At 67.1% G+C, this 57,671-nt stretch carries 51 protein-coding genes and 2 tRNA genes (1 of these 53 running past the window's edge); 24 read left to right on the top strand and 29 right to left on the bottom strand.

Annotation, left to right across the window (positions count from 1 at the left end; translation table 11 throughout):
- Positions 1-2, top strand: partial view of a helix-turn-helix domain-containing protein gene (locus RU01_RS02980; protein ID WP_042573021.1) — a 2-nt sliver only. 1,444 nt of this gene lie to the left of the window's left edge; just 2 of its 1,446 coding nucleotides fall inside the window; the start codon falls outside the window, past its left edge; the stop codon is cut by the window's left edge — 2 of its three bases fall inside, at positions 1-2.
- A 3-nt stretch (positions 3-5) separates the two neighbouring features.
- On the opposite strand, the gene RU01_RS02975 is transcribed toward RU01_RS02980, so the two are convergent.
- Together RU01_RS02975 and RU01_RS02970 are read right to left on the bottom strand one after the other, a co-directional pair.
- Entirely contained in the window at positions 6-758 is a 753-nt protein-coding gene (locus tag RU01_RS02975) for a TIM barrel protein (protein WP_042573061.1), read from the bottom strand.
- Between the two features lie 26 nt (positions 759-784).
- Complete coding sequence (locus tag RU01_RS02970; protein ID WP_042573020.1) at positions 785-1,831, bottom strand: Gfo/Idh/MocA family oxidoreductase; 1,047 nt, start codon at positions 1,829-1,831, stop codon at positions 785-787.
- Positions 1,832-1,974: 143 nt separating this feature from the next.
- Between RU01_RS02970 and RU01_RS02965 the strand changes: the two genes are divergently transcribed.
- Complete coding sequence (locus RU01_RS02965; protein WP_042573019.1) at positions 1,975-2,970, top strand: LacI family DNA-binding transcriptional regulator; 996 nt, start codon at positions 1,975-1,977, stop codon at positions 2,968-2,970.
- A gap of 24 nt (positions 2,971-2,994) precedes the next feature.
- Positions 2,995-4,374: a WS/DGAT domain-containing protein gene (locus RU01_RS02960; protein ID WP_042573018.1), complete on the top strand. Its 1,380-nt coding sequence runs from the start codon at positions 2,995-2,997 to the stop codon at positions 4,372-4,374.
- Here RU01_RS02960 and RU01_RS02955 read toward each other — a convergent pair.
- A complete protein-coding gene (locus RU01_RS02955) occupies positions 4,335-5,237 on the bottom strand; it encodes a helix-turn-helix domain-containing protein (RefSeq protein WP_042573017.1) in 903 nt (300 codons plus the stop codon). The genes RU01_RS02960 and RU01_RS02955 overlap by 40 nt on opposite strands.
- 101 nt (positions 5,238-5,338) lie before the next feature.
- Between RU01_RS02955 and RU01_RS02950 the strand changes: the two genes are divergently transcribed.
- Positions 5,339-6,034, top strand: a complete 696-nt coding sequence (locus RU01_RS02950) for an SDR family NAD(P)-dependent oxidoreductase (RefSeq protein ID WP_042573016.1) — start codon at positions 5,339-5,341, stop codon at positions 6,032-6,034.
- 19 nt (positions 6,035-6,053) lie between these two features.
- Here the strand turns inward: RU01_RS02950 and RU01_RS02945 are convergent, their stop codons facing one another.
- The 3 genes from RU01_RS02945 to RU01_RS02935 form a co-directional block, all read right to left on the bottom strand.
- Positions 6,054-6,620 carry a sigma-70 family RNA polymerase sigma factor gene (locus tag RU01_RS02945; protein WP_042573015.1) on the bottom strand — a complete coding sequence of 189 codons (567 nt, stop codon included), beginning with the start codon at positions 6,618-6,620 and terminating at the stop codon, positions 6,054-6,056.
- 107 nt (positions 6,621-6,727) lie between these two features.
- Positions 6,728-8,206, bottom strand: a complete 1,479-nt coding sequence (locus tag RU01_RS02940; protein WP_042573014.1) for an amidase — start codon at positions 8,204-8,206, stop codon at positions 6,728-6,730.
- Positions 8,207-8,233: 27 nt separating this feature from the next.
- Positions 8,234-9,778 (bottom strand): AMP-binding protein, encoded by a 1,545-nt coding sequence (locus RU01_RS02935; RefSeq protein ID WP_042573013.1) that lies wholly within the window; start codon positions 9,776-9,778, stop codon positions 8,234-8,236.
- Positions 9,779-9,941: 163 nt separating this feature from the next.
- Here RU01_RS02935 and RU01_RS23450 point away from each other — a divergent pair, with 163 nt between their 5' ends.
- The 3 genes from RU01_RS23450 to RU01_RS02920 are packed head-to-tail and all read left to right on the top strand — an operon-like array spanning position 9,942 to position 13,591.
- A complete protein-coding gene (locus RU01_RS23450) occupies positions 9,942-11,267 on the top strand; it encodes a serine/threonine-protein kinase (RefSeq protein WP_269430086.1) in 1,326 nt (441 codons plus the stop codon).
- 57 nt (positions 11,268-11,324) lie between these two features.
- Positions 11,325-12,917 carry an ABC-F family ATP-binding cassette domain-containing protein gene (locus RU01_RS02925; RefSeq protein WP_042573012.1) on the top strand — a complete coding sequence of 531 codons (1,593 nt, stop codon included), beginning with the start codon at positions 11,325-11,327 and terminating at the stop codon, positions 12,915-12,917.
- A 56-nt stretch (positions 12,918-12,973) separates the two neighbouring features.
- On the top strand, positions 12,974-13,591 hold the full coding sequence (locus RU01_RS02920; protein WP_042573011.1) for a trimeric intracellular cation channel family protein: 618 nt from the start codon (positions 12,974-12,976) through the stop codon (positions 13,589-13,591).
- 28 nt (positions 13,592-13,619) lie between these two features.
- Here RU01_RS02920 and RU01_RS02915 read toward each other — a convergent pair whose 3' ends face one another.
- Entirely contained in the window at positions 13,620-15,056 is a 1,437-nt protein-coding gene (locus tag RU01_RS02915; RefSeq protein WP_042573010.1) for an FAD-binding oxidoreductase, read from the bottom strand.
- Positions 15,057-15,199: 143 nt separating this feature from the next.
- Between RU01_RS02915 and RU01_RS02910 the strand changes: the two genes are divergently transcribed.
- Positions 15,200-19,612 (top strand): non-ribosomal peptide synthetase, encoded by a 4,413-nt coding sequence (locus tag RU01_RS02910; protein ID WP_042573009.1) that lies wholly within the window; start codon positions 15,200-15,202, stop codon positions 19,610-19,612.
- 50 nt (positions 19,613-19,662) lie between these two features.
- Positions 19,663-20,151: a DUF2231 domain-containing protein gene (locus RU01_RS02905; protein ID WP_042573008.1), complete on the top strand. Its 489-nt coding sequence runs from the start codon at positions 19,663-19,665 to the stop codon at positions 20,149-20,151.
- 15 nt (positions 20,152-20,166) lie between these two features.
- Here RU01_RS02905 and RU01_RS02900 read toward each other — a convergent pair whose 3' ends face one another.
- From RU01_RS02900 to RU01_RS02890, 3 genes are read right to left on the bottom strand one after another with little or no spacing between them, the layout of a single operon-like run.
- Positions 20,167-21,057 carry a M56 family metallopeptidase gene (locus tag RU01_RS02900; protein ID WP_042573007.1) on the bottom strand — a complete coding sequence of 297 codons (891 nt, stop codon included), beginning with the start codon at positions 21,055-21,057 and terminating at the stop codon, positions 20,167-20,169.
- Entirely contained in the window at positions 21,054-21,434 is a 381-nt protein-coding gene (locus RU01_RS02895; protein WP_082042846.1) for a BlaI/MecI/CopY family transcriptional regulator, read from the bottom strand. Before RU01_RS02895 ends, RU01_RS02900 begins: the two co-directional genes overlap by 4 nt.
- Before the next feature lie 56 nt (positions 21,435-21,490).
- The gene (locus RU01_RS02890; RefSeq protein WP_156148767.1) at positions 21,491-22,162 is read right to left on the bottom strand and encodes a TetR/AcrR family transcriptional regulator; all 672 of its coding nucleotides are present in this window, start codon (positions 22,160-22,162) and stop codon (positions 21,491-21,493) included.
- A 74-nt stretch (positions 22,163-22,236) separates the two neighbouring features.
- Here RU01_RS02890 and RU01_RS02885 point away from each other — a divergent pair, with 74 nt between their 5' ends.
- On the top strand, positions 22,237-23,358 hold the full coding sequence (locus tag RU01_RS02885) for an FAD-dependent oxidoreductase (RefSeq protein WP_042573005.1): 1,122 nt from the start codon (positions 22,237-22,239) through the stop codon (positions 23,356-23,358).
- Between the two features lie 18 nt (positions 23,359-23,376).
- Here RU01_RS02885 and RU01_RS02880 read toward each other — a convergent pair whose 3' ends face one another.
- Positions 23,377-24,678, bottom strand: a complete 1,302-nt coding sequence (locus tag RU01_RS02880; RefSeq protein WP_042573004.1) for a replication-associated recombination protein A — start codon at positions 24,676-24,678, stop codon at positions 23,377-23,379.
- An 82-nt stretch (positions 24,679-24,760) separates the two neighbouring features.
- On the opposite strand from RU01_RS02880, the gene RU01_RS02870 reads away from it, so the two are divergent.
- Positions 24,761-25,777 carry an SDR family NAD(P)-dependent oxidoreductase gene (locus tag RU01_RS02870; RefSeq protein WP_082042851.1) on the top strand — a complete coding sequence of 339 codons (1,017 nt, stop codon included), beginning with the start codon at positions 24,761-24,763 and terminating at the stop codon, positions 25,775-25,777.
- Here RU01_RS02870 and RU01_RS02865 read toward each other — a convergent pair.
- Genes RU01_RS02865 through RU01_RS02845 form a run of 5 tightly spaced genes read right to left on the bottom strand, consistent with a single transcriptional unit; the run spans position 25,724 to position 31,513 of the window.
- Positions 25,724-26,887 carry a PucR family transcriptional regulator gene (locus RU01_RS02865; protein WP_197074671.1) on the bottom strand — a complete coding sequence of 388 codons (1,164 nt, stop codon included), beginning with the start codon at positions 26,885-26,887 and terminating at the stop codon, positions 25,724-25,726. The genes RU01_RS02870 and RU01_RS02865 overlap by 54 nt on opposite strands.
- Positions 26,888-26,923: 36 nt before the next feature.
- Positions 26,924-27,757 carry an SDR family NAD(P)-dependent oxidoreductase gene (locus RU01_RS02860; protein ID WP_042573000.1) on the bottom strand — a complete coding sequence of 278 codons (834 nt, stop codon included), beginning with the start codon at positions 27,755-27,757 and terminating at the stop codon, positions 26,924-26,926.
- Positions 27,754-29,508, bottom strand: coding sequence for an alpha/beta fold hydrolase (locus RU01_RS22720; protein ID WP_052493094.1), 1,755 nt, complete (start codon positions 29,506-29,508; stop codon positions 27,754-27,756). The genes RU01_RS02860 and RU01_RS22720 overlap by 4 nt, the downstream gene beginning before the upstream one ends.
- Complete coding sequence (locus RU01_RS02850) at positions 29,505-30,989, bottom strand: flavin-containing monooxygenase (RefSeq protein ID WP_042572999.1); 1,485 nt, start codon at positions 30,987-30,989, stop codon at positions 29,505-29,507. The genes RU01_RS22720 and RU01_RS02850 overlap by 4 nt, the downstream gene beginning before the upstream one ends.
- A gap of 20 nt (positions 30,990-31,009) precedes the next feature.
- Positions 31,010-31,513 carry a thioesterase family protein gene (locus tag RU01_RS02845; protein WP_042573057.1) on the bottom strand — a complete coding sequence of 168 codons (504 nt, stop codon included), beginning with the start codon at positions 31,511-31,513 and terminating at the stop codon, positions 31,010-31,012.
- Between the two features lie 179 nt (positions 31,514-31,692).
- Between RU01_RS02845 and RU01_RS02840 the strand changes: the two genes are divergently transcribed.
- A complete protein-coding gene (locus RU01_RS02840) occupies positions 31,693-32,130 on the top strand; it encodes a hypothetical protein (protein WP_042572998.1) in 438 nt (145 codons plus the stop codon).
- A gap of 78 nt (positions 32,131-32,208) precedes the next feature.
- A complete protein-coding gene (locus RU01_RS02835) occupies positions 32,209-32,829 on the top strand; it encodes a dienelactone hydrolase family protein (RefSeq protein ID WP_042572997.1) in 621 nt (206 codons plus the stop codon).
- Positions 32,830-32,886: 57 nt separating this feature from the next.
- On the opposite strand, the gene RU01_RS02830 is transcribed toward RU01_RS02835, so the two are convergent.
- Entirely contained in the window at positions 32,887-34,437 is a 1,551-nt protein-coding gene (locus RU01_RS02830) for an MFS transporter (RefSeq protein ID WP_042572996.1), read from the bottom strand.
- A 92-nt stretch (positions 34,438-34,529) separates the two neighbouring features.
- Between RU01_RS02830 and RU01_RS02825 the strand changes: the two genes are divergently transcribed.
- Positions 34,530-35,213, top strand: a complete 684-nt coding sequence (locus RU01_RS02825; RefSeq protein ID WP_197074669.1) for a TetR/AcrR family transcriptional regulator — start codon at positions 34,530-34,532, stop codon at positions 35,211-35,213.
- Positions 35,214-35,216: 3 nt separating this feature from the next.
- On the opposite strand, the gene RU01_RS02820 is transcribed toward RU01_RS02825, so the two are convergent.
- From RU01_RS02820 to RU01_RS02810, 3 genes are all read right to left on the bottom strand, one after another.
- Positions 35,217-35,290 (bottom strand) — tRNA-Leu (locus tag RU01_RS02820).
- Between the two features lie 31 nt (positions 35,291-35,321).
- On the bottom strand, positions 35,322-36,149 hold the full coding sequence (locus tag RU01_RS02815) for a sulfurtransferase (protein WP_082042843.1): 828 nt from the start codon (positions 36,147-36,149) through the stop codon (positions 35,322-35,324).
- A 149-nt stretch (positions 36,150-36,298) separates the two neighbouring features.
- The gene (locus RU01_RS02810; protein WP_042572994.1) at positions 36,299-37,747 is read right to left on the bottom strand and encodes a short-chain fatty acid transporter; all 1,449 of its coding nucleotides are present in this window, start codon (positions 37,745-37,747) and stop codon (positions 36,299-36,301) included.
- 146 nt (positions 37,748-37,893) lie between these two features.
- Here RU01_RS02810 and RU01_RS02805 point away from each other — a divergent pair, with 146 nt between their 5' ends.
- The 4 genes from RU01_RS02805 to RU01_RS02790 all read left to right on the top strand — a co-directional run bounded on the left by RU01_RS02805 (position 37,894) and on the right by RU01_RS02790 (position 40,927).
- Positions 37,894-38,238 (top strand): MmcQ/YjbR family DNA-binding protein, encoded by a 345-nt coding sequence (locus RU01_RS02805; RefSeq protein WP_042572993.1) that lies wholly within the window; start codon positions 37,894-37,896, stop codon positions 38,236-38,238.
- Between the two features lie 69 nt (positions 38,239-38,307).
- Entirely contained in the window at positions 38,308-39,711 is a 1,404-nt protein-coding gene (locus tag RU01_RS02800) for a ferredoxin reductase family protein (RefSeq protein ID WP_156148766.1), read from the top strand.
- A 23-nt stretch (positions 39,712-39,734) separates the two neighbouring features.
- Positions 39,735-40,193 (top strand): FMN-binding protein, encoded by a 459-nt coding sequence (locus RU01_RS02795; RefSeq protein ID WP_042572992.1) that lies wholly within the window; start codon positions 39,735-39,737, stop codon positions 40,191-40,193.
- Positions 40,190-40,927, top strand: a complete 738-nt coding sequence (locus RU01_RS02790; protein ID WP_042572991.1) for an FAD:protein FMN transferase — start codon at positions 40,190-40,192, stop codon at positions 40,925-40,927. Before RU01_RS02795 ends, RU01_RS02790 begins: the two co-directional genes overlap by 4 nt.
- Here the strand turns inward: RU01_RS02790 and RU01_RS02785 are convergent.
- From RU01_RS02785 to RU01_RS02765, 5 genes are read right to left on the bottom strand one after another with little or no spacing between them, the layout of a single operon-like run.
- Positions 40,908-41,855 carry a Ppx/GppA phosphatase family protein gene (locus tag RU01_RS02785; protein WP_042572990.1) on the bottom strand — a complete coding sequence of 316 codons (948 nt, stop codon included), beginning with the start codon at positions 41,853-41,855 and terminating at the stop codon, positions 40,908-40,910. The genes RU01_RS02790 and RU01_RS02785 overlap by 20 nt on opposite strands.
- Positions 41,852-42,367, bottom strand: coding sequence for a DUF501 domain-containing protein (locus tag RU01_RS02780; RefSeq protein ID WP_042572989.1), 516 nt, complete (start codon positions 42,365-42,367; stop codon positions 41,852-41,854). Before RU01_RS02780 ends, RU01_RS02785 begins: the two co-directional genes overlap by 4 nt.
- 35 nt (positions 42,368-42,402) lie before the next feature.
- Positions 42,403-42,984, bottom strand: coding sequence for an FtsB family cell division protein (locus tag RU01_RS02775; RefSeq protein ID WP_042572988.1), 582 nt, complete (start codon positions 42,982-42,984; stop codon positions 42,403-42,405).
- Between the two features lie 8 nt (positions 42,985-42,992).
- Positions 42,993-44,288, bottom strand: a complete 1,296-nt coding sequence (eno, locus tag RU01_RS02770; protein WP_042572987.1) for a phosphopyruvate hydratase — start codon at positions 44,286-44,288, stop codon at positions 42,993-42,995.
- A 54-nt stretch (positions 44,289-44,342) separates the two neighbouring features.
- Positions 44,343-45,089 carry a lytic transglycosylase domain-containing protein gene (locus RU01_RS02765; RefSeq protein ID WP_042572986.1) on the bottom strand — a complete coding sequence of 249 codons (747 nt, stop codon included), beginning with the start codon at positions 45,087-45,089 and terminating at the stop codon, positions 44,343-44,345.
- A 208-nt stretch (positions 45,090-45,297) separates the two neighbouring features.
- On the opposite strand from RU01_RS02765, the gene efeU reads away from it, so the two are divergent.
- From efeU to efeB, 3 genes are read left to right on the top strand one after another with little or no spacing between them, the layout of a single operon-like run.
- Positions 45,298-46,137, top strand: a complete 840-nt coding sequence (gene efeU / locus RU01_RS02760) for an iron uptake transporter permease EfeU (protein WP_082042850.1) — start codon at positions 45,298-45,300, stop codon at positions 46,135-46,137.
- Positions 46,138-46,181: 44 nt separating this feature from the next.
- Entirely contained in the window at positions 46,182-47,321 is a 1,140-nt protein-coding gene (gene efeO / locus RU01_RS02755; protein WP_042572984.1) for an iron uptake system protein EfeO, read from the top strand.
- Positions 47,302-48,582, top strand: coding sequence for an iron uptake transporter deferrochelatase/peroxidase subunit (gene efeB / locus RU01_RS02750; RefSeq protein WP_042572983.1), 1,281 nt, complete (start codon positions 47,302-47,304; stop codon positions 48,580-48,582). Before efeO ends, efeB begins: the two co-directional genes overlap by 20 nt.
- Positions 48,583-48,592: 10 nt before the next feature.
- Here efeB and RU01_RS02745 read toward each other — a convergent pair whose 3' ends face one another.
- The 4 genes from RU01_RS02745 to RU01_RS02730 form a co-directional block, all read right to left on the bottom strand.
- Positions 48,593-49,609: a MazG family protein gene (locus tag RU01_RS02745; protein ID WP_082042842.1), complete on the bottom strand. Its 1,017-nt coding sequence runs from the start codon at positions 49,607-49,609 to the stop codon at positions 48,593-48,595.
- A gap of 6 nt (positions 49,610-49,615) precedes the next feature.
- The gene (mfd, locus tag RU01_RS02740; RefSeq protein WP_042573053.1) at positions 49,616-53,254 is read right to left on the bottom strand and encodes a transcription-repair coupling factor; all 3,639 of its coding nucleotides are present in this window, start codon (positions 53,252-53,254) and stop codon (positions 49,616-49,618) included.
- Between the two features lie 182 nt (positions 53,255-53,436).
- On the bottom strand, positions 53,437-54,081 hold the full coding sequence (locus RU01_RS02735) for a ScbR family autoregulator-binding transcription factor (RefSeq protein WP_042572982.1): 645 nt from the start codon (positions 54,079-54,081) through the stop codon (positions 53,437-53,439).
- A 162-nt stretch (positions 54,082-54,243) separates the two neighbouring features.
- The gene (locus tag RU01_RS02730) at positions 54,244-54,834 is read right to left on the bottom strand and encodes a TetR/AcrR family transcriptional regulator (protein WP_042572981.1); all 591 of its coding nucleotides are present in this window, start codon (positions 54,832-54,834) and stop codon (positions 54,244-54,246) included.
- Between the two features lie 189 nt (positions 54,835-55,023).
- Here RU01_RS02730 and RU01_RS02725 point away from each other — a divergent pair.
- The 3 genes from RU01_RS02725 (at position 55,024) to RU01_RS02715 (ending at position 57,634) form a co-directional block, all read left to right on the top strand.
- Positions 55,024-55,094, top strand: a tRNA-Gln gene (locus RU01_RS02725).
- A 73-nt stretch (positions 55,095-55,167) separates the two neighbouring features.
- The gene (gene glmU / locus RU01_RS02720; protein WP_042572980.1) at positions 55,168-56,646 is read left to right on the top strand and encodes a bifunctional UDP-N-acetylglucosamine diphosphorylase/glucosamine-1-phosphate N-acetyltransferase GlmU; all 1,479 of its coding nucleotides are present in this window, start codon (positions 55,168-55,170) and stop codon (positions 56,644-56,646) included.
- 4 nt (positions 56,647-56,650) lie between these two features.
- Entirely contained in the window at positions 56,651-57,634 is a 984-nt protein-coding gene (locus RU01_RS02715; protein WP_082042840.1) for a ribose-phosphate diphosphokinase, read from the top strand.
- Positions 57,635-57,671: the final 37 nt, after the last annotated feature.

The following is a 57,671-nucleotide window of genomic DNA, read 5'->3' as shown; positions in this document are numbered from 1 at the left end:
GACGCTCAGTCCCCCAGTGCGAACGCAGATTCGAACGCCGAGAGCGCCTCGTCGGAGTCTGCTCGCGCCCACCCCTCGAGTCCGATGACACCGTCGTACCCGATGTTCCGGAGCGCGCGGGCGATCACCGGATAGGCGATCTCACCCGTGCCCGGCTCACAGCGACCGGGCACGTCAGCAACCTGGATCTCGCCGATGAAGGGAAGGGACGCCGTCACCGTCTCGATGAGGTTCCCCTCGCCGATCTGGGCATGGTAGAGGTCGAGGTTCATGCGGAGGAACGGATTGTCCACCGCGCGAACGAGAGTCAGGGTATCGGCCGCGGTCGCGAACGGGGTTCCGGGATGGTCGACGGCGGTGTTGAGGTTCTCCAACGTGAACACACGTCCGGCGCGCTCGCCGAGTGCTGCCACCCGACGCAGGGTGTCGGCTGCCCTGAGCCACATGTCGGGAGTGACGGTGTGCACCGGGTGCACGGGCAGCCCGTTCGCATCCAAGCCGGTGCCGTGCAGATTGAGCCGCGGACAGTCCAGGCGGTCGGCCACCCGCAGCGATTCCTCCGCGGTGTCGATCAACTCCTCGATACCGTCCGGATCGGTCAGACTGCCTCGGAGGTATCCGGTCATCGACGAGAAGGTCGCCCCGGTCGCCCGCAGGTCGTCGATGTCCTTCGTGGCCCAGTTCCAGATCTCCACAGCGAGACCGCGGTCGGCGATTCTGCGGACACGGTCGACGAACGGCAGGTCCAGATACAGCATTTCGGCGCTCGCGGCCAACGTGTACGTCACCGCGCACCCACGACGTCGATGTCGGCCAGGTCGACGGGAGCGCCGGTCTCGACACTCCGGATCGCCGCGAGAGCGATCGACAGCGCGACTCGCGCGTCGTGGCCGCCGACGACCGCCGCAGTGTTCGACCGGATGGCGTCGACGAAGGAGGTGAACTCGCCGATGTACGCCGAGCGGAGCAGGTCGGTGTCGCGCCGCGCCGTGTCGACGGACATGCCGTCGGCCGCGTACAGCACCATGTCCGTCGATGCAGCGCTGCCGGCCGTGATCATGCCTGCCGAGCCGAACACCTCACCGCGGACGTCGTAGCCGTACAGAGCGGAGAAGCTGGCCTCCGCCGTTGCCAACGCTCCTCCCTCGAACGCGATGGTGACGACGGCGGTGTCGAGGAATCCCGAGTTGCGTGCGTCGGGACGAATCAGCGCATCCGCCATGGCGTGCACGCGGATCGGCGCTGCACCGGGGTTGAGGAAGCACAGCGTGTCGAAATCGTGGATCAAGGTCTCGAGGAAGATGGTCCACGGCGGTGTCCGGTCAGGATCGCCGCCGAAGGGGCCCGGATCCCTCGTCAGAGACCGGAGCAGCTGCGGGGTACCGATGCGTCCCTGGTCGACTGCAGCGCGAGCCGCCGCGAACCCCGGGGCGAAGCGACGGTTGAACCCCACCTGCAGGACGACACCCGCCGACTCGGCGGCGGCGATCGCACGATCGGCGTCCTGGAGCGTCACAGCCATCGGCTTCTCGACGAAGATGTTCTTGCCTGCCTCCGCGGCCTCGACCACCAGGTCGGTGTGGCTGCGAGCGGGCGCAGCGATCACGACGGCGTCGATGTCGTCGCGCCGGAGCGTGGCGGAGATGTCGGTCGAGACGACGTCCACGCCGAGCTCGTCCGCCAGTCGCTCGGCGGCTCCGGGCACCGGATCGGCGATGGCGCGGAGTTCCGCACCGGGGACGCGTCGCGCCACGATCTCGGCGTGGTTCGCGCCGATCCTTCCCGCGCCGAGTGCTGCCACCCGGACGGGGCCGGGGGTATGGACCGCCATGTCTTCACTCCTACTAGTACGTTCTAGTGTTCCTGTTCGGCGATGCTAGAACGTTCTAGACGACACCGTCAAGACCCCGCTATGATGCGTCCGTGGCACCCCCGAGCTCGCCCGGACCGAATCGCGTCGACCGCCCGGCCACGATGGCCGACGTCGCTCGCGCGGCAGGCGTGTCCACGGCGTTGGTGTCCATCGTCTTCCGCGACGCACCTGGTGCGAGTGCCGCCACCCGGGCACGCATCAAGGACGTCGCGGACAGCCTCGGATACGTGCGGGATCGTCGCGCCAGCAAACTCCGGCAGGCCAGCTCACGATTGCTCGGTGTCGTCTTCGAGCTTCAGCAGCCCTTCCACGGCGATCTCGTCGAGCACGTCTACGCAGCCGCGGCCGAACGAGGTTTCGACGTCATGATCAGCGCGGTCGCACCCAGCCGGGACGAAACGTCCGCCCTGAGCTCACTGCGCCACGAGCGCTGCGAGGCAACCATTCTGATCGGCAGTCGCCTCGACGACGAGGAGTTGGAGCTTATCTCGGCGCGCACTCCCACGGTCGTCGTCGCGAGGCGTGCCGACTCATCGGGGGTGACCACGGTGCGCGCGGACGACACCGCGGGCATGATTCTGGCGGTGGATCACCTGATCGAACTCGGTCACCGCCGCATCGCCTTCGTCGACGGCGACGGCGCACCCGGCAGCGACGACCGGTCGACCGGCTTCCGGCGCAGCATGTCCCGTCTGGATCAGGGGCCCGCGATGATCGTGCGCGGCGGTCTCAGCGAGGACGACGGAGCGCGCGCCCTGGACGCGCTGATGTCTCGTGACGATCCGCCCACCGCCGTCGTCGCCTTCAACGACCGTTGTGCCACAGGCGTATTGAGTGCACTCGTCGCACGGGGACTCACCGTTCCGGGCGACGTCTCCGTGATCGGCTACGACGACTCGCGCGTGGCAGGACTATCCCACGTCGCCCTGACGACCGTCTCCCAGGACGCGAGACGGCTCGCCGGAGCAGCCGTGGACGCCGCGTTGGCACTCGCGGCGGGTGATCAGGCGTCGAACACGGTCCTCACCCCGACCTTGGTGTCCCGCTCCACCACTGCCCCGCCGTCGCGACTGCGCAGAGACGACGCGGCCGGGTAGCTCAGCGGTTAGGGTCGACGATCGATGGCAACGACACGGCTCGACCCCAAGGACGCAGCGTTCCACTACCAGTCCCGCCCGGGTAGTACGACCGATCACTACATCACCACGGCGCTCGACCACGGCTCCACCGGCCTGCGTACGGAGACGCTGGTGTCCGCGATCGCGGACCGGGCCGACGCGATCGCCGCACTGCGCGTTCGATTGTCGGTTCCGACGCTGAACCTCGACTATCCGTCGTGGACCGCGCGCGAGACGCCGATGCGCGACGACATCGTGGTGCACGCAGACCGCGGTCTGTCCTGGGGTGACACGCCGCAGGCCCTCGGTGCCGTCCTCGCGACTCCGGTGGACACGCAGCGCACGTCCTGGCGTGTCCACGTCCTGCCCGACGTTCTCGACGTGCCGTCGTCGACGGGTCCTGCCACCGTCGTGGTGGTGCAACTGGCACATTGCGTGACCGACGGGTCGGGAGCGGTAGCGATCACCCGGGCGCTGCTCGGTGACGACTCCGTCGCGGACGACCTCCCGACGCCGGCGGTTCGGAAGGCCGTCTCACCACATGTCGCCGCAGCGGCCGGTCTGCTCCGCCTACCCGGTCAGATCGTCGGAACGGCGCGCGCCGTCCGACGAAGCCTCCGATCGGCCCGTGATCTACACCGCGACGTCGACGCGGGCCTGGTCGTCCGCCACCCCGCGCCGCGCAGTGTCACGATGTTCAACGACGATCCGGGACCCGACAGGGTCGGATACGTGCTGGTCCGGTCACTGTCCGAGGTCACCGGTGCCTCCTCGTCCACGACGACCGGCGCGAACGCACGGGTGTCCGTGACTACCGCCTCGATCGGCGCGATCGCCCGTGCGATGGCAGCATTCCTGCGCGAGCAGGGGCACGACGTTCCGGACGACCTGGGGACACACGTCTCCGTCGCGCTGCCCGACGATGCCGAGTTCTCGGGGGTCAACAGGTTGGCCTCGGCGAACGTCGACCTGTTCCCCGCTTCCGACGACCGGTCGACCCAGAGCCTGGCCATCGCGAAACACCTGGCCGAGGAGCGTGTGCGGGCGACGCACCAGGCGGTACTCGACGCCGTTCGAGTCGCCGACCACCTTCCCGCTGCCGTTCTGAGACAGGGCATCCGGCGTATGTCGTCACCGCGGACGCATGCTGCGGCACACACCGTCGTCTCGAGTGTGCGGTGCGGTCCGAGCGATCTGACCGTCGCGGGAACGCGGTCGCTGTTCATGACGGCGTTCGCGGGGTTGGGGCCGACCACCGGGCTCACGCATACCGTCTTCGGTCTCGGCGACACTCTCGCCATCGGAGTCCTCGCGTCACCGAAATCCGTTCCGGCACATCGCCGTTACGTCGAACTGCTGTCCGACGCCATCGACGGTGGATGATCCACGTGATCGTCCTGTGGCACCGTGACGGCGGCGAGACGTAACTTGGTCTCGTCCTCGCTGTCCGGAGCGGCCGTCATGACGACGATCTTCAGATGAGCATCGCCGTCGGTGAGCACATCGCAGTCCACCGTGATCGGCCCCACCGACGGGTGGTGAATGACCTTGTGCGCCTCGCGATGTGCACCGACCGCACCGCGCGACCACAACTCGGCAAATTCCGGACTCTCCGTTTCCAACAGCCGGATCAGACTTCGCAGTCGCACGTCACCGGGGAATCGACCCGTCGCGAATCGCAGGTCCGACACGACCGCCGCCTTCACACCCTCCGAACCGTCGATCGTCGTGACCGGCCACCGCGACAGATGTAGAGCTGTCGGATCCTGCGAGAAGCTGTCGAGGGCGAAATTGCGTCGTGCCGGTGCAATAGCGGACGGATCCCCGATCGCCGCGGCCCAGGGCTTGTTCCACCAGATCAGACGCCAGTCCGCGGCGAACACCGCGACGGCGGCATCGCCGAGGCGGGACACCACCCGCTGCACACCCGGCGGAATGTGGTCCGACACGACGTTGTCGGCGGGCGGGATCTGTCCTGCCAGCCGGAACAGGTGGTCCCGCTCCCCCGTCGTGAGCCGTAGCGCACGCGCCAGTGATCCCAGGACCTGCGCCGACGGCGTCGTGGCGCGGCCTTGCTCGAGGCGGACGATGTAGTCCACCGAGATACCGGCGAGGTCCGCGAGTTCCTCACGCCGGAGGCCGGACGCGCGACGGACCCGCCCGACGGGAAGACCGACCGACGCCGGTGACAGCCGATCGCGCCATACCCGCAGAGTGGCGGCAAGGTCGTCCTGGCGGTCGGTCACCGTTCCATTGTGCCGCCGTCGCGATACCGGTGGGTGGTACCGGTAGTCCTACCGTCACGCCGTCCCTGGTTGTGCTCGTTCGGAGCACGCACGATGGCGTCATGACAATCACCTTGATCACCGGAGCCAACAAAGGTCTCGGCTTCGAGACCGCACGCCGCCTCGTCGACGCCGGCCACATCGTCCTCCTCGGCGCACGTGACCGCGAACGGGGTACGGCGGCCGCGGACTCCCTCGGAGTCCGCTTCGTACAGATCGACGTCTCCGATGACGATTCGGTCGCCGCCGCGGCCGCCGACATCCTCGAGCACGAGGGTGCGCTGGATGTTCTCGTCAACAACGCCGGCATCATGGGCACGCTCGGCGACGTCGGCTCGCTGAGTGCCGCCGACGCCCGAGACGTGTACGAGGTCAACGTCTTCGGCGTGATCCGCACGACCACCGCGTTCCTTCCGCTTCTGGCTCGCTCGAACGACCCCGTCATCGTCAACGTGAGCAGCGAGATGGGGTCGCTGTCCGCGACCCACGACCCCGACCGCGCGGAATCCCGGGTACTCGCTCCGCTGTATGCCTCGTCGAAGGCCGCGCTGACCATGCTGACGACGCAATACGCCAAGGCCGTTCCCTCTGTTCGGATCAACGCGGTGGATCCCGGATATACCGGCACCGACCTGAACGGACACCACGGGCCCCAGACCGTGGAGGAGGGAACGGACGCGGTCGTCGCCCTCGCCACGGAAGGACCGGGAAGCCCGACCGGCAGGTTCGTCAACCGCGAAGGCCGGATCGACTGGTGAACCGAGGAGGGCTCGGGATCTACGTGCTCGCGGGCGCCATGTGCACGCGTAACTTCTGGATCCCGTCCCGCACCCGGGTTTTCACCGTGGCCTTCGGTACCCCGAGGCGTAGTCCGGCCTCGGTGTACGACAGACCGGAGAAGTAGATCAACTCGATGGCGACACGTTGCAATGCCGTCAACTCGACCAGTTCCCGGGCGACGGTGTCGGCATCCAGCGATGTCATGACCGACTCGAAGACCTCGTCGTGGTCACGGTGGTACTGGGCCGCGTGATAGGCGGTGTCACGCTTCGACGACGAGGTGTCCGAGCGGACTCGATCGATCGCGCGTCGTCGAGCCAGGGTCGACATCCAGGCGTGCGGCGACCCCCGATCGGCATCGAAGAGAGCCGCGGTGTCCCAGATCTGGACATAGGTCTCCTGGACTGCTTCCTCCGAGCGCGCGTGATCGCCGAGAACCCGGACGACTGCCGCGAAGAGGAGGTGATGCGTCATCAGGATGAGATCGGCGAGAGCCGCCTCGTCGCGGTGCGCGATCCGCGTCAGCAGAACGGCGTACCGCACGCGTTCGTCCACGTCGGGCACCGCTCTGGACCTCCCCGGAGCATCGGTCACTCGATAATGTCACCACAGTTCGAGCCGTTGTTCGTACTCGATCACGAAAACGAGACCGGATGGCAACGTCGGCGCCGTCAGATAACGGGCACCGTCGCGAACCACGGCCGCGCCTCTTCGAGATCACGCGCGAGTTGCAGAAGTGTGGACTCACCGCCCGGAGCCGCTACGAACTGGACTCCGACGGGCAGACCTTCGGGCGTCCACGCCGACGGGATGCTCATCGCCGGTCGCCCGGTGACGTTGGCCAGCTGCGTGTAGGGCACGGCGGACAGACTGCGCATCACGGCGTCCTGAACGACACCGAGCCGGCCTAGAACAGGACCGAGACGCAGGGCCAGGCCCGCGCGAGCCCCCAGGCGCTCGGCGAACGGAGTGTCGAACGCTCCGATCAGAGGCGCGGGCTCAGCCGTGGTGGGCGTCAGGAACAGGTCGTAGTGCTGATGGAACGTGCCCAGAGCACGGACGTGGTCGTGCCATCGGCCGATCGCCGCGTCGTAGTCGACGGCCGACGTTGCCCGGCCGATCTCTGCAAGCACCAGCGTGTCCAACTCGAAATCCGACCGCGACGGGCGACCGGTGCGGGTGTGGCGGGCGACCTCCGCCGCGACGTGGACGAACCACGGAGTAAGGAAATCCCGAGCCAGTTGCTCCTCGTCCACGGCCGGCCGAGCATCCTCGACGACGTGGCCCATGTCGGTGAGCAAGTCGCGCATGGCATGCACGGCAGCGACGACCTCGGGGTTCGGAGACGCATTCAGTGCGGACCCCGTGTGCACTCCGATACGCAGGGTTCTGCCCTGGGCCGAGAGCGACTCGGCGTACGAGCGGCCGGGGGCGGCGAACTCGTAGGGCGCGCTCGGGTCGGACCCGCGCATGACGTCGAGGAAGGCCGCCGAATCTCGCACGGATCGTGTCAGCACACCCGTGACCGCCGCCCCGAACAGCGGTTCACCGGAACGGGGACCCGACGGAACGACTCCTCGCCCGGGCTTGAGTCCGAAGAGTCCGCAGTACGCGGCCGGGATGCGGATGGACCCGCCTCCGTCGCTCGCTCCGGCGACAGGAACGATGCCGGCAGCGACCGCTGCGGCCGCACCACCGGAGGAACCGCCGGGACTGCGGTCCAGCGCCCACGGGTTGCGCGCCGGTCCGTGCAGATCGGGTTCCGTCACTCCTTTCGAGCCGAATTCCGGAACAGTGGTGCGGCCGATCACGACCACACCGGCGTCGAGCCATCGCTGCACGACCGTGTCCGTCTCCGTCGGTACCGACGACGCGAGGGATCGCGATCCGCACGTCTCCACGATTCCGGCTTGGGCTTGGTAGAGGTCCTTGAGCAGGAAGGGGACTCCGGCCATCGGTCCCGCGAGGGTCCCGCGGACGCGCGCTCGTGCGTCGTCGAACTGACGGTTCGCCAAGGCGCCGAGCGCAGGGTCGACCTCCTCGGCCCGTGCGATGGCGACGTCGACCAGCTCGGCCGACGTCACCTCACCCGAACGGACCAGGTCTGCGAGACCGGTCGAATCGTGGCCACGGTATTCGTCGAATCGCATGCGGTGAGCGTAGACACGGGAGGGGCGTCAGTTGACGGCGCGGCCGTACCCGTCCCAGTACGCCTGACGAAGCTTGAACTTCTGGAGCTTGCCGGTGGCGGTGCGGGCCAACTCTTCTCGGAACTCGACCGTCGTCGGCGCCTTGTATCCGGCCAGCCGTTCCTTGCACCAGGCGATCAGCTCCCCCTCCGTCACCGCCGAGTCGGGCGCCGGCACCACGAGAGCCTTGATCGTCTCCCCCCACTTCTCGCTGGGGACACCGATGACCGCTACTTCCGACACCGCGGGGTGCGAGAACAAGCAGTCCTCCACCTCGATGGACGAGACGTTCTCTCCCCCGGTGATGATGACGTCCTTCTTGCGATCGGCGATGGTCAGATAGCCGTCCTCACCGATGTCGCCGCCGTCACCGGTGTGGAACCAGCCGTCGGCCAGGGCCGCGGCGCTCTCCTCCGGCCGACCCCAGTAACCCTCCATCACCACGTTGGAGCGAGCCAGTACTTCCCCGGCGCCCTCCGCGGCGTCGTCCACCGACAGGCGGACCCCCAGTGCCGGCGCTCCCGCACGCGTCAGCTTGGCGGCCCTCTCCTCGGGATCGAGGTCGTCCCACTCCGCCCGCGTCCGGTTGAAGGTCAGCAACGGGGACGTCTCGGTGAGCCCGTAGATCTGGATGAACTCCCATCCGAGTTCGCGTTCGACTCTCGCCACGGTCTTGGTCGGAGGCGGCGCACCGGCCATGATGATGCGTACGGTGTCCCGTCCGGGGATCTCCCCCTCCCACGTCCGCGCGGCGTCGAGCACCGCCGCAGCCACGGCGGGAGCCGCGCACATCACGGTCACCCCGTGATCGCGGACTCGGCGGAGTATCTCTGCGCCGTCGATCTTGCGCAGCACGATGTGCTGCGCGCCGACACCGGTCATCGCGAACGGTTGGCCCCACCCGTTCGCATGGAACATCGGCAAGGTGTGCAGATAGACGTCACGGTCCCCCGCGGCCGCGTGCAGCCCGAACGTCACGGCGTTGACCCAGATGTTGCGATGCGTGATCTGCACACCCTTGGGCCGGGCCGTGGTCCCCGACGTGTAGTTGATGGCTGCCGTCGCGGACTCGTCGGGATCCCAGCTCACCGGAACGGCGCCCGGAGCGGCGTACAGATCCGCGTCGTCTCCGAGCACGAACTTGTGCTCGCACTCGACGTCGGCGAGTTCGTCCGCGAGCTCCGGATCGATGTAGAGCACACGCGCACCCGAGTCCTCGATGATGTACCGGACCTCGTCCGGCCGTAACCGGAAATTGATCGGCACCAGGACGCGGCCCCACCCGCTCACGCCGTAGAAGGACGTGAGGAGTCGGCTCGAGTTGTGGCTGACGACGGCGATGCGTTCCCCGACGCCGATACCGAGCTCGTCCAGCCGGGCGGCCTGCCGGGACGCAAGGTCCGCGACCTGCGAGTACGTCAGGGAACCCTGGCTCGGTGCGGGTTGCGACGGCTCGTCGACGACGCCGATCCGATCGCCGTAGACGGTGGCTGCGCGGTCGAGGAAATCGGTGACGCTGAACGGCACGAACATTCGAAGGACATTAACAACACCGACGGTGGCTCGTCGTGGATCGGGAGCCACGCCGTCCGTTTCCGCTCGGCTCGTCGAGGGTATGAATGGTCGCGACGTTACGATCACCATTGCTGTCGGGCGCCGGAAAAGGCTCGGGATACCAAAAATGGAGTGGGTGACGATGATGCGAGAGGATTCGCGATCGCTCGTCGCCGGTCGGTACCAGCTGGGTTCCGTGCTGGGGCGCGGAGGCGTCGCGGACGTCTACGAGGCCGTCGACCTCATGCTCGGGCGCACTGTCGCCGTCAAGGTCTTCCGCCACGACGACCTGATTCCGCACGACCGGCGCCGCATCGACGCCGAGATGCGCACGCTGGCACGGTTGTCACATCCCGGATTGGTCACCTTGTTCGACGCCGGCGCAGTCGCTGATGTCGACGGATACAGCGGCCCTTTCCTGGTGATGGAACTCGTCGACGGACCTACCCTCGGGACGTTCCGCGCCGGTCAGGCGATCTCGCCCGGTGTGACCGCGCGGATCGGGTACGAACTCGCGGAGGCGCTCGCATACATCCATGACGCGGGTGTCGTTCACCGGGACGTCAAGCCCGCCAACGTCCTCATGACCTACCGTGCCGACCGGAACACTGAGCGGTGGACGAAGCTGACGGACTTCGGGATCGCTCGCGTCATCGAGTCGGACCCACTGACCGAGCACGGAACGGCGGTCGGTACCGCGCAATACCTCAGTCCCGAGCAGGCCACCGGCGCCCCGACAGGTCCGGAATCCGACATCTACTCCCTCGGCCTCGTACTCATCGAGTGCATCACCGGCGTGATGGTGTTCGGCGGCGGCTCCCTCGCGTCGGCCCTGGCACGGCTGCAGAGAGACCCGGTCGTTCCGACACACCTCGGACCCGGCTGGCACTCGATCATGACCCGGATGACCGCGCGTCGTCCGGCGGATCGGCCGTCGGCGGTCGAGGTGGCCCGACAGTTCCGGACCCTTGCCGCCACCACGCAGGACACCGCGATCCTCCGCACCCCTCTTCCGCCACCGGAACCGCTGCCCGGTCTTCCCGAACGACCACGACGTTCGCTGCTCCCGTGGGTGTCCGCCGGCGCCGCTGCGGTGATCATCGCGGCCGCTCTGGTGTGGGGAACGTCCGGCGACGACGTGGAGGTGGGCGACACTGCCGTTCCCGTCGCCGAGTCGACCTCGCCGGCAACCACCGCACCCGTCGAGACACCGGTGCTCGCACCCGTAGTCGAAATCCCTGCACCGGTCGTCGAGGCGCCCACCACGAATGAGACCGTGTTCGACGCTCCCGTCGTCGCACCTCCCGTCGTGGTCGATGTTCCCCCCGTGCCGCCGCGCAACAACGGCAACGGCAACGGCAACTCGGGTGGGAACGGCAACTCCGGCGGTAACGGCAACGGGAACGGCAACTCGGGTGGCAACGGCAATGGGGGCGGCAACGGGAACGGGAACGGCAACGGCCGCTGAGGCCCGCTCTCCCGCAGTGGTCGGGAACACCGATGCCGGTCCAGTAGCGTCACCGCGATGAGCTGGATTCGCATGAACGACGTCACCGCCGGATACGAGCAGAGGGTCATCCTGCGGGACGTGTTCTTCAAGCTCACGGACGGCGACCGGGTCGGTCTCATCGGACGGAACGGGTCCGGCAAGACCTCGCTGCTGCAACTCCTTCTGGGTAGAACGTCGGCGGACACGGGCACCGTCGACGTCACCGAGGGCGCACGGATCGGCTACTTCTCCCAGTTCTCCGAGCTCGACGGAGACCGCAGCATCACCGTCGAGCTGGAATCACTGTTCGGCGAGATCAGGGCCGTGGAGGCAGAACTGGGCGAGGTCGAGGCCGCACTCGGCGGTGACATCGACGAGAAGGAGATGTACCGACTGGTCGACAGGCAGGCCGAGCTGCTCGAGCAGATGGAAACGGGCGGCGGGTGGACGTATCACCAACAGATCGACACCGCACTGTCGATGTTGGGCTTCGACGCCGAGCGTCGGGAACTGCCCGTCGACAAGCTGTCCGGCGGGTGGCGCAATCGTGCGGCACTCGCGCGCATCATCCTGGAGGCACCCGACGTCCTCCTGCTCGACGAGCCCACCAACTTCCTCGATGCCGAAGGTATCGCCTGGCTCGAGCGCTGGCTCCGCGACTTCCGCGGAGCACTCCTGCTCGTCTCGCACGACCGGCATTTCCTGGAGCAGGTCGTGACCACGATCGTCGAGATCGAGAACAATCGGCTGCAGTCCTACGACGGTAGCTACTCGGACTACGTGCAGCAGAAGCAGTTCCGCCTGAAGAACCTGGAGAAGGAATTCTCGAACGAGCAGCAACTTCTCGCGTACGAACAGGATGCCATCACCGATCGCAAGGAAGCGATCAAGAATCCCAGCGGCGTGCTCAAACGCAGACTGGCCAACATCAAGAAGGCGAAGAATCCACGGCCGGTCGATCAGGTCATCACCTCGATCTACGGCAAACTTCACGTCCACGACGACCTGTGCGTCGTGGAGGGTCTGACGAAGCGGTTCGGCGATCGCACATTGTTCGAGGGGCTGTCGTTCGAGATCCATCGCGGCGACCGCATTGCGATCACCGGCCCCAACGGGTGCGGGAAGTCGACGCTCGTCGATGCCCTCACCGGGGTCGAACCGTCCGATTCGGGAACAGTGAAGTGGAAGTCCAAGTCCCACCCCTTCATCCACTACAACAAGGTGCTCGCGGACCTGGACCTCGACGACACCGTGACACACTCCATCAACGCGATGCCGGACAGCCTCGCGCTCACCGCGACCCGCAAGGACGTCGCCAGATTCCTTGCACTGCTGCAGTTCTCCGAGCTGGACCAGAAGCAACGCATCGGCGCGCTGTCGGGTGGCCAACGCGCCCGAGTCGCCCTCGCCCAGTGCCTTCTCTACGGCGCCGGCGTCATCGTCCTCGACGAGCCGACGAACCATCTGGACCTTGCCAGTACGCAGGTGCTCGAACGCGCGTTGGCGGCATTCCCCGGTGCCGTGGTGTTGGTCAGCCACGACCGCTTCTTCATCGAGAAGGTCGCGTTCAGTCAGCTCGCGTTCGACGGGCACGGTGCAGTGCGCAGCATCGCCGGAGTCGAGCTATAACGTGCAGGCATGACGCCTCACGTTCGGCGCTGTCAGACCTGAAAGGACCTCACACCGTGTTCGCCGACGTTCTCGAATATCTCGGGATCATCGCCTTCGTCGCCTCGGGGGCCCTGGTCGGTGTCCGCAAAGGCCTCGACCTTCTCGGAGTTTGCGTCGTCGGCGTCACGACAGGCATCGGAGGAGGCCTGATTCGCGACGGGTTGATCGGCGTTCATCCCCCGACGTCGATGACCGAGTGGCCCATCATCGCGGTCGCGCTGACGACCGCCGTCGTGGTGTTCGTGGCGCATGTCGCCGTCGGCCGCCTCTGGCGCGCGGTCGTGCTTCTCGACGCGGTGGGGCTGGGACTGTTCGCCTCCACCGGCGCCGCCGTCACGCTCACCCACGGCGGCGGGGTCGTCGCCGCGTGCATGCTCGGCACCACGACCGCAGTGGCCGGAGGTGTACTCCGAGACATCCTCGTCAACGACGTCCCCTTGATCTTCCGGGGGGAGCTCTACGCCGTGCCGGCCTTGGTGGGCACCGTTGCGGTCGTCGTGATCGATGCCGTCGGTGGTTCGGAGAACGTCGGCCTGACCGTCGCGACGGTACTGGCGATGGGGCTGCGTTTCGCGTCGCTGCGCTTCGGCTGGTCCCTTCCTGTGGCGAAAGGCGTTCCGCCGCAACCGTGACGGTGTCCGCCTCGGTCCCGTGAGCAGCTCAGCGAGTCGGCGACCCACCGAACAGGACCCCGGGGTTGAGCAATCCCGTCGGATCCCACGCGGCTTTGATACCTCTCATCAGGTCGACCTGATCGCTGCCGTGTTGCCGCGGAAGCCACCGCGCCTTGGCCCGGCCGATCCCGTGTTCGGCACTGACGGTGCCACCGGCTCGGAGGACGAGCTCGAGCACCAGATCTTCGAGCTGCTCCCCCAGCGACGGTGGAATGATCCCGCCGCGTGACGCCACGAGGTTGACGTGGAAGTTGCCCTCCGCGAGGTGCCCGAACAGCGCGACCGTCACCTCGTCCGAGGCGTGTCGGACGGTGTCCTCGATGGCGTGGAACGAGTCGGCGAACACGTCGAGCGGGACGCCGACGTCGAGCTTGATCGGGACGCCGACGCTGTTGATCGACTCGGTGATGCGTTCACGGAACGACCACAGGTGTCGGCACTCGGCCGGTGTGCTCGCCACGGCGATGCGGTCCTCTGCGATCGTCGTTCCGATCACCGTGTCGAGCATGCCGGTTGCCGCACCGAGCAGGTCGATGTCGTCGTCTGCACCTCGACGTCCCGCGTCACCCAGTTCGGCGAAGACCCAGAAGCCGTCCACCGGAAGCGGCGCTGCCTGTCCCGTGTGGTCGGCCGCGCGCTGCACCTCTGCTCCCGCAGCCCATTCCAACGCTTGCAGCCCGGGGAGCCGGCGGAGAACGGGAAGCGCCGACACCGCGGCGGCCACGTCGGGGAATGCGAAGACCAGGACGATGCGATCGGTCACTCGCGGAGCGAGGCGCCAGGTGACGTCGGTGATGAGCGCCAGCGTTCCCTCGGATCCGACGAGCAGGTCGACGAGGTCGAACCCGGTGTTGTCCTTGGGTAGTGTGCGTCGACGATCGACGACCGTCCCTTCCGCCGTCACCGCCCGCAGTCCTGCGATCCGCGCTCGCGCGGTGCCGTGCCGCAGGACGCGCATTCCTCCGGCGTTGGTGGCTGCCGCGCCGCCGACGGTGGCCGATTCGCCGGAAGCCAGCGTCAGACCGCACGTCAGATCCGACCGGTTGGCCATGGCTTCGAGTGCTGCAAGAGTCGTCCCGGCGCCCACGGTGACCGTTCCGTCGTCCTGCACGTCGCCGGCGTCGACGAGATACTCGGTCGAGATGACGACCGATCCCTCGGGGGGCACTGCGCCGGCGACGAGACCGGTGTTTCCGCCCTGCGGGACGACTGCGACCCCGAGTGCGCGACACACCGACATCGCCGCCACAGCAGCGTCGAAAGTCCGGGGGCGGACGACGGCCCGTGGTGCGCCTGTCCAGCGACCCGTCCAGTCGGTGGCGTACTTGACCATGGCGTCGGCGTCCGAGGTCACGCTGCAGTCGGCGATGGCTGCCACCCGGTCGACCACCAGGTCGGGAGCGAGAGGGTCGGACGAGGCCATGGGTTCCCCTCGGGGTTCGACGGCGGACACACGGGCGTGCGCCACCCATCAGGGTTCCACCTGCCCGTTCCCGTCGAGAAGGACGGGTCGATCGACACCGTGGTACTACTTGATCTGTAGTAGTCGAACGTGAGAGGAGAGTCGTGATCGACGGGTCGCTCCCGCTGACGTCCGCCCAGACCGCCGTCTGGTACGCCCAGCAACTCGCACCGGATCTGCCGTTCACGATCGCGTACTGCGTCGACATCACTGGCGACATCGACGTCGACGCGTTGGTCACCAGCGGTTCGACAGCGCACGCGGAGTATCGGACATCGACCCTGCGCATCGCGGACCAGGACGGTCGGCCCTGCCAACGATTCGTCGACGCCACTGCGCACGACATCGACGTCGTCGATCTCCGTCCGGCCGACGATTCCTTCTCCATCGCCCACAGGTCGATGCAGGAACTCTGCGGTCGCGCGGTTCCGCTCGACGGGCCGCTGGTCCTGTCGCGGATCTTCCGCCTGGCCGACGACCGGGTTCTGTGGTTCACCAGGGCGCATCACATCGTCCAGGACGGTCACACCTCGATGCTCGTCCTCGAGCGGACCGCCGCCCTGTACCGGGCACTCGTCGACGGGCGGCCCGCACCGCCCGTGGACGTTCCCACCCCGCAGACCCTGGTGGACGACGACATCACCTACTCGGCGTCGCCCCGACTGCGCCGCGATACCGAGTTCTGGGCCGACCGTTCCGATCGACCCGCCGTTCGGTGGGGTGCGGTACGTCGACCGCGGCCGGTGTCCGCACGGACGCACGAGTCGACCGCCGACCGGAGCAACGCCCACGGCAGCCTGGGCGGTTCCGGAACCGCGACGATGATCGCAGCAGTTGCCGTGTTGCTCAGCCGCATGTGCAGCGTGCAGGACGTTCGGCTGTCGCTCCCCGTATCGGCACGCGCGACCGCCACAAGCAAGCGGGCGGGGTCGACCATGTCGGCTGTCGTGCCTCTCGACCTCGACGGCATCGGCGACTCCACAGTCGGAGGTGCCGTCTCGTCGACGGAGGTGGCACTGCGGTCCGTGTTGCGACGGGCTCGAAGCGCCGCGACTGCGCGCGCGGCGAGCGGATCTCGACTGTCGAGCTCGGACTACTTCGGCCCGACCGTCAACATCATGATGTTCGCCGAGAGCATTCCGATCGGAAACTTGCACGGGCGCTTGGAGATACTGCAGACCGGGCCCGTGTCCGACATCGCGGTCAATATCTATCCCCAGTGGTCGGGCGACGGTGCGCGTGTCGAGTTCGAAGGGAACCCGGCAACACACTCCGCAGCCGACCTCGAGGTTCTACGACGGAGGTACCTGCACGTTCTCGACGCGTTCTCGAATCCCGAGACCGACGTCGCATCGATCGATCTCTCACTCCCCGAGGAACTCCCGCCGACCCCCGCGTCGGTCGGTTCCCCAGCCGACACCTCGTCGACTCTGACCGAGATCTTCCGCGACGCGGTGGACACCCACGGTGATTCTCCGGCGCTCACCTCCGGCGGCGTCACCCTCACCTATCGCCAGGTGGCGACGCGAGTCGATCGGCTCGCGAACATCCTGCTCGATCACGGTGTCGGACCCGACGATGCCGTCGCGGTGCGTGTTCCACGATCCGTGTCGGCCGTCGTCGCGTTCTGGGCGATCGCTCGGGTCGGCGCCGTGCACGTGCCCGTCGACCCAGCTCTGCCCGCTGAACGGGCACGCTTCATCCTCGACGACTGTTCGGCGAGAACGGGACTCGGTGAACCGGGACCGCTGAGGCTCCCGACGTCACGGACGACGTGGATCGCACTGGACGACGTTCGACCGAAGTCTCCGGTCGAACGACGCGACGACTCGTCTCGACGCGATCCTCTCTCGGCCGCCTACATCGTCTACACCTCGGGCTCGACCGGGTCGCCGAAGGGAGTCGTGGTCACGCACAGCGGTATCGGGCCGCTGGTGCAGCACATCCGATCGCACTACGGACTGGGCCCCGCATCACGTATCTCGATGTCGGCAGCGCTCGGCTTCGACACTGCAATCGTCGAACTTGTTGCCGCGGCTGCCACCGGAGCCTCACTGGCCATCTGTCCGCCGGAGGTCATCGGTGGGTCGGAGCTGGCGGAATTCCTCGTCGACCAGGATGTCAGTCATCTCCTCGCCACTCCGTCCGTACTCTCGACGATCGACCCTCGGCAGATCCCCGCTGTCGGAACCGTCATCGTCGGTGGTGAGGAATCGTCGTCGGACCTCCTGGCGTCGTGGTCCCTCGGACGACGACTCCTCGAGGCCTACGGCCCGACCGAGACCACGTGCAGCGTCACGATGACCGACACCATCGAGGCCGACACACGCACGGGCATCGGCACCGCGATGACCGGTGTCCGCATTCACCTGCTCGACGGCCGGTTGAGGCCGGTGGTGCCCGGTGCGGTCGGCGAAATCTACATCGACACTGCCGGTCTCGCTCGGGGTTACCTCGGGAAGCACGGAACCACGTCGACTCGCTTCGTCGCCGATCCGTTCTCCCCCAACGGTTCTCGCCTGTTCCGCAGCGGCGACCGCGCACGGTGCCGCGCCGACGGAACCCTCGAGTTCCACGGCAGGGACGACGATCAGGTACAGATACGCGGCAACCGGGTAGAACTCGGCGAGATCGACAGCACCCTGCGTCGGCACCCGGACGTCGCGGCGGCAGCCGTGTCCCTTCGACGAACCCCCGGTGGCAGTTCACGGATCGACGGTTACATCGTGCCGATGACCGGAACGACGCCCGACGCAGACGATATCCGTCGGTTCGCCGCGGCATCGCTCCCCCCGCACATGGTTCCGTCGTCGATCAGGACTCTCGACGCGATTCCACTCACGGTCAACCGAAAGGTCGATCGACGCGCACTGCCGGAGCCGATCGCTCGTGACGCCGACCCGCACGCGGCACCTCCCCGAGGTGCGACGGAAGAACTGATCGCACAGACATTCCTGGAGGTCCTGGCCGTCGACGGTATCGGCGCCGAGTCGTCGTTCTTCGATCTCGGCGGGGACTCGCTCGCCGCGACCCGCGTGGTGTCGCGGCTTCGCGTCGCGGCCGGCATCGACGTCGGAGTCCGTGACCTCGTTGCATCGCCCACCGTGCGTGCTCTGGCCCTCGTCCTCGACTCCCGAGATGCTCACAGCGAACGGTTCTCTCGCGCAACGCCGGGACTGTCCGACGGCGTGTCAGCCGTTCCCCTCGCGCCACAGCAACGCGATATCGATTTCGACGCCACCCTGCCGCTCTCGAATCTTCCGTTCACCCTCGATATCACCGGTCCGTTCGACCTCGATGCCGCCTCCGCCGCATTCGACGATCTGGCGGCTCGCCACCGCACTCTGCGAACGCGGTTCCCGGACTCACCTGTCGGTCCGCATCAGCTGGTCGACGACACCTCGTCCCCGACCGTGCTTGCGCCGCAGCCGTTCTCCGACCGTGCTGTCGCGGCGTTCCTCTCCGAGCCCATCGACATCCGGCGGGAACTGCCCGTTCGAGTCCGCGTCTTCGTCGACGCGAGTGACCACCATGTCATCGCGTGCGTCGTGCACCACGCCGCCGCAGACGGGTGGGCGCTCGGGATCCTGGGACGCGACTTCGCTGTCGCCTACCGCGCCCGCTCGAGCGGCCACGCTCCGTCGTGGTCGCCGCCGCGTCCCGTGCAGTACTCGGACTACAGCGTCTGGGCGGAGTCGCGCTCGGTGACCGACGATGTCGAGTTCTGGCGCTCCGAGCTCCACGGAGCGAACTTCACATCGACACCCCCGCCGGACCGTCCCCGGCCCGCGACCTGGTCCTTCGACGCGGGGCGCCGCACTCTCCACCTCGATGCCGATGGCGTCCGCGACGTCGATGCCGTCGCGAACCGCCACGGCGTGGGTAGGTTCACCGTGGTTCGGACGGCGCTGATGATTCTGGTGGCGCAGCTGACGGGTTCGGAGGACGTCGTCGTCGGTACGCCTGTCATCGGCCGCGACGATCCGATCCTCGAAGAGATCGTCGGTACCTTCAGCACCACCGTCGCCATACGCACGGATCTGTCCGGTGCCACGACCGTGGCGGAGGCACTCGACTGCGCTCGGGCGAGTGAGACGCGCGCGTTCGATCACACGGCGGTACCGCTGGCAGACATCGCAGATGTGGTCGATCCGGGACCACACCACCAGCGACATCCGCTGTTCCAGGTCGCGTTGTCCTTCGACGTGCTCGAACCCGTAGTCCTCGACGTGCATACCGGGACGGACGGCGATCGGACACGGATCACCGTGACACCGCGCCCCCTCGACATGGCCAAATGCGATCTGCACCTTCACGTCACGGAGCATCGGGACCCGTCCGGAGATCACTGGGAGGTCGGATTCGTGTACCCGACGGCGCTGTACGAGGGATCGACCGTTCAAGAGTTCACTCACATGTTCCGGCGCATCCTCGACACGATCGGCAGCGATTCCGACGCCCCCTGGAGACTTCCGGACCCGGCGCGAACCGCGCCCGAACTACTACACGTTCTGTAGTATCAAACCGGGTGCGCCTCGGCACCGAACGACCCTCCAGGAGTTCACTCGTGTCGACGATCAACGGCCTACCCGCTCACATCCTTCTCGTGCACTTCATCGTCGTGCTGGCGCCGCTGACCGCACTGCTCGCGATCGCCGCAGCCATCTCACGCCCCGTCCGCAACCGACTCGTCTGGCTGATCGCCGCACTGGCGGTGATCACGCTGATTCTGACCCCGCTGACGACCGACGCCGGAGAGTGGCTCGAGAAGCGGGTTCCTCGGTCGGAGGCGGTGCACGAGCACACGGAACTCGGCGACTGGATGCTGTACTTCTCGATCGCCCTGGTCGTCGTGGCAGCGGCGCTCGTCGCCGTGCACCTGCGCGAAAGGCGCGGCACCGCAGTGCCGCGCCGGCTGTCGGTCGTCGTGGTGATCCTCGCGGTCGTCGTCGGTGCTGCGACCATCGTCCAGGTGTATCGCATCGGCGAATCGGGAGCACGCGCGTCCTGGAGCGACGTGTCGGACACACCCTCCGAGGGCGCCGATTCCGAGTAGGCCGTCGGTGCAGCCCTACTCGAGGATCGTGGTCGCCGATTCGCCGGCCTCGGGCACGATGACGTCCTGCGTGACGTCGGTCAGAACCACGACGAGCGATATCAGAGCCGCGGCCACCACAGCGCAGGCGACCACGACGGTCCCCCGCGGCGCCACCGGTGGCGGGCCGCTCAACGCTCGGGCACGCGCGACGACGTCACCTCCCGTCCCGGATACCGTGTAGGACGCCCGATCCCGGGCGACATCTGCCCTGAGCAGCGCCGCCCGCGCCAACGCCGTCATCACGGTGGTGCGATCGGCGGCATCGGCGGCACACTCGTCGGCGTGCCGTTCCGCGGCGTGCCGCACGCGCGCCACCACGGGGCGCGCGAAGGGGTCGAGCAGAGCCGAGACCTCCGCCGCCTGAGTCCAGAAGGCGTGCCGGTAGCGGAGATGCGCACGCTCGTGATCGAGGACAGCACCGATCTCCGCGTCCGAGAGCGCCGACATCAATGCAGTCGTCATGACGATCGCGCCGCCACCGGACGGCACCGCGAAGGCGTCCGGGTCGGACGATTCGACGACCACCACCCCGTCCGTCGCGCGGGCAGTGCGTCCGAACGGAGCCGACCGACGCGCTGTTGCCGCGACTCGTCGAAGATGCATCGCCGACACCGCGACTCGCCACACGAGCCAGATCGCCAGGACGGCTCCGGCCACACGAGGCGGCCACGACGACGCCGACAGGAGCACTGCCGACACTGCGATCGACGACGCGACCACTGCGGCTGCGGACAGCGCGGACAACGCGGATACTCCCACCACTGCCCACCCCGGCGAGAGGTGCCGGTCGAGACGATCACCGAAGAGTCGCAACAGAATCGAGAACACCCAGGGCGCAGCGGCGACACCCACGAACGCGATCACGACCCGTTCACGTCGCGTTCGTCCTGGCGGGACAGCAAGTGCCGCAACGTGACCTCGTCGTCCGGATCGAGCGCGGCGACGAAGTTGGCGAGCACGTCGGCACGCGCCTGTCCCGCGTCGAGTTCGGACCGCATACGCATGGCAGCACGCAGGGCAGGCAGGTCCTCGTACGGGGCACTCAGCGCATAGACGAACGAACGACCGCGCCGTTCGCGGGCGACGAGCCCTTTCCCGTGCAGCCGCACCAGCGCGGTCATCACCGTCGTGTGGGCGAGGTCCGTTTCGAGAAGGCGCCGCACATCGGACACCGACAGTTCCTTGTGCCGGCCGAGAAGTTCCAGCACGGACTTCTCCAGTTCACCGGATCCCCTACGCATCTGCGCAGCTCTCGGCGTTCGGCATGCACCGATTCTAGCCGTGTGCCGGACGAGACTCAGGCCTTGTTCGCGCCATGGGTGATGCCGGACAGGATCAGGTCGACACCGGCGGAGAACTGAGCACGATCGTCGTGGTCCCGTAGCTGCGGCGACACGCGGTGCAGGAATGGGTACGCCCGCGGGTCCAGGCTTTCCCACCGCGTCGCCACCTCGTCCAGGAACGCCTCCCTGCTGATGCCGTCCCGGACGTTCCTGGCGTTGGCAGCGTTCTGGCCGCCAACGCCCAGGATGTAGTTCACCAACGCTGTCGCGGCGTCGAAGAGATCGCGTTCGTCGACGCCCAGTGTCGCGACCCGGCCGCCGATGGCATCGAACAGCTGAGCCAGCGCCGCTTGCCGGGGGTCACGGAGGAGGTGTGCGCCGACCCACGGGTGATCGTCGAGTGCGTCGAAGATTCCGAGCGCCAGTGTCCGGAGGCTTTCCATCGGGCCGTCGCCATCGTCGACGGACGAACGCATCACACGGGATACGACGAGATGCGTGGCCGCGTCCAGTAGCGCGTTCTTGTCGGCGACGTGCCAGTAGATCGCACCGGCTCCGGTGGACAACCGTGCCGCGAGAGCACGGAACGTCAACGCCTTCTCCCCCTCCGTGTCGAGGATGTCGATCGCCGCGTCGACGACGCGCTCTGTCGACAATGCGTCGGTGCGGCGCTGTCCGGTTGCCATGTCGTCCATCTTGACACATCTGGAACAACGTTCCACACTAATGGAACACTGTTCCAAACACGGAAGGATTTCCCATGGCGATCACTGTCGACATCGTCGGCGCGGGCCTCGGCGGTCTGACGCTGGCACGAGTACTCCATCGGCACGGCGCCGCGGTCAGGGTCTTCGAATCGGACACGTCCGCCGATACTCGAACGCAGGGCGGCCAGGTGGACATCCATGAGGAGAACGGCCAGAAGGCACTCGAGGCCGCCGGTCTCACACGCGAGTTCCGGTCGATCGTTCACGAGGGGGCACAGGCACTACGGATTCTCGATCCACACGGAACTGTCCTGCTGGACCAGCCGGACGACGGGGATCAGACTCGGCCGGAGGTTCTTCGCGGCGATCTACGCCGGATTCTTCTCGACGCACTGCCGCAGAACACGGTCAGGTGGGGACACAAGGTCGCCGGCGTGAAGCCTCTGAGCGGCGGCGGGCACCGCCTGACCTTCGCGGACGGGTCGACGATTGTCAGCGAACTGCTCGTGGGAGCCGACGGTGCATGGTCGAGAATTCGCCCACTGGTGTCGCAGTCGACGCCCCACTACACGGGGACGACGTTCGTCGAAACGTATCTGCACGACGTCGACGTACGCTTTCCGGCCACCGCGGACAGTGTCGGCCTCGGCGCGATGTACGCGCTGACACCCGGCCGGGGCATCGTGGCGCACCGCGAGGTAGGCAACGTTCTGCATGCCTACGTCGAACTCACCAGGCCCGCCGAGTGGATCGATACCCTGGACTTCTCGGACGCACCGAGTACGTCGGCACGCGTCGCGAAGGAATTCGACGGCTGGGCAACACATCTGACGGACCTGATCACCGGCAGTGACACCACACCCGTGGCCCGCAAGATCTTCGCGCTCCCCGACGGTCACCGATGGAGGCCGACGCCGGGCGTGACGTTGCTCGGCGACGCGGCGCACCTCATGCCCCCGTCCGGAGACGGAGCCAACCTCGCCATGTTCGACGGCGCCGAGCTCGGACGGTTCATTCTCGCGCACCCCGATGACCCCGATGCCGCGATCGCTGCGTACGAGGCCGAACTGTTCACGCGCACCGATTCCTTCTACGCGGATGCGCACGACATCGTGGATCTGTGCCTCGGTGAGCGTGCGCCGTACGGGCTGATCGAGATGTTCACCGGGGTGTGAGGTCGCGCGTCACTCGTATCAGTTATCGCGAGAGCCGCTCGCGCGCATATTTTCCCACGACCGCAACCGCTCCGTGACGGCGTGCTCGTACCCGTTCGTGGTGGGCTCGTAGAAGACCGGCCGGTCCATGCCGTCGGGGAAGTAGTTCGCGCCGGAGAATCCCGTGTCGGTATCGGGATCGTACCGATACCCCTCGCCGTAGCCGAGGTCCTTCATCAGCGACGTGGGTGCATTGAGAATGTGCTGAGGCGGCATCAGCGATCCGGTTCGCTTCGCCGCGGCACGTGCCTTACCGAAGGCGCGATAGACGCCGATCGATTTGGGCGCGGTCGCGAGATAGACGACGGCCTGAGCGATAGCGAGTTCGCCCTCGGGAGAACCCAAGCGTTCGTACACGTCCCAGGCGGCGAGTGCTTGATGCACGGCGTTCGGATCCGCCAATCCGATGTCCTCCACCGCGAAGCGAGTGATCCGGCGGGCGACGAACAGCGGATCCTCTCCCCCGTCGAGCATCCGCGCCAACCAGTACAGCGATGCGTCCGGATCGGACCCCCGCATCGATTTGTGCAGCGCGGAGATCAGGTTGTAGTGGCCCTCCTGCGACTTGTCGTACAGCGGTGCACGCTTCTGGACCGCCCGTGCGAGTCCGGCCTGATCCAGCGGCCCGGACAGGGCGTGCACCTGCTCGATCATGTTGAGCAGATACCGGCCGTCGCCGTCCGCCATCGCGATCAGTGCACCGCGGGCCTCGTCGGTCAGCGGCAGCGGATGGCTCAGAAGACCCTCGGCGCGGGTGACGAGCGTGCTCAGAGCGGCATCGTCGAGCCGCTTCAGCACGAAGACCTGACTGCGCGAGAGCAGAGCTCCGTTCAGCTCGAAACTGGGATTCTCCGTCGTGGCGCCGACCAGGACGATCGTTCCGTCCTCGACGTACGGCAGAAAGGAATCCTGCTGAGCGCGATTGAAACGGTGGATCTCGTCGACGAACAGCATCGTGCCGTGACCGGTCTCCCGCCGGATCTGTGCCGACTTGAACACCTTTCGAAGATCTGCGACGCCCGAGAAGGTGGCGGACAGAGGTTCGAAGGCCAGATCGGTCTGCTCCGCGAGAAGCCGCGCGATCGTGGTCTTTCCGCACCCTGGCGGCCCCCACAACACCATCGACACGAGTCGCTTCGTCTCGACCATCCGCCCGATCGGTGCATCCGGGGCCAGCAGATGATCCTGCCCGATCACGTCCTGCAACGTCCGAGGCCTGAGCCGGTCCGCCAGCGGGCGCGACGCGTCGTCCACCTCGAACAAGGACGGCTCCGACGTCACGATCGAATCCCGACGGAACTGCAGTGGTCGTCGATGTACACGCTGCCCTCCAGACGTCGTCGGCGGTCTCGAGACTACGCCGATGGCAGAAGCGACCGGTGGACCCGACGCGGCATCGTGTGCACACGCACAGCAGCGCCGCGACAACGGTGGACCGCGGTACCTACTTGCCGCGGCCACCACCGGAGATGATCGACGACATCATCACTCTCGGAAGAAGGGCAGTCGACGCATGAAGTCGGTATCCGGCAAGGTCGTACTCATCACGGGAGGCGCATCGGGCATCGGGCTCGAGACGGGACGTCGGCTGGCATCGATGGGCGCCCATGTCGTCCTGGTGGATCGGAGCGACATTCCCGCCGACGTCCTGGCGAGCCTCCCGACGTCACACCACGGACGGCACCGTGCGTTCAGCGCCGACGTCACCGACAGCGCATCCCTCGAAGCTGTTGTGACCGAGGTGCTGTCGGAATACGGCTGCCTCGATATCGTCCTGGCAAACGCCGGCATCGCGGAGGCCGGCACTGTCGCCATCAGCGACGTCGAGAACTTGGCACGTATCGTCGAGATCAACCTGATCGGTGTCATCCGGACCGTGCACGCGACGCTGCCGGCAATCACGGCACAGCGAGGTTTCTATCTCTTGGTCTCGTCGGCCGCCGCACTCAAAACTGTTCCCGGACAGGCTGCCTACGCCGCGGCGAAGACCGGAGTCGAAGCTTTCGGCGGAGGGTTGCGCCTCGAAGTAGCGCACAAAGGCGTCGGAGTCGGAGTCGCCCACCCTGCGTTCGTCCGGACACCGATGTTCGACTCCCAGCACAGGATCGCCGCCGTGCGCGACGGTATCGAGGAACTGCCGTGGCCTTTCGGTGTGGTGACCGAGCTGAGCGACTGCGTCGACACGTTCGTCGCTGCCATCGTCCGCCGTCGCCGAAAGGTGTACGTACCCGGCGCGCTCCGCGGAGTCGACACTGTTCGCGGCGTGTTCACCGGCCGGCTCTGGGATGCGATCCTGCGCCCGCGGATGCGGAAGACGGTCCCCGCTCTAGAACGCGGGATCCTCGACAGTCGAGCCGGCGGTGCGCTCCCTCGTCAGTAGCCACCAGGCCAGGACCAGGTCTGTCGTCCTGTCGATGTCCAGACCGGTGAGATCTCCGAACCGTGCGACGCGATTGCGGACGGTGTTGCGGTGGACGAACAGCGCGGCCGCGGTGTCGTCGACACGTCGATCGTGCTCGAGGTACGCCGCCACGGTGTCGATGATGTCGCGTCCGGACGGGCCGCGTTCCAGCAGCGGGGTGAGATGCGCAGAGGCGAGCCTGTCGGCCGACTCCTCCCCCAGCGCGAGCAACGGGAGGGGTCCGAGCGCCGCGAGATCGAGAACTCCCGCCCGGCCGAACCTGGTGGCGAGATCCAGGGCGAGGTGCGCCTGCCGGAACGACGCCCGAGCGCCCGATACCGGAAGCGCGTCGCCGACACCGACCGACACTGCCGCGTCCATCCCGTCGGGAACCCGGGGAAGCAGTGCCACCAGGAAACCGTCGATGACCGCGTCGACGACCACGAGACCGCCACCGCCGCAGCGGATACGAAGCATGGCTCGGACGTCCGACACTGTCGATGAGTCGTTCCACGCCAGGCATGCGACGCGGTAATGGTGCCCGATGTCGATACCGTGCTCCGAGGCGTGGGCCTGCAGTACCGCCGGCACGTACGAACCCTCGATCAGCTGCCGGAGAAGATCTGCGCGCCGCGTCGCACCCGCGACCGCACGCTCCTGAACCACCGTGTTCACCGCCGCCGAGTAGGACGTGGCCCATTCCCACATCATGTCCTGGATGTCGTCCACGGCGTCCGTCGACAGACCCTGCTCGGCCGCGTTCCGGCGAACCATCTTGAACAGCTCGCGCGCCCCGAGCTGGATGCTGTGGGCCACGAGTTCGAGCGGAATCGTCTGACCGGCCCACAACCGGACCAGATCGGTGACGTCGTGGGAGTCCACCTCGGGGGCATCGCTGCGCAGACGTCGGAGCACGATGTCGAGGATCGCGCGAGTGTTGCGCTGCACCTCGGCGTGCGTGACAGAGTCGTACACGGGAATGTCTCTGCGATACAACGTGGTCAGCTCGGATGCCACGGCATCGAGTTGGTCGTCGGCATCGGCGACGAGGGAGGTGATGCGCGCGGCGATCTCGCGCTCTCGTGTCATCGCCCTGTCGTCACCCATCGTGGTCGCCTCTCGTCGTCACGAGCGTGTCATATCCTCCGTCGCGAGGCGCCGGATCTCGGGTGCGGCAGCTCGACTGCGCGCCGTGAACACGCGTGTGGGCAGCGCGGCGCGCAGGACCAGCAGTACCCGACCAACTCGCGGGTACACCGTGCGCGCCGAGCGCCGTTCCAGAGACCGAACGATGTGCGGCACGATGTCGTCCAGCGGTGTGACCGCACCGAAAGGCCCCGGTAGCGCCGCGAGTAACGCAGCGAAGGCGGGGCGCCCCATTTTTCCGGTGACCATGGCGGTGTCGATCCACCCGGGGTGGAGCGACCCCACCCGCACCCCCGTTCCGCTCAGTTCCAGCCGAAGTGAATCGGCGAATGCTTCCAATCCGGCTTTGGCCGCTGCGTACGCCGTGTGTCCGGGCTGATGCGCGAACGACGCCCACGAGCAGGTGAACGCCACGTACCCACGTGACGCCATGACCGCGGGCAGTGCAGCCCTCACGACGTTGTGCGCGCCGATCAGGTTGATGTCGACGACGCGTTTCCACGCACCCTCCGGGAGAAGGTCGACGGGCCCGTACTCGGACACCCCGGCGTTGGCCCAGACGATGTCGATGCGACCCCGGTCGGCGACGACCGTGTCGATCACCCGTCGGCAAGCGTCGGCATCCCGAACATCGAGAACATGGGTGTCGCAGTCGCCCACCAGCGACTGCGCGGTGCGAGCCAGTCCGCCCTCGTCCACATCGAGCAGTACGACGGTCGCGCCACGCTCCGAACATGCTCGGGCCGTGGCGGATCCGATCCCGCCCGCCGCTCCGGTGACGACCAGGACCATGCCGGTGAGATCGTGGCTCATGACTCGACCGCCGTCGGCGCGCCGACGACAGCGAGCGCCGACTCGGTGATGCTGCCGAGAACCAGATGCGGTCCACGACGGACGACGCCGGTCACCATCTTGTACCCGGGTTCCGACGACTGGAGGTCGTGGACGACGGTGCCGTGCTCGTCCACCGCGATCACCCAGGTCGTCGATTCGCCTTCGCGAACCGACTCGGGAAGTCGGTACGCGATCCGACGAAAGAGCCCCGGAAGCTGCGCGACCCGATCGTGGAGCGCACTGCGTGGGGTCGCCATCGCCACCCAGACGAGGTCGCCGTCGGCGGAGACGTTGTCCGGGAACGCCGGCAGGTTGTCCTCCAGGACGGTCGGCGCGCCCGCTCGACCGTCGACGACCGGGTAGCGCGTGATGCGGAAGTCACCGGACGACGCCACCGTCACCGCGTCCTCCGCGTCCGACACGGTCAGTCCGTTCGGGAACTGGAGTCCGTCCACCAGGGTGCGGGCCGGCCCGTCCGGTGGGAGCACGGCGACTCGTCCGGTACCCGAGTGCTCGAGGAGATCCGCGAGGAAGTCGTGGAACCCGAACCGTCGGGTGGACACGGTGAAGTAGAGGGTGCCCGATCGACCGCGAACGATGTTGGAGGCGAACGTGATCGGCTCGCCGTCGAGCTGATCGACCAGCACCTCGACTCGCCCGCTCGCGAGATCGACGCGCAGAACGCCTCGTTCCGCGTCGCACACCAGGACCGTGTCGTCGTCCAGCACGGTGATGCCGAGCGGACGGCCTCCGGTGTCGGCAAGTGTCTCGACCGTGTGGGTGGTGCTGTCGAAGGTCACGCGCAGGATGCGCCCGTCTTCGAGTCCTGTCAGCACACGCCCCTGCGAGTCCAGCCGCACATCTTCCGGTCCTCTGCCTGGAAGTTCGAGACGCCTGATCGGCGACATACGCTGCGCGCTCGACGCCCGCCGCGCTCGGTCGGTGGCCTTCGGCGGCGTCCACCGAACGGGCCGCAGGCGGGGAGCCGGCCTCGACGTGGGTCGTTCGGCGTCACCCGGCTGCGCGGTTCCCGTGATCACCGCTGCCACAGCACCTGCCGAACTCCACGGAGCGCCGTGCCCTTCCCGCGGGAGAGGGTAGGCGGACACCCCTCGGCCGGACGCACTGTCGGCCATGGCGCTCGAATCCACGCGCCGATCGTCGAGTCCGTAGACGACGGACACGGGACACTCGAGCGTCCCCAGCCGTGGACCCAGTGGCATCCCGTCCAGGTAGGTGTCGACCGCCGCGGACGATGCGCGAAAACGTTGCAGCCCGGTGTCACGGAGATCCCGCACGGCGAAGTCCGGAACGGCACCGCCCGGCAGGAATGCCGTAGCGAGGCCACGCTCCAACGACGTGTCCGGCAGCGCACTCCACACGGCCGCACCGAGCACCGGAATCCCCAACACCGTTTCGGAGAAGCCCCGTGCCGTGAGTCGGGACGCCACCGTGGGCGGAGTGGCCACCAGCACGAGGCGGCCCACGAGCGTCGGAAACTGTTCGGCGACCGACGTCGCCACCAGTCCCCCTCGCGAATGACCCACCAATATCACGGGGCCGAGGTCGGCTGCTCGAATCCGGCGCGCGACGTCCAGCGCATCGACCTCGATCGACTCCGTGCCCGCAAGATCCGGCGCTGACACCGTGCCCGGGAGCAGAGGTCGCACGCGATCCCAGATCGCGTGCGACCCACCGAGACCGTGGAGAAGGACGATCGGGTCGGTCATCGCGACACTGCCGTCGGCCGAACATTGTGGCGGGCGGGGTCGAATCGCACTGCGCGGCTGCGATATCCGAGGATGCTGCCGGGCCACAGGTTGCTGTTGCGCCCGGCGGGATCGAGATACCAGCTCGAACATCCGCCGCTCGTCCAGACCGTCCCCTCGGTCAGTTCGTCGATCCGCTCGGAATACTCGGCCTGCGCCCGCTCCGTCGGCTCGATGGACCCGCGCGCCTCGATCGCGTGCCTCATGGCGCGTTCGATGTACTGCAGTTGCGACTCGAACATCATGATGACCGAGGTGTGTCCGAGAGCGATGTTGGGACCGTGCATCAGGTACAGATTCGGGAAGCCCGCGACGGTCGTACCCAGATAGGCACGGGGGCTCTCACCCCAACTGTCCGCCATCGTGCGCCCATTTTCATCGATGATGCTGTCCGTCAACGGAAGTCGGCTCGTGTCGAAGCCCGTGCCGAAGATGATCGCGTCGACCTCGTGAGTAGTTCCGTTCGCGTCCACGACCCCGGTGCGCGTCACCGTCGAGACACCGACCGTCTCGACCGCGACGTTCGGCTGCGCGAGTGCCGGGTAGTACTCGTCGGACAGCAGAATCCGCTTGCAGCCCATCCGGTACGACGGTGTGAGCTTCTCGCGCAGGACCGGATCGCTCACCGCATGGTGCAGATGCGCGCGGCCCTCCTTCTCCCCGATGCGCATCAGAGCCGGATTCCGGAACGCCAGCAGCTTGATCTCGCGCTCGGCGTAGATCTTCGCGCGGGCAGCTCGCTGGAATCCCGGCACCGACTTCAGGAGCCGACGCTTCTTCGCCGAGATGGGTTGGTCGTCCCGCGGCATGACCCAGGGAGCGGTCCGCTGGAAGACCGTGAGGGACTGCACCAACGGTTGGATCTTCGGAACGAACTGGATCGCGGACGCACCGGTACCCACGACCGCGACACGCTTTCCGGTCAGATCCACGTCGTGGTCCCACTGCGACGAGTGGAACACCGGACCGTCGAAGTCGTCGATCCCCTCGATGGAGGGTAGTGACGGGTCGGCCAGCGACCCGGTCGCGACAACGACGTGGTCCGCCGTCGACGTTCCCCGCGCCGTCTCGAGCGTCCACCGCCCCGTGGACGCATCTCGCGTCACGGACGTCACCGGGCAGTTAGTCCGCAGTCGCGGCAGCAGCCCGTGCGTGCGGGCGACGTCGTCGAGATACGCCCTGATTTCCGACTGCCGGGCGTAGGTGTGACGCCAGCGATGACTCGGCGCGAACGAGAAGGAATACAGCAAACTCTGCACATCGCAAGCAGCGCCCGGGTAGTCGTTGTCGCGCCAGACACCGCCCAACGTCGAGGCGCGTTCGAACAGCACGACGCTGCCCTTGTGCAGACTTTCGAGGCGGATGGCGGCCCCGATACCCGCGAAGCCGGAACCGATGACGGCCAACACGTGATGGTCGGGGCTCGATCGAGGTGTCGTCATGACTGGTGCTCTTCCGCTGATTAGGACGTTCTGGACAGTGTCGACCACTCGACGACCTCCGCCGGAAGGTGATCCGGCAGAACGAAGACGCCGTCGAGCTCGAGCACTCGGTCGGGCGCCACGGACCCGCCTGCCTTGTCGATGATGCGGACGGACACCAGTGCGGTGGCGTAGTCGATGTCGCCGATGTGGAAGATCTGCTGGAAATACAGATTCTTCGCATCGGTGCCGAGCAACCGTGTCCGCACGCGAAAGGCCTTGGGGAAAGTCAACGACCGGCCGTACGTGATGGTCTGCGCGGTGACCACCGGAGACCACCCGCGGGCTCGGAACTGCCGCCACAGGCCGGTCTTCGCGTAGTACGCGATGCGGGCGGCGTCGAGAATCGACAGGTACCGACCATTGGTCATGTGCATCAGGATGTCGAGATCGACGAGCTGCACGCGGAAGCGTGTCTCCAGTGAATCCCCGACCCGAGCGGTCCGGCCGAAGCCCCGCATACGCAGAAGCCAGCGGATCGTCATGATCACGTCTCGACATCCCTCCCGTACGTGCCGTCCGACCCGATCAGGTCGATCCCCCCATCCTGGGTGACGAGCGTCGACCGAACGATGGATGTCGGGACATGACGTCGCCAGGGCGGGTGTGCACGTGCACAAGGCCGACGATGTAACGGACGGCGCGTCTGCACCGACCAGGTGGTATGACTCTGTCGCTGATCACCCGTTCGTGCCTCGTTGCCGCTGTCTGCACGGGAGGCCTTGTCCTGTCGTCCGGAACGGCATCCGCCGAGGTCGTCGACCTCGACATACTTCCCGGCCTCAGCCTGGGGCCGACGACGCCCTACGGCGTCGGCTGCACCTACATCGCCGTCGCTCGTACCGCAGATGCGTCCGGACCGCGTGTGGACATCGCACCGCTCGATCCCGATTCGATCATGCCCATCGAGGAATTCGCGTGGCAGTTCGACCCCTACTGGTCGTCGCCGGTGATCGCCGGATACAAGGTGTCACTGTGGACCCCCACGACGCCCGGCGAACATTCGCTCATGGCCTACGAGACCTCCGCAGGTGGACCCGTCGCCACCGTGACCGTCAACCCCGCCACTCCTGTCGGCCCGCTGTGCTTGGTTGCGCCCTGACCACCTGAAAGGTTGGTGCTCGCCGTCGGCATCTCGCGAGTACGGTCGACATGTCGAACGCGAGGACCGGGGGATCTCATGGTCGCTATTGCTGTTTTCCACTCTGTTCTCGGAGTGCGACAGGGTATTCGGGACGCCGCCGACCACCTGCGGGATGCCGGTCACGATGTGACTGTCGTCGACCAGTACGAAGGTCGGTCCTTCGACGACTACGGTTCTGCCCAAGCATTCGCCTCGGACATCGGGTTCCCTGCATTGATGCAAAGGGCACTGACCGGGGTGTCGCACCTACCCGACGGCTTCGCCCTCCTCGGGTTTTCGAATGGAGGTGGAATGGCGACTTTCGTTGCTACGCGGCGCCGAGTGAGGGGTGCGGTGCTCTGCTCCGGAGCTCTTCCGCTCCACATGATCGACGTCGATCGCTGGCCTGACGGTGTTCCGGTGCAACTCCACTACGCGGTCGACGACCCGTTCAAGACTGCCGGATCGGTCGAATCGGTGATGGCATCGGTGAATGCCGCCGGTGCGCCGGCCGAGTACTTCCAGTACCCCGGTAGCGGTCACCTTTTCACGGATGTGGAGATGCCCGGCGAATTCGACCCTGACGCAACTGCGCATTTCTGGACTCACGTCGACCGGTTCATGTCCTCTTCCGACGCCCCGGTCCACTCGACCGACGGCGGAAAAGCTCGGGACTGATCGTGGACCTTGACCACCGCCTGGCGGGGGTCGATGTCCACGATCGGCGCCCACGCTCTATTCCTTGCGCGACTCCTGGCCCTTCTCCGGGTGGGACGGCAGGAAGACGAGCGTGAGAACCGCGGCCAAAGCCGTGACCGAACCCGCCACGATGCTGCCCGTGGAGAAGCCGTCGACGAACCCTGCGCGGGCGAGGGTGGACAGCTGATCACCCAGGGTGGCTCCCGTGTCCCCGAGCGTCACCGACACCTGTTGTGCCGCAGCGAGAGCGGCGCCGACAGACTCGCGGGCAGGCTCGAGAACGGCGGTCGGCAATTCGGAATCCAAGCCGTCTCGGTAGACCGACAGCGCGACCGACCCGATGACCGCGACGCCGAGGGTGCCGCCCAGTTCACGGGTCGCATCGTTGACCGCCGACCCCATGCCCGCCTTGTCGTTCGGCACGACGCCCATGATCGCCTCGGTCGCCGGGGCGCTGATCAATCCGAGGCCGGCGCCGAGCAGGATCATCTGCCCGGCAATCTGGAGGTACCCGGTGTCCGTACCCACCGTCGATGTCCACGCGAAGGCAAGAGTGAGAGAGCCGAGTCCGCTCGCCACAACGATTTTCGTGCCGACTGCGACTGCGAGTCGAGGTCCGATCAGTGATAAGAGGGCGATCGAACTCGCGACCGGAAGCATCCGGACGCCGGTCTCGAATGCTCCGTAACCTCTCACGGATTGGAAGTACTGCGTCACCAGGAAGATGAAGCCGAACATCGCGAAGAAGGCGCTGGTGACCGCGCCGCTGGCCGCGGTGAATCGCATGTTGGTGAACAACCGCACATCGAGCATCGGATGCTCGGCCCGAGCTTCGCGGATGACGAAGGCTGTCAGAAGTAGTGCTGCCACAGCGAATCCGGCAAAGGTTGCTCCGGACGACCATCCGCGGTCAGGCGCCTCGATGATGGCGTGAACGAGTGAACCCAACGCCAGGATGGACAACGCCAACCCGGATTTGTCCAGTGGTGGCGTGGACGGGTCACTCGAATTCGGCACCAGACGAACCGCGAGAAGTATGGTGAGCGCCGCCGCCGCCGCGTTGAACACGAGTGTGGATCCCCACCAGAAATGCTCGATCAGCGCGCCGCCGATGACGGGACCGACAGCGACGGAGATTCCTGTCGCCGCGCCCCACAATGCGATCGCGGTGACGCGTTCCGACCGTTCCGTGAACACATTCGTCAAGATCGACAGGGTTACGGGATAGACCACCGCCGCCGCGATACCGGCCAACGCCCGCCACAGAATGAGTTGATCGGCGTTCCCACTCCACGCGCCGCCCAGCGATGCCACGAGAAACAGGAGCAGGCCGCCGAGCAGGAACGGCCGGCGCCCGAACCGGTCGCTCAGCGATCCTGCAGCGAGAACCAGTGCCGCGAACGCCAGGTTGAACGCGTCGACGATCCAGAGCAGATCTCTCGTGGACGCACCCAGCGCGCCGACCAGGGTGGGCAGCGTGATGTTGACGATCGTCGTCGAGACGTTGACGACGAACACGGCGAAGCACAGCGTGAGCAGAACCGCGGGCTTGGATCGGCGAGACGTCGACGACTGAAGAATCTGCATAACAGGTTTATAGCAGTTCACAGCGGTCAATGTGTGCGGAAGGTGGCGGCAGTCGAACTCGAGTGCATGGCCGAGGTGAGAGCATGGTGGGTATGTCCACGCCTCGACCGCCGGATGACGTTCCGGTTCGTGAACGACTGATCGCTGCAGCCGTTGCAGTGCTCGCAACGGACGGACCGGGCGAACTGAAGGTTCGGCGGATCAGCGAGCAGGCCGGGTCGACGACGATTTCGGTCTACCACCACTTCGGCGACATGCGGGGGCTCCTCGACGAGGTGGTCGCTCGGGGCTACGACACCCTGAAAGCTGCGATGCTCGAGGCGGAGAACGTCCATGCCGACCCCGGCGCACAACTGTTCGCCATGGCCCTGTCCGCGCGAGACATGGCTCTGGCCAACCCTCATCTGTACGACTTGATGTTCGGGCTGTCGACCCGCGGAGGGATCCGTGCTGCACCACCGAAGAAAGGCGGTGCAGCACGACGTCACTTCACAGAGGCCTATGCAGTGTTGGTTCGCTCGTGCGGGCGCTTGGTCGACACCGGTCGCACCGAGGGGTACACCGGCACGCAGATCGCGGCGCAGTTGTGGAGCATGGTGCACGGTTTCATCTCACTCGAGGCCGCGGGGCAGTACGACGACCTCACCGACACCGTCACAGAGTTGCTCGCGCCCATGGCGATCACGCATTTCATCGGAATGGGAGATACCCGCGAACGCGCGACGATCTCCGCAGCGATCGCGCATCATGGCTGGACGGAGCGGGCCCGGATGTAGCGGTGCCCCCAGTCGGACTCGAACCGACAACACAAGGATTTTAAGTCCTCTGCCTCTGCCAATTGGGCTATGGGGGCCTGTCGCGGAATACCCTATCGGGCGATGCGATCAGCTGGTCTCCACGGGCCGATCGGGATCCGACGACCATGCAGACCACGATCCGGGATAGAGGGTCGCATCGACGCCGGCCACCGCGAGAGCTGCAATCTGGTGGGCAGCGGTCACTCCGGACCCGCAGTAGACCGCCACCTGGTCACCCGGTCGAATGCCTAACGCGCGGAACCGGTCTCGCAGGGTCGACGGATCCGCGAAGACACCGTCGCGAGTCAGATTGTCCGACGTCGGCGCACTGATGGCGCCCGGGATGTGGCCGGCTCGTGGATCGATCGGTTCCACCTCACCGCGGTACCGCTCCCCCGCGCGCGCATCGAGAACCGTGCCTACGAACGTCGCCACCTCGTCCGACGACACCGTCGGCAGGTGCCCCGGCGACAACGTCACCGTTCCGACGCGCGCCGCAGTCTCCTCGCCGGAACGAGTCTCTCTGCCAGCTGCGGTCCACGCGCCCAACCCACCGTCGAGCAGGCGCACGGTGGACAGGCCTGCCCACCGCAGCAGCCACCAGGCGCGCGCTGCGGCGAGGTTGCCGGTGGCGTCGTAGGCCACGACTGTCGACTCGTCGTCGATTCCCCACCGCCGTGCGTTGGCCTGCAGATCGGCGATGTCCGGCAGAGGATGACGACCGTCCGTGGGATCGCCGTGGCCGGCGAGTTCGGTGTGCAGGTCGACGTAGACGGCGCCGGGGATGTGCGCGTCCACGTATTTGCGATGGCCCTCCGTATCGCCCAGAACCCATCTGACGTCGAGAAGCACCGGTGGACGGGACGACTCCAGCGCAGCCGACAGCTCGGACGCGGTCCACAGAATCTCCGACATACGGGTGATGGTACGACGCACCGGGCGCGGCCGGGTCCGCCGTGCGCAGCGCCCGGCCGTGGGCGCACTCTGCACAGTCCGCTCTGCGCCGCGCGCAGCGCTCGGCGGCCGACACGGGCCCGTGGCGCACCCACAACCGGGCGCGGCATCTAGGCCGGAATCACGGGCGCCTCGAAGGTGAACGTGGTCCCGAGCAACCAGACGAGCAGGAGCACCACCGGGAAGTGGAAGATGAACTGCAGGAACGTGAATCCGATCAAGTCACGCGCCCTCAGGCCGAGCACGGCGAGGAGCGGGAGCATGAAGAACGGGTTGATCAGATTGGGCAGCGCCTCGGCGACGTTGTAGATCTGCACGGTCCATCCGAGGTTCATCTGCACATCGGTCGCCGACTGCATCACGTACGGCGCTTCCACCAACCACTTGCCGCCGCCCGACGGGACGAACAATCCGAGGATGACGGTGTAGACGGCGATGACGACTGCGAAAGCGCCGCCTCCACCCACCTCGGTGAAGAACGTCGCGAGGTGCTCCGAGACGGTGAACCCGCCGCGCCCTTCGGATTTCGTCAGGATCGCGGCCATGGCGGCGTACAGCGGGAACTGCACCAGAATGCCCGCTGTCGCCGGCACGGCCTTTGCCACCGAGTCGAGGAAACGTCGGGGAGTGCCGTGCAGCACGAGCCCCAACATCAGGAACACCAGCAGATAACCGTTCAAGCTGCTGACGACCGACAACACGGGCTTGGACAGCAGCTGCGACACCAGCCAGCCCAGCGTCATCGCCCCCGCGAGGATCGGGAGGACACGGCTGTACTCCAACCATTCTCCCGGCCGCGTGCGAGTGGGCGGTTCGGCGATCGTGTCGTCGAGGTCGACCGACATGGCGTCGGCCGTCTTGATCGCGGGTCCTGTGGGCGCCGACAGGTGAGCGATGATCACCGTCAGCACGATGATGATCACGCACATCAGCAGCGACTGCCAGGTGAAGATCGTGGTCCCGAAGTCGAGCACACCGGTGATCTGCAGCAGCGCCGGTGGGAGCGAGCTCGCGGTGGCCTGCAACTGGGCGGCCGACGACGACATGCCCAGTGCCCAGACGGCTCCGAGTCCCATGAAGGCCGCGGCACCCAGAGCTCGGTAGTCGACGCGGAGGTCGGTGCGGCGTGCGATGGCGCGCGCCAGCAGTCCGCCGAACACCAACGACAGTCCCCAGTTGAGGAACGACACCGAGCACGACATCAGAGCGACGAAGCTGACTGCTGTTCGCGGACTGTTCGGCAGCGCTGCCAACCGGGTGATCAATCGGGCCACCGGCGGCGACGTGGCCACCACGTATCCGGTGAGAACCACCATCGCCATCTGTAGCGTGAACGCGGTCAGATCCCAGAACCCGTTGCCGAAAGCGTCGACGACGTTCTGTGGCGACGACCCGTTGGCGAACGCTGCCACTGCCACCACCAGCACGCCGACCAGAGCGAAGATGTAGGCGTCGGGAAACCATTTCTCGGTCGCACGGGCCAGGGCCTGCGCGGTGCGCGCCAGACCCTTCTCGGTGGGAGCCTTCTCGCTCGAGGATTCGGTGTCACGAACGGTCATCGATGGGTCTCCTGCTCGTCGACGAACACTGTGTCGGGGGGCACATGTCCGATACGACCCAACACCGTCGACCCGACGGAACACAAGGGACATCGCCGCAGGCGCGTTCTGCGGTAATGCAGGCCGCGCAGTGACAGAATTGCGCCATGTCGACCGAGAACGACGTCAGAGAGATAGCGCTGTCGCTGCGCGGGACTTCCGAGAAGCCGTCCTACGGCACACCGGGGTTCCGCGTGAAGGACGTCCTGTTCGCACGGTTGCACGAGATGCCGGACGTTCTTCTCGCCTGGCGGCCGAGCATCGACGATCGCGAGGACCTGATCCGGTCCGACCCCGACAAGTACTTCACCACCGACCACTATGCCGAGCACTCCTCGGTGCTCATACGCTTACCGGCCGTCGACAAGGACGAACTGCGGGAACTCCTCGAAGAAGCGTGGGAGGCCCGCGCACCTGCCACTGTGCGGAAGCTGGGTCCCCGCCCCGACTGATCGCCGCTCACAGCGAACACCCGGGTACGTCCCAGCCCCACTGCAGTCATGGCGCCGAAACTCAGGCCCATGAACACCTCCTTGTCGCCCGAACGGACCGCCGTGCGCCCCGCGCCATGCGGTCCGGTCGTCCATCGATGGTGGCGCGACGTGTCCGCGCTCGCCGGATGGTCCGTACTCCTGGTCGTCGTCTCGCTGTGGGTGTCGGACGGAGGCGTGCACGACCTGGCAGGGTCGTGGGACACCGCGCTGACATCCTCCGGCCGCCTCCTGGGACTGATCGCGTCCGCACTGATGCTTCTGCAGATCTTCCTGATGGCGAGGGTGCCCTGGGTGGAGAAGGCTTGGGGCCAGCAGAATCTGACTCGACTGCACGGTGTGGTCGGCTTCACCTCGTTCGCCGCGATGATGGGGCACATCGTCCTCGTCACGGCCGGGTACGCCGCCGCCGATCCCAGCCGGATCGTCCCCACCGCGGTCGATCTCGTCCTGAACTATCCCGGCATGGTGCTCGCCGTACTCGGAACCGCCGCGTTGATCATGGTCGTGGTCACCTCCATGCGCGTGGCACGGGGACGGCTGCGCTACGAGTCGTGGCACCTTCTCCATCTGTACGCCTATCTGGGTACCGGCCTCGCCCTCCCGCACCAGCTCTGGTCCGGCCAGTCCTTCCAGCAGTCGACGACGGCGACCGTGTTCTGGTGGGGTCTCTACATTCTTTGTGCCGGAACGGTTCTGGTGTACCGCATCGGCCTGCCGGCGTGGACGTCGCTCCGATCGCCGATACGGGTGATCGGCGTCCACCGTGAGAGCGAGTCGGTGGTCTCGGTGACAGTGGGTGGTCCCGGGGTGGCCAGGCTCGACGCGCACGGGGGCCAGTACTTCCAGTGGCGTTTCCTGGACGGCCCGGGATGCTCACGCGCACATCCGTATTCGCTGTCCGCGACACCGGACGGCACGACTCTCCGGTTCACCGCCGCGATCGTCGGAGACGGCTCGTCCCGACTCACGCAGCTGCGCCCCGGAACGAGGGTTCTCGTGGAGGGACCGTACGGGCACATCCACGCCGGCGCTCGCACGCAACCGAAGACTCTGCTCATCGGCGCCGGCATCGGCATCACTCCGATGCGCGCGCTGATCGAGGACCTCTCGACGTCGCCGGGTGACGTCATGGTGATCAACCGCGCCCGCACGCGTGCCGACGCCGTCCTGCACGACGAACTCGTCAACATCACGCATCGCCTCGGGGCCGGATACGCGGTGGTGGACGGGCACCGCATTCCGGGACGCGACAGCTGGCTCCCGGTTTATGCCGCTCGCTGGTCCGACACTCACGTCCTCGCCCGGCTGTGCCCCGACGTCGCGGACCGTGACGTCTTCGTCTGCGGCCCTCCCGAGTGGGCCGCAGCAGTACGTCGGGCCGCGTCGGCCCTCGGCACACCGCCGCGACAGATCCACACCGAAAACTTCTGACACTACGACTCTCGAGGGACATCATGCGCCGCATATCCTGGTGGTTCGCCAGCACGGTCACCGCCGTCGTTCTGGCATTCAGCTACCACACATCCACCGGAACGACGCCGATGACGGCTGTCGTCGCCACCGCCGCCGCACCCACGGATACCGCCGCGACCGAGACTGCGGTTCCCACGGCGATCGAGTCGAACACCACTGCCGCGCAGACTTTCACCGGCGAATCGGTCGACACTCGATGGGGTCCTGTCCAGGTTCGGATCACCGTCACGGACGGCTCCCTGAGTGACGCGACAGCCATCGTCTACCCCACCGCGAACGGTAAGGATCAGCAGATCAATGCCCGCGCACTTCCCGTCCTGGGCAGTGAGGCGGTCGCGGCGCAGAGCGCATCCATCGACATGGTCTCCGGCGCCACGGTCACCTCCGAGGGATATGTCCAGAGTCTGCAGTCCGCACTCGATCAAGCCCACCTCGCATGACCACCCGGGCATGGGTCGAGCAGATCATGGGCCTGCCGATCTCTCTGCACGTCCGGGCGGCCGACACCGATCGCGACGACATCGCCGACGCGGTTGCCGACGCGTTCACCGACCTACGCCGAGCCGATGCCGTGTTCTCGACGTGGCGCGCCGACAGTGACGTGATGCGCTGCCGTGCAGGGACTCTGACCCTTGCCGCTGCTGATCCGACCGTCCTCGAGGTCGAATCGCTGTGCCGCCGCGCCCTTCAGGAGACCGGCGGCATCTTCACGACCGATCTGGTCGGGCCCGACGGATCGCGAGGTTTCGACCCGACGGGCGTCGTCAAGGCGTGGGCCGTGTCGCGAGCGGTGCGTTCGCTCACCGGTCTCGACGGCCTCGCCTACGCGCTCAACGCCGGCGGAGACATCGCGTTCGGCACCGGACGGGACGGTCAGGACTTCGGACCCTGGCGTATCGGTATCCAGGATCCGACGGACCGCGGACGGATTGCCGACACCGTGTCGCTGACCGTGGGTGCCGTGGCGACATCGAGCTCGGCCGAACGCGGCGGGCACATCGTCGATCCGATCACCGACCAGCCTGTGAGGCAGGACTTCTCGACGACGGTGGTCGGACCGGACCTCGTCTGGGCCGACATCTGGGCAACCGCGACGTTCGTCGATCCCACCGCGCTGAACGGTCGCGACGAGTGGAGGGACTACGGCCTACTGATCACCCACGGGCGACACTGAGCGCGATTCCGTCGAGGATGTCGTGTTCGCTGACCACCAGAGTGTCGATTCCGGCTTCGGCTCCGATGCGCTCGGCCAGCGTCGCCGCGATGATCGATCCGCCGCCGATGACGTCCACTCTGCCGGGGTGCATGGGCCCCAGCGCGGACCGGTCCGCCCGGGTCATCCCGACCAGGCGGTCGCACACGTCACGAAGATCGGTGAACGGTATGCGCGAGAGATGGATGCGGTCCGGGTCGTACGCCGGTAGGTTCTGTGCCACGGCGGACAGCGTCGTCATCGTTCCGGCCACTCCGACCCAGGTCCGAGCGTCCCGGACCGGCACGGCGTCGAACGCGGGCTCGAGGCGTTCCTCCACGAAGGCCTGACCTGCACGGCGCTCCGCTTCGGTGGGCGGATCGGACTCGAGGCAACGCTCGGTGAGACGGACGCAGCCGATGTCGGCCGAGTAGGCAGCGCGAACACCGTCGGCGTCACCGAGGACCAGTTCGGTGGACCCACCCCCGAGATCGACGACGAGGAACGGGCCGTCGGCGGGATCGAGGTCGCCGACCGCACCCGCGAACGACAGTCGTGCTTCTTCGTCACCCGAGATGACCTCGGCGACTGCATCCTTCGCGACCGGAGCGAGAACTCGGCGCGTCATATCGAAGAAGACCTGCCTGTTGTCGGCATCGCGTGTCGCCGACGTCGCGACCATGCGAACCGCGTCGACACCGCCGAGCCTGTCTATGATGCCCACGTACTCGGCCAAAGCCTTCTCGGTCCGTTCGATCGCTTCCGGTGCGAACGACCCGGTGGCGTCGACACCTTGTCCGAGACGGACCACCGTCATTTCCCGAGCGAGATCGTGAAGTCCGGAGTCGTCGATCTCGGCCACCAACAACCTGATCGAGTTGGTTCCGCAGTCGATGGCGGCGACTCTCATGCCCGGAGCTCCTCGATGGTGGGCCAGTCGGACGGGAGCGCGGTTCCACGCAGTTTGCCCTCTGCGGCCAGCGCCACGGACTCGTCGCCGAGCGGGTTGGCTCCCGGGCCCTTGGCCAGGGAATGAGCCATCAGCACGTGCAGGCACTTCACACGGTCGGGCATGCCGCCACCGGTGAAATCGGTTCCGAGGGGCTCGATCTCGTCGCGCTCGGCGAGATACGCCACGTGCGCGCGCCGGTACGCGGCGGCCAGATCCTCGTCGACCCCGAGACGCTCGGTCATCTCGCGCATCACGCCCGCCGACTCCTGCCGGCTGGCCTCGGCGGTGAGGCGGGGATCCGTCAAGTAGAAGAGCGTGGGGAACGGGGTGCCGTCGGGAAGTTTCGGCGCGGTCTTGACCACGGCCGGACGGCCGTCGGGTGTGCGATAGGCGATCTCCAGCACACCGCGGGGCTCGCGACCCAGTTGGGCGGAGACGGCGTCCAGATCAGCGGGCGACACGTCGCTCATGGGTGACAGCCTTTTCGTCTTCGGAAGTGGGGGGGTCAGCGTGGAGTGGTCGCCGTGGACCACAGATCGCTGTACCACGGGCCCGGAGGCGCCGGCGGCGGATCGTTCTCGATGTCCGAACGTGCACGCGCACCGGGCAATTGGACCTGGTAGGGGGTTTCGCCGGGCATGACGTAGCCGAGGCGCTCGCGCGCCTGGGCCGTGATGTAGGCGGGATCGTCCGTCTGAGCCTTGCGGATCTGCAGGTCGCGCACCCGCTCCTCGAGCACCTGCCGCTCGTCGGCGACAGCGACCGCGTCTCCGCGCTGAGAGATATATGTGCGCAACGGAACTGCGAGGGTCAGCGCGAGCGCGCAGATCACCACGGCCAACGCGACGGCTTTGCCCGTCGACAGGCCCAGGAACGTGCGGTCCTTCTTCTCACCACGACCACGGCGGGGCCGGCGCCCGACAAGCGCTGCGCCCTCGGTGACGACGTCGTTGACCACGCCCGAGACGGTCCGGGGCGTCGATGCCCCGGACCCGTCCCGGCGAGTGGATCGACCGGGACGCGCATCTCGGCGCGGCGAACGGCCACCCGGCCGCGCCGCGCTACGGCGACTGTCCCGATCACTCATGGTGCTGCTCAGCTGTCCTTCGACGTGAAGTCGAGTCGCGGGAACGCCAGTTCGCCCGAGTACCGAGCGGCATCGCCGAGCGCTTCCTCGATGCGGAGCAACTGGTTGTACTTCGCGACGCGCTCGCTTCGTGCGGGGGCACCGGTCTTGATCTGTCCGCTGCCCACGGCCACGGCCAGGTCGGCGATGGTGGTGTCCTCGGTCTCGCCGCTGCGGTGGCTCATCATGGTGCGGTAGCCACTGCGGTGCGCGAGGTCGACGGCGTCGAGAGTCTCGGTGAGCGTGCCGATCTGGTTCACCTTCACCAGCAGAGCGTTGGCCGCACCCTTGACGATGCCTTCTTCCAGACGCTCGGGGTTGGTGACGAAGAGGTCGTCGCCGACGATCTGGACGCGGTCACCGATGCTGTCGGTGAGGGCGACCCAGCCGTCCCAGTCGTTCTCGTCCAGCGGATCCTCGATGGAGACCAGCGGGTACTGGTCCAGGAGTTCCGCGTAGAACGCCGACATCTCCTCCGACGAGCGGTTGCTGCCTTCGAACGCGTATCCCGTTCCGGCGGTGTAGAACTCGGTGGCGGCGACGTCGAGCGCCAGCGCGATGTCGGAGCCGAGCGTCAGACCGGTCTTGCCGACGGCCTCGGAGATGAGGTCCAGGGCGGCCTTGGTGCCGGCGAGGTCCGGCGCGAAACCGCCCTCGTCGCCCAGGCCGGTGGACAGGCCCTTCTCCTTGAGAACCGACTTCAGCGAGTGGTACACCTCGGCGCCCCAGCGGAGCGCTTCCTTGAAGGTCGGTGCACCGATAGGGGCGATCATGAATTCCTGCACGTCGACGCCACTGTCGGCGTGCGCGCCACCGTTGATGATGTTCATCATCGGCACGGGGAGGATGTGCGCGTTCGGGCCACCGAGGTAGCGGAACAGCTCGAGGCCGGCGGACTCCGCAGCAGCCTTGGCGACGGCGAGCGAGACGCCGAGGAGCGCATTCGCGCCGAGGCGTGACTTGTCGGCCGTGCCGTCGAGGTCCAGCAGAGCCTGGTCGACGGTGCGCTGCTCGATGGCGTCGAGGCCGATGACGGCCGGCGCGATCTCGTCGAGCACGGCGTTGACGGCCTTCTCGACGCCCTTGCCCTGGTACCGGTCTCCGCCGTCGCGAAGCTCGACGGCCTCGTGCTCACCGGTCGAGGCACCGGACGGAACGGCTGCGCGCGTGAGCGTGCCGTCGTCGAGTGCGACCTCGACCTCGACCGTGGGGTTGCCACGTGAGTCGAGGATCTCGCGAGCTCCGACCTGTTCGATGATGGCCACGAATGAACTCCTAATCAGGCATGTGGATGGTGCAGGCACTGCTCGCCCCACAGACTAGCCGGAGGGACGTGTACCGACGGAGTAGGCGGCGGCCGCGTCGCGCACATCCCTGGAGTAGACGCCCGACTGGTTGTACGCGAGGAGCGCCCGTTGCCACCCCTCGGGAGTGGTGAGGTCGCCGCCCCGCGCGCAGAGGTAGCGGCCCGCGGTGAGGGCTGCATCGTCGAGGTTGTCCGGGTCTGCCCGGCCGTCACCGTTGGCGTCGACGCCCCACTTGCGCCACGTCTCGGGAATGAACTGCATGGGCCCCATCGCCCGGTCGAACGTCGTGTCGCCGTCGAGTTCCCCGCCGTCCGTGTCGGCGATCTCGGCGTTGCCGGCAGTGCCGTTCAACGGCACGCCGCGGATGGGAGGCGCCGACGTCCCGTCCACGCCGACGGACGATCCGGCGAAGGTTCCGTGCCGACTCTCGATGTAGCCGATCCCCGCCAGGGTCGTCCAGGCCAGCCCGCACCCGGGCGCCGACCGTGCCATCACCGCGGCCGCGTGTCCGTAGGACTCGAGTGCGGTCGATCCGATGCCGAGCGGATCGGCGAGTGGGGCGGCCCAGTCCACCAACAGATCGGCCGATCTACCGGGGGCGTCGACGTCGATGGGAGGTAGTGGGGCACCGGCACCGGGTGGCACTCCCTCGGGTATCTCGATCCGAGGCCGGTCGATCTCGCTGCACCCGGTCAGGACCACGGCGGCGATGAGGGAGACAGCCGCGCCGCGTCGACGCCCGAGGCGTGGTGGATGCATGACTCCATCATCCCGACAGAAAGTAATAAACAGTTAAAGAGAAACTAAAGTCCTGATCGAGCGCTGTTTTCCGGCCTTCTGCCCGTGTATGTTCAGCATCGAGTGAGGGTCGCCTTGCCTAAGACCTGTCGCTACTACGTCCTTCCCAGGAGAACCTGCCGTGTCCACACTCCTCGTCGCAGCGTCCGCGCCCTCCGTGGCCACGCAGATGGTCGGCAGCGGTCTGATCGGACTCCGCGAGGGACTGGAAACAGGCATCGTCGTCATGATCCTGGTCGCCTTCCTGGTCAAATCCGATCGTCGGGACGCGCTCCGATGGGTGTGGGTCGGCGTCGGATCGGCAGTCGCGATGGTCGCTGCGGTATTCGCCGTCATCCACCTCGGCACGTCCACTGTCACCGGCCTGACCGCAGAAATCATCGCCGGGGCGGCATCGCTCGTGGCCGTCGCCATCGTCACCGGCATGGTGCTGTGGATGCGGACCGCCGCGGCGTCGATCTCGGGCAACCTCAAGGCCGGCATGGCCCGCGCGCTCGATGTCGGACCCGTCGCCGTGACGTCCCTGGCGTTCTTGGCCGTCGGCCGAGAAGGAATCGAAACTGCCCTCCTGATGGTCGGGTATGCCGAGAACACCAACGGAAGTTCATGGCCGCTGCTGGGGTTGCTGGCCGGAATCGCGACCGCTGCGGTCCTCACGGTGCTGCTCTACCTCGGCACGATCCGCATCGACTTCGCCAAGTTCTTCCGCTACACCGGCATCTTCCTCGTGTTCGTCGCGGCAGGGATCCTCGCCTACGGCGTGCGGGCACTGCAGATCGGCGGCGTCCTCCCCGGTGGCAGCGCCACCGCCTTCGACATCAGCGCCACCTGGGATGCCGGCAGCTGGTACGGCACCGTCGTCGCCGGAATCTTCAACTTCCGCCCCGAGCCGACCGTTCTCCAGGTCGCTGCCTGGGTGGTCTACCTCGCGGTCGTCCTTCCGGTGTTCCTCCGGCCTGCCGTCCGGCCGACAGCTGCCATTCCCCAGCCGCAACCCGCGGCCTCCTGACCCTCTCTGCATCCCGACCCCATTCTCGAAAGGGCCTTTTCTCCATGCGCACCACGACCCGACTTCTGTTCAGCGCGGCCGCGCTGCCCCTGGCACTGACGGCCTGCACCGAGAAGGAAACGCCGGTGGCAGCCGACGGCGGAGACATCATCGTCGACGCGAACGACAGCTCGTGCGACGTGGGCGCGACCAGTGCGCAGACCGGCAGCTCCACCTTCCAGGTGACCAACAACGGCTCCAAGGTCACCGAGTTCTACGTCTACGGTGACGGTGATCGCGTCATGGGCGAGATCGAGAACATCGGCCCCGGTGTCTCCCGCCAGTTGATCGTCGCCCTCCCCGAACCCGCCACCTACCAGACGGCGTGCAAGCCGGGAATGGTCGGCGACGGCATCCGCGGCGACTTCGTCGTCACCGGAGACGCTGTCAGCACCGACGCGGACGGCACGCTCGCCGAGGCGGCGGACGGGTACAAGCGTTACGTCGTCAGCCAGGTCACGGCACTGCAGGAGACCACCGCGACCTTCGTCGACGCCGTGAAGTCGGGAGACATCGAGAGCGCCAAGGCGCAGTTCCCGATCGTGCGGACCTACTACGAGCGCATCGAGCCGGTCGCCGAAAGCTTCCCCGACGACCTCGACCCCCGCATCGACCTGCGTGAGCCCGATGTCGAGCCGGGTACGGAGTGGACCGGCTTCCACCGCCTGGAGAAGGACCTGTGGGCGCAGGGTGTGCAGCCCGACACCGGTGCCGTCGCGGACCAGCTGAAGGCCGATGTCGACGAACTCGTCGCCGGTGTCCAGTCCCCCGACTTCGTCGTCGACCCGATCACCGTCGCCGGCGGGGCACAGGGCCTGCTCGACGAGGTCGCGCAGACCAAGATCACCGGCGAGGAAGACTTCTTCTCCCACACCGATCTCTACGACTTCCAGGCCAACGTCGACGGATCGCAGGCTGCCGTCGCAGCGCTGGCGCCGGTGTTGTCCGAGCGCGACCCCGAACTCGCCGCCACCATCGACCAGCGCTTCGCCGATCTCGACACCGAGCTGGCGAAGTTCCGTCAGGGCGACGGCTTCGTCTCCTACGACACGGTCACCGAACCGCAGCGCCAGGAATTGTCGAAGAAGATCGACGCGCTCTCCGCGTCGGTGAGTCAGGTGCAGGGTGTCGTCGCAGGCGCCTGAGCGCGAGTCCGACACGGACGCCGTCGCCACACCACCTCGGAAACTCTCCCGCCGAGCCCTCTTCGGCGGCGTAGGAGCGGGCGCACTCGCCGTCGGCGCAGGTGCGGTGATCGGCCGGACGACGGCTCCCGAGCAGCCCGTCGCGGCTCCGGCGGACGCCGTCGTACCGTTCCGGGGCGCGCACCAGGCAGGCGTCGTCACGCCCGCGCAGGACCGCATGCACTTCGTGACCTTCGACGTCACCACCACCTCTCGCGAGGACGTCGTCGCGATGCTCACCGCCTGGACGGCGATGGCGGAGCGGCTCACCGTCGGCGCCGAGTCGGTCCCCGGCGGCGTGGTCGGCGGCGGACAGTACGAGCCACCCGGCGACACCGGCGAGGCATACGGCCTGTTGCCGTCGAACCTCACGCTGACCGTCGGCTTCGGTCCCTCGTTCTTCGACAAGTTCGGCCTCGCCGACCGCAAGCCTGATGCGCTGCAGGAACTTCCGCGTTTCCCCGGCGACGACCTCGATCCCGCACGCAGCGGCGGCGACATCGCCGTCCAGGCCTGCGCCGACGACCCCCAGGTCGCCGTCCACGCCATCCGCAATCTGGCGCGCATCGCGTTCGGCACTGCGTCCGTACGCTGGTCGCAACTGGGATTCGGCCGCACGGCATCGACGTCGACGACACAGGCGACTCCTCGCAATCTGTTCGGTTTCAAGGACGGAACGAACAACCTCAAGGCCGAGGAGACCGCGGCCGTCGACGAGCACGTCTGGGTGGGCGAGGACGCCGGCACCGACTGGATGGTCGGTGGCACCTACCTGGTAGCGCGTCGTATCCGCATGAAGATCGAGCCGTGGGACCGCGCCGTACTGGGTGAGCAGGAACGCGTCATCGGCCGATCCAAGGCCACCGGCGCTCCCCTCAGCGGTGGCACCGAGTTCGACACCGTCGACCTCGGCTCGTCGACGATCGCCAAGGATGCACACGTGCGTCTCGCGTCGTCGGAATCGCTGGGCGGAATCAAGATCCTGCGCCGCGGCTACAACTTCACCGACGGGTCCGACGGCTTCGGCCATCTCGACGCGGGTTTGTTCTTCATCGCCTTCTGCAGCGATCCGCAGACGCAGTTCGTTCCGATGCAGGCTGCACTGGCACGTCGGGATGCGTTGAACGAGTACATCTCCCACGTCGGATCGGCCGTGTTCGCCTGCCCTCCCGGCGTGCCCGACGGTAGCGACGGGTACTGGGGCTCGACGCTCTTCGCGTGAGCGAACAGCGCTACCGCGTGGCGGCACTCCCCTGCGCCGGCGGGCGATGGTGCGACGCCGCGATCCGAGCGTCGTCCGTTCCGGTGGCGGCGAGCGGACGGCCGAACATGTCCGTGCCCGGCCAGTACTTCGACCACGCCCTCGCATCCATCTCGGCGGACCGGACGCCGTCCATCGCCGCGCCACGTTCGGCGGCACGGACGTCGGCGACGAACTCGTTGACGGTGCGCCGCAGGGTGTCCTCGGCGCTGGCACCACCGTGCTCGTCCGTGATGTCGATGCGCACCTCGAGCATGTGGTCCGGAACGAAATCTTTGGGCAGTCCGGCCCGGACAGCACGCGTGACCACCTGCTGAGCCAACGCCAACGACGGTTGAGCCATGGCGATGCCGTCGAGGCACGACGCCCGGGCCTTCTCGGCTGCCTTGCGCTCTTCCCACGCCTTCTCCTGCGCCACGATGTCCACGGGCGCTCCGGACGTGTCGTCGAGGTGCGGACTGCGATGGGTCAGTTTGGTCACCAGCGTCGATGCGACGTCGTCGATGTCGAACGCGTCGTCCCCGCCGTCACGAGCGATGCGTGAGTGGAACAGCACCTGCAGCAGCAGGTCGCCCAGCTCCTCCCGGATGGCGTCGGAATCACCGGACTCGATGGCGTCGAGAAGTTCGTAGGTCTCCTCGAGGAGGTAGGTCCGGAGAGTCTCGTGAGTCTGCTGCGCCTCCCACCCGCCGAGGGACCGCAACTTGTCGATGATGAAGACGGCCTCGGCGAGATTGCCGCCCTTGGGAACGGGGACCTCGATGACGTCCTCACCGCGGGTGATGCGTTCCTGCACGTCCGGGTTGTCCCGGCTGGTGCTGATGAGCACCTCGGGCTGGTCCTGGTCTCCGGCGGACGTGAAGCCCGTCAGACGCCAGCGGATGGACACCGGAACTTCCTCGGTGAACCCCACGGGCTTGTCCAGCAGCGATACCGCTGCGACCGGCACCATGGTCGGACGGAGGGGATCCAGAAGCAGCACTGTCATCTGCGTTCACACCCCGATCGGTTGCTCGACTCGTACGGAGCCCGCGGGCTGCCCGTCCATCGCGAGCAGCACGTCGGCGACGAACTGGAGCAGTTCCTCGTCGCGAACGCGGGCCGAACCGACTCCACCACCGGCAACGCGCGGAATCGGGATCTGCACCGTGCCGGTGGTCGCCCGATATTGCGCGCTGGGATAGAGCCGCTTCAACCGTATCTGCTTGGAGTCGGGTAGGTCCATCGGCGCCAACTTCACCATCGTCCCGGCCATCTGCACGTCGACGATGCCGTAGGAGCGGCACAGGATCCGCAGCACTGCGACCGCGACCAGTCGGACCACCTCGGCCGGCACCGGTCCGTAGCGGTCCGTGAGCTCGTCGATGACGGCGCCGATCTCGGCGTCGTTCTGGGCGGCCGCCAGCTTGCGGTACGCCTCGAGTCGCAGACGGTCGCTGGTGACGTAGTCGGGCGGGATGTGCGCGTCAACCGGAAGATCGATGCGCACCTCCTTCGGCGCCTCGTCGGTCGTGACCGGTCGGCCGTCGGCCACGGCGCGATACGCCTCGACAGCCTCGCCGACCAGCCGCACGTACAGGTCGAAGCCGACTCCCGCGACGTGACCCGACTGTTCGGCGCCCAGCACGTTGCCGGCACCGCGGATCTCGAGGTCCTTCATCGCCACGGCCATACCGGCGCCGAGGTCCGAGTTCTGCGAGATGGTCGCGAGCCTGTCGTACGCGGTCTCGGTCAGCGGCTTCTCGGGCGGATACAGGAAGTAGGCGTACCCGCGGTCGCGACTACGTCCCACTCGGCCGCGCAACTGGTGCAGCTGCGAGAGCCCCAACGAGTCGGCGCGCTCGACGATCAGCGTGTTCGCGTTGGAGATGTCCAGGCCGGTCTCGATGATCGTGGTGCAGACCAGGATGTCGAACTCGCGCTCCCAGAATCCCTGCACCGTCTTCTCGAGTGCGTCCTCGTTCATCTGTCCGTGTGCGACGACGACCCTGGCCTCGGGAACGAGCCGCCGGATGTTCGCGGCCGCCTTGTCGATGCTGCTGACCCGGTTGTGGACGTAGAACACCTGACCGTCGCGCAGGAGTTCACGACGGATCGCGGCGGCCACCTGCTTCTCCTGGTAACCACCGACGTAGGTGAGCACCGGATGGCGTTCCTCCGGAGGAGTGAGGATGGTCGACATCTCGCGGATGCCCGCCATGCTCATCTCGAGTGTGCGGGGGATGGGGGTGGCCGACATGGTCAACACGTCGACGTGCGTCCGCAGCGCCTTGATGTGTTCCTTGTGCTCGACGCCGAACCGCTGCTCCTCGTCGACGATGACCAGCCCGAGGTCCTTCCACTGCACTCCGGTCTGCAACAACCGGTGCGTGCCGACGACGATGTCCACGGTGCCGTCGGCGAGGCCGGCCAGCGTCTCCTTGGACTCGGCGGCATCGGAGAAGCGGGAGAGGCCTTTCACGGTGACCGGGAAGTTGGCCATGCGCTCGTGGAACGTCTGCAGGTGTTGCTGCGCCAACAACGTGGTGGGCACCAGGACGGCGACCTGCTTGCCGTCCTGCACTGCCTTGAACGCGGCGCGCACACCGATCTCCGTCTTGCCGTAGCCGACGTCGCCGATGACGACGCGGTCCATCGGGACGGCCTTCTCCATGTCGGCCTTCACCTCGGCGATGACCGTCATCTGATCGACCGTCTCGGTGAACGCGAACGCGTCCTCCATCTCCTTCTGCCACGGAGTGTCCGGACCGTACGCGTGACCCGGCGCGGCCTGACGGGCAGCGTAGAGCTGCACCAGCTCACCCGCGATCTCGCGAACTGCCTTGCGCGCCTTGCGCTTGGTATTGGTCCAGTCCGAGCCGCCCAGCTTGCTCAGACTCGGCATCTCCCCGCCGACGTAGCGGGACAACTGGTCGAGCGACTCCATCGGCACGAACAGCCGGTCACCCGGATGACCCCGCTTGCTGGGTGCGTATTCGACGACCAGGTACTCGCGGCGTGCACCCCCGATGACGCGCTCGACCATCTCGACGAACCTGCCGATGCCGTGCTGGTCGTGCACCACCATGTCCCCCGACGTCAACGCCAGCGGGTCGACCTGGTTACGACGCTTGGCCGGGAGTCGTTTGCCGTCACCGGCGGCGGCGACCCGGTTGCCGGTGAGATCCGCCTCGGTGACCACGACCAGAGCGGCGTCGCGAAGAACGAGGCCGGAGTGCAGAGACCCGCAGAGAACGCCGACGACGTCGGGTCCCGGCTGCGCTCCTGCGTCGAGGTGCACCGCGGGAACGCCGGCTTCCTTCAGACGCTCGACGGTGCGCTGCGCGGTTCCTGCCCCGGCGACGACGACGGCGACGCGTCCACCCGCGGCCATGTGCGCGGTGAACATCTGGAAGAGAGTCGCAAGCACTTCCTCCGACCCTCGGACGTCCGGTGCGGCGTCCACGTCGAGGACGATCTCCTCGTCGCTGCCCGACGCCATCGGGCCGACGGTCCACCACGGACGACCGGCGGCGTCGGCGGTCTCGCGGACCTGGCGGAGCGAGCGGTACGCCGACGCGCTGAGGTCGAGCAGGTCGGACGTCGCCTCGGTGCCGTCGGCATCGAGGTTGCTGGTGTCGAGGGTGCTGGTGTCGAGGGGTGCGTGGGCGCCGATGCTGGCGGCCGTCCACGACGCCTCGAGGAACTCCTTGCCGGTGCGCACCAGGTCGGTGGCGCGAGTGCGGACCTTTTCCGGATCGCACACCAGGACGTGGGCGCCCGGGGGCAGGGCGTCGGTGAGAAGTTCGAGTCCACCGGCTTTCAGGACCGGAAGCAGTGCTTCCATGCCCTCGACGGGGACGCCGGCAGAAATCTTCTCGAGCATCTCCACCAGCGCGGCGTCGCTCGTGTTGTCGGCGGCCAGACGAGCGGCGCGCTCACGGACGGCCTCGTCCAGGATCATCTCCCGACACGGCGGGGCGATGACCGAATCGACCTCGACGTCGGGAATGGACCGCTGGTCGGCGACCGCGAAGGCGCGGACGTCCGTGACCTCGTCGCCCCAGAATTCGATGCGGACCGGGTAGTCCGCCGTCGGGGAGAACAGGTCGAGGATGCCGCCGCGCACCGCGAACTCACCGCGCTTGCCCACCATGTCGACGCGCGTGTACGCCAGTTCGACCAGGCGCTTCTGCAGATCCTCGAAGTCGATCTCGACGCCCACACGCAGCCCGATGGGCTCGATCTCCCCCAGTCCCTTCGCCATGGGCTGCAGGACCGAGCGAACCGTGGTGACGATGATCTTCAGAGGGACGCCGTAGTCGGCGTCGTCGGGACGGGCGAGCCTGCGCAGCACCTCGATGCGACGTCCGACGGTGTCGGCGCCCGGCGACAGCCTCTCGTGCGGCAGCGTCTCCCACGACGGGAACTGCGCGACCGCACCGCCCACCATCTCGGTGAGCTCTGCAGTCAGGTCGTCCGCTTCGCGACCGGTGGCGGTGACGAGCAGGACGGGCGTCGTCTGCGCCATCGCCGCCGCGATGAAGGCTCGGGCGGGTGTGGGTGCGACGAGGGTGGCCGTCGGCCTCCCCGACATCTCGACGATCCGGGTCAGAGACGAGTCACGCAGCGCGCACTCGAGGAGGCCCGACATACTGCCACCGGCCAACGTAGCGGCGGAATCATGAACGGACGGCGAGGACACCAGCAGAACTCCTGACGAGAAGACGACGTGATCGAGCCGAGGTGCGGACACCCCTCGAGGGCGGCAACCCGACGGCGACGATTCACTCCCGATTCTAGGAGGTGCGGCCGACAACTCCGACCGGCGAGGTGTCAGGCGCCGTAGCGGAGGACGCGGCGCGCGGCGAACTCGCGGAAGTAATCGAGCTTGCGTGCGGGAACCAGCGACGGGAGCAGGTAGTGCCAGAGCCGCTCCATACGGGACGACAGCTCCTTGGTGCTGTCGGTGGCCACGGCAACCATGTGCGCGCCGACGATGACCTCGAGGAACAGCATTCCCGTGGTCACGGGGTCGAGGTCGGGTTCGAGGTCACCTTCGTCGATCGCGCGGCGAGCCAGACCGGTGTGGTACTCCGACCACCCCTCCATGACGTTCTCACCGGTGCCGCGGTAGTCGCCGATCTGGTGCTTGAGCCGGAACATGGCCGACACCATCGGATCGGTGACCGCGAGGTCGACCGTGATGTACGAGACGCCGATCTCCGCTTCGAGAGCGGGAATGCGGCCGTCGTCGAGAGCACGGCACGCGACGGTGAGGCGCTTGACACCCTCGTCGATGACGGCGCGGGCCAGCTCTTCCTTCGACCCGAAGTGGAAGTAGAGCGCGCCCTTGGTGACCTGCGACTGCGAAATGATCTCGCTGAGGCTGGCATTGGCGTATCCGAGACGCAGAAAGACATGGGCTGCCCCCGCGAGCACCGTGTCGCGTGTGATCTCGGCGCGTGCCTGTCTAACCATGCGTTCCGCCTCGAAAGTTTGGGGCAATGAATCCGTGAACAACGCGAGAACGGTACCACTGGACCACTACGGCCCACGGGCACTCGTCCAGGAGTCCGAGTGTCGTGTCGTCACGACCACGACGTCGGTCCATCGTCGCTACCACCGATGATACCCGCGCTTTCAGCTCCCCAAGCGGGGATCGGGCTCCAGATTCGTCAGCCCGTTCCAGCACAGGTTCACGATATGAGCGGCCACGACCTCCTTCGACGGCGACCGTTCGTCCAGCCACCATTGAGCCGTCATGGAGACCATTCCGACCAATGCCTGGGCATACAGCTGGGCATTGGCGGGATCGATGTCGCGTCGGGAGAAATCGCCGGCGAGGATGTGACCGACCTGCCCGACCGCATCGTTGAGGAGGCTCGAGTACGTCCCCTCCGCCGCCGCCACCGGGGAGTCGCGGACCAGGATCCGGAATCCGTCGCTGCGTTCCTCCACGTACGTGAGCAGAGCCAACGCCACCCTCTCGACACGGATGCGGGACCTGTTCTCGGTGAGCGAGGAGGTGATCATCGACAACAGAGTCGACATCTCTCGATCCACCACGACCGCGTACAGGCCTTCCTTACCGCCGAAGTGCTCGTAGACGACGGGCTTGGACACCTGCGCGCGCTGGGCGATCTCCTCGATGGACGTCGCCTCGTAGCCGCGCTCGGCGAACAGGGCCCGACCGATCTCGATCAGCTGTGCTCTGCGCTGAGTACCGGTCATGCGAACCCTCGGTGCGCGTTCCGGTGGGACCGTGCTGTCCCGTGGCTCGCTGCGCTCGGTATCGCGGGGCGCATCAGGCGTCGACGTCATGTCTGCAAGAGTTTCACGACCGCCCCGGATTCGTTTTACGCAGTGGGGGCTCTCGTGCGAGGATCGACGCGCTCGGCGCACGATCGGCCGGGGCAACCATCCGCCGTGGTGTAATGGCAGCACCTCTGATTTTGGTTCAGATAGTTCAGGTTCGAATCCTGGCGGCGGAGCCGAAGCTCGCTGGTCACGGGTGGTGCCGAACGGAACGTTCGGTCCGTCCACCGAAGTCGCTCGAGGAGATTCATGACGTCGAAGGTCGCTGTTGTCGTGCTCGCCGCGGGGGCGGGTAGTCGAATGCGATCGGCGACACCCAAGGTGCTCCACGAGCTGGGTGGGCGGTCCATGCTGGCGCACGCCCTGCACGCGGCGGACGGTCTGGATCCCGATCATCTGGTGACGGTCGTCGGCCACGATCGCGAGAAGGTGGCGGCAGCGGTCGGACACCTCGCGGAGACTCTGGGCCGCACCATCGACATCGCAGTCCAGGACGAGCAGCACGGCACCGGACACGCAGTCCAGTGCGGTCTCGCGTCCCTCCCGGACGACTTCGACGGCACCGTCGTCGTCACCGCCGGCGACGTCCCCCTGCTGGACGCCCACACCCTGCAGGCCCTGCTGCACGATCACCTGTCCTCCCCCGACACCGTCGCCGTGTCGGTGTTGACGTCGGTCCCCGAGGACTCCACAGGGTACGGACGCATCGTCCGCGACTCCTCGGGCCGGGTCCAGGAAATCGTCGAGCACGCCGACGCCACCCCCGAGCAACTGACCATCACCGAAGTGAACTCCGGTGTCTACGCCTTCGACGCGGCGTCGTTGCGCGTGGCGCTCGACTCGCTCGGCACGAACAACGCCCAGCACGAGCTGTACCTGACCGACGTCCTGAAGATCTCCCGCAGCCGTGGACTTCCCGTGTTCAGTACCCAGCTCACCGACGCGGCCCTGGTCCGCGGGGTCAACGACCGGGTGCAGCTCTCCGAGGTCACGCGCATCCTCAACGACCACGTGCTCGCCCGTCACATGCGGGCCGGTGTCACCGTCGTCGATCCGGCAACGACGTGGGTCGACGTCGAGGTCACCATCGGACGCGACGCCGTCCTGAAGCCGGGAACCCAGCTGCACGGCCGCACCGCCATCGGAGAACACGCCGTCATCGGACCCGACACCACGCTCACCGACGTCTCCGTGGGGTCCGGCGCCTCGGTGGTGCGCACTCACGGTTCCGAGTCGATCATCGGCGCGGACGCGACCGTCGGCCCGTTCACCTACCTGCGTCCCGGTACCGAACTGGGAGTCGAGGGCAAGCTCGGCGCGTTCGTCGAGACCAAGAACGCCACGATCGGCGCCCACTCCAAGGTGCCCCATCTGACCTACGTCGGCGATGCCACCATCGGCGAGCACTCCAACATCGGGGCGTCGAGCGTCTTCGTCAACTACGACGGCGTCGGCAAGAGCCGCACCGAGATCGGTTCGCACGTGCGCACCGGCTCCGACACCATGTTCATCGCGCCGGTCCGCGTGGGCGACGGGGCCTACACGGGTGCCGGAACCGTCCTACGTCATGATGTACCGGCGGGCGCGCTGGCCGTATCCGGTGGTCCACAACGGATCATCGAGGGCTGGGTGCAGAAGAAACGTCCGGGAACGCCGGCGGCCGATGCCGCCGAACGTGCCCGCTCGACCGAGCACGACACGAGTACCAACATTGAGGACGGCGAGTAGAGCAGTGACCACAGCCAACTGGATCGACAACCAGAAGAACTTGATGCTCTTCTCCGGTCGCGCTCATCCCGAGCTGGCCGCGCAGGTAGCCGAGGAACTGGGAATCGAGGTCACCCCTCAGACGGCCCGCGACTTCGCGAACGGCGAGATCTTCGTCCGCTTCGAGGAGTCCGTCCGCGGTTCCGACGCGTTCGTGCTCCAGAGCCATCCGTTCCCGCTGAACACATGGCTCATGGAACAGCTCATCATGATCGACGCGCTCAAGCGCGGATCGGCCAAGCGCATCACCGCGATTCTGCCGTTCTACCCCTACGCCCGCCAGGACAAGAAGCACCGCGGCCGCGAGCCCATCTCCGCACGCCTGGTCGCCGACCTGCTCAAGACGGCCGGCGCCGACCGCATCATCACGGTCGATCTGCACACCGATCAGATCCAGGGCTTCTTCGACGGCCCGGTCGACCACATGCATGCGCACAGTCAGCTCGCCGACCACATCCGCGAGGGCTACAACCTCGAGCACATCACCGTGGTCTCCCCCGACTCCGGCCGTGTGCGCGTCGCGGAGAAGTGGGCCGACTCGCTCGGCGGGGCACCGCTGGCGTTCATCCACAAGACGCGAGACCCGTTGGTGCCCAACCAGGTCAAGTCGAACCGCGTGGTCGGTGACGTCGAGGGACGCACCTGCATCCTGATCGACGACATGATCGACACCGGCGGCACCATCGCCGGCGCGGTGAAGGTGCTCAAGGAAGCCGGCGCGGGCGATGTCGTCATCGCCGCCACGCACGGCGTGCTGAGCCACCCGGCCGCGGAGCGCCTCGCCTCGTGCGGCGCCAAGGAGGTCGTCGTGACCAACACGCTGCCCATCAGCGACGACAAGCTGTTCCCGTCGCTGACAGTGCTCTCCATCGCACCTCTGCTCGGCAAGACGATCCGCGAGGTCTTCGAGAACGGTTCCGTGACTTCCCTGTTCAACGGCAACGCATAGGACGGCTCGGGCCGAGACGGAAACTCCGTCTCGGCCC

The sequence above is a fragment of the Rhodococcus sp. MEB064 genome, assembly GCF_000834565.1.
GTDB lineage: Bacteria > Actinomycetota > Actinomycetes > Mycobacteriales > Mycobacteriaceae > Rhodococcoides.
Note: the sequence above shows the minus strand (reverse complement) of the source record. Positions and strands in the feature narration are given on the sequence as shown.

Bases quoted from the DNA above. Each gene is read 5' to 3' on its own strand.
- RU01_RS02975 (WP_042573061.1), bottom strand. From the start codon at position 758: ATGCTGTATCTGGACCTGCCGTTCGTCGACCGTGTCCGCAGAATCGCC.
- RU01_RS02970 (WP_042573020.1), bottom strand. From the start codon at position 1,831: ATGGCGGTCCATACCCCCGGCCCCGTCCGGGTGGCAGCACTCGGCGCG.
- RU01_RS02965 (WP_042573019.1), top strand. From the start codon at position 1,975: ATGGCCGACGTCGCTCGCGCGGCAGGCGTGTCCACGGCGTTGGTGTCC.
- RU01_RS02960 (WP_042573018.1), top strand. From the start codon at position 2,995: ATGGCAACGACACGGCTCGACCCCAAGGACGCAGCGTTCCACTACCAG.
- RU01_RS02950 (WP_042573016.1), top strand. From the start codon at position 5,339: ATGACAATCACCTTGATCACCGGAGCCAACAAAGGTCTCGGCTTCGAG.
- RU01_RS02940 (WP_042573014.1), bottom strand. From the start codon at position 8,206: ATGCGATTCGACGAATACCGTGGCCACGATTCGACCGGTCTCGCAGAC.
- RU01_RS02935 (WP_042573013.1), bottom strand. From the start codon at position 9,778: ATGTTCGTGCCGTTCAGCGTCACCGATTTCCTCGACCGCGCAGCCACC.
- RU01_RS23450 (WP_269430086.1), top strand. From the start codon at position 9,942: ATGATGCGAGAGGATTCGCGATCGCTCGTCGCCGGTCGGTACCAGCTG.
- RU01_RS02925 (WP_042573012.1), top strand. From the start codon at position 11,325: ATGAGCTGGATTCGCATGAACGACGTCACCGCCGGATACGAGCAGAGG.
- RU01_RS02915 (WP_042573010.1), bottom strand. From the start codon at position 15,056: ATGGCCTCGTCCGACCCTCTCGCTCCCGACCTGGTGGTCGACCGGGTG.
- RU01_RS02895 (WP_082042846.1), bottom strand. From the start codon at position 21,434: ATGCGTAGGGGATCCGGTGAACTGGAGAAGTCCGTGCTGGAACTTCTC.
- RU01_RS02890 (WP_156148767.1), bottom strand. From the start codon at position 22,162: ATGGCAACCGGACAGCGCCGCACCGACGCATTGTCGACAGAGCGCGTC.
- RU01_RS02885 (WP_042573005.1), top strand. From the start codon at position 22,237: ATGGCGATCACTGTCGACATCGTCGGCGCGGGCCTCGGCGGTCTGACG.
- RU01_RS02870 (WP_082042851.1), top strand. From the start codon at position 24,761: ATGGCAGAAGCGACCGGTGGACCCGACGCGGCATCGTGTGCACACGCA.
- RU01_RS02865 (WP_197074671.1), bottom strand. From the start codon at position 26,887: ATGACACGAGAGCGCGAGATCGCCGCGCGCATCACCTCCCTCGTCGCC.
- RU01_RS02860 (WP_042573000.1), bottom strand. From the start codon at position 27,757: ATGAGCCACGATCTCACCGGCATGGTCCTGGTCGTCACCGGAGCGGCG.
- RU01_RS22720 (WP_052493094.1), bottom strand. From the start codon at position 29,508: ATGACCGACCCGATCGTCCTTCTCCACGGTCTCGGTGGGTCGCACGCG.
- RU01_RS02850 (WP_042572999.1), bottom strand. From the start codon at position 30,989: ATGACGACACCTCGATCGAGCCCCGACCATCACGTGTTGGCCGTCATC.
- RU01_RS02845 (WP_042573057.1), bottom strand. From the start codon at position 31,513: ATGACGATCCGCTGGCTTCTGCGTATGCGGGGCTTCGGCCGGACCGCT.
- RU01_RS02840 (WP_042572998.1), top strand. From the start codon at position 31,693: ATGACTCTGTCGCTGATCACCCGTTCGTGCCTCGTTGCCGCTGTCTGC.
- RU01_RS02835 (WP_042572997.1), top strand. From the start codon at position 32,209: ATGGTCGCTATTGCTGTTTTCCACTCTGTTCTCGGAGTGCGACAGGGT.
- RU01_RS02830 (WP_042572996.1), bottom strand. From the start codon at position 34,437: ATGCAGATTCTTCAGTCGTCGACGTCTCGCCGATCCAAGCCCGCGGTT.
- RU01_RS02825 (WP_197074669.1), top strand. From the start codon at position 34,530: ATGTCCACGCCTCGACCGCCGGATGACGTTCCGGTTCGTGAACGACTG.
- RU01_RS02815 (WP_082042843.1), bottom strand. From the start codon at position 36,149: ATGTCGGAGATTCTGTGGACCGCGTCCGAGCTGTCGGCTGCGCTGGAG.
- RU01_RS02810 (WP_042572994.1), bottom strand. From the start codon at position 37,747: ATGACCGTTCGTGACACCGAATCCTCGAGCGAGAAGGCTCCCACCGAG.
- RU01_RS02805 (WP_042572993.1), top strand. From the start codon at position 37,894: ATGTCGACCGAGAACGACGTCAGAGAGATAGCGCTGTCGCTGCGCGGG.
- RU01_RS02800 (WP_156148766.1), top strand. From the start codon at position 38,308: ATGAACACCTCCTTGTCGCCCGAACGGACCGCCGTGCGCCCCGCGCCA.
- RU01_RS02795 (WP_042572992.1), top strand. From the start codon at position 39,735: ATGCGCCGCATATCCTGGTGGTTCGCCAGCACGGTCACCGCCGTCGTT.
- RU01_RS02790 (WP_042572991.1), top strand. From the start codon at position 40,190: ATGACCACCCGGGCATGGGTCGAGCAGATCATGGGCCTGCCGATCTCT.
- RU01_RS02785 (WP_042572990.1), bottom strand. From the start codon at position 41,855: ATGAGAGTCGCCGCCATCGACTGCGGAACCAACTCGATCAGGTTGTTG.
- RU01_RS02780 (WP_042572989.1), bottom strand. From the start codon at position 42,367: ATGAGCGACGTGTCGCCCGCTGATCTGGACGCCGTCTCCGCCCAACTG.
- RU01_RS02775 (WP_042572988.1), bottom strand. From the start codon at position 42,984: ATGAGTGATCGGGACAGTCGCCGTAGCGCGGCGCGGCCGGGTGGCCGT.
- RU01_RS02765 (WP_042572986.1), bottom strand. From the start codon at position 45,089: ATGCATCCACCACGCCTCGGGCGTCGACGCGGCGCGGCTGTCTCCCTC.
- efeU (WP_082042850.1), top strand. From the start codon at position 45,298: ATGGTCGGCAGCGGTCTGATCGGACTCCGCGAGGGACTGGAAACAGGC.
- efeO (WP_042572984.1), top strand. From the start codon at position 46,182: ATGCGCACCACGACCCGACTTCTGTTCAGCGCGGCCGCGCTGCCCCTG.
- RU01_RS02745 (WP_082042842.1), bottom strand. From the start codon at position 49,609: ATGACAGTGCTGCTTCTGGATCCCCTCCGTCCGACCATGGTGCCGGTC.
- mfd (WP_042573053.1), bottom strand. From the start codon at position 53,254: ATGTCGGGCCTCCTCGAGTGCGCGCTGCGTGACTCGTCTCTGACCCGG.
- RU01_RS02735 (WP_042572982.1), bottom strand. From the start codon at position 54,081: ATGGTTAGACAGGCACGCGCCGAGATCACACGCGACACGGTGCTCGCG.
- RU01_RS02730 (WP_042572981.1), bottom strand. From the start codon at position 54,834: ATGACCGGTACTCAGCGCAGAGCACAGCTGATCGAGATCGGTCGGGCC.
- glmU (WP_042572980.1), top strand. From the start codon at position 55,168: ATGACGTCGAAGGTCGCTGTTGTCGTGCTCGCCGCGGGGGCGGGTAGT.